The organism is Pseudomonas sp. MF6394 (assembly GCF_002018845.1).
Classification (GTDB): domain Bacteria; phylum Pseudomonadota; class Gammaproteobacteria; order Pseudomonadales; family Pseudomonadaceae; genus Aquipseudomonas; species Aquipseudomonas lactis.
Genome location: NZ_MVOJ01000037.1, coordinates 1 through 54,788, shown reverse-complemented (window position 1 = coordinate 54,788; position 54,788 = coordinate 1). Strand labels below are relative to the sequence as shown.

General features: G+C 57.9%; 55 protein-coding genes, 1 tRNA gene and 6 pseudogenes (1 of these 62 running past the window's edge). 27 read left to right on the top strand and 35 right to left on the bottom strand.

Annotation, left to right across the window (positions count from 1 at the left end; genetic code table 11):
• Positions 1-324: the 5' portion of a GNAT family N-acetyltransferase gene (locus tag MF6394_RS28075; RefSeq protein WP_078467996.1), read on the bottom strand. 123 nt of this gene lie to the left of the window's left edge; only the first 324 of its 447 coding nucleotides appear in the window; it begins with the start codon at positions 322-324; its stop codon lies beyond the left edge, outside the window.
• 443 nt (positions 325-767) lie between these two features.
• Here MF6394_RS28075 and MF6394_RS28070 point away from each other — a divergent pair, with 443 nt between their 5' ends.
• The 5 genes from MF6394_RS28070 (at position 768) to MF6394_RS28050 (ending at position 4,741) form a co-directional block, all read left to right on the top strand.
• The gene (locus MF6394_RS28070) at positions 768-1,001 is read left to right on the top strand and encodes a DUF6124 family protein (RefSeq protein ID WP_078467995.1); all 234 of its coding nucleotides are present in this window, start codon (positions 768-770) and stop codon (positions 999-1,001) included.
• Between the two features lie 379 nt (positions 1,002-1,380).
• Positions 1,381-1,647 carry a hypothetical protein gene (locus MF6394_RS28065; protein ID WP_057700778.1) on the top strand — a complete coding sequence of 89 codons (267 nt, stop codon included), beginning with the start codon at positions 1,381-1,383 and terminating at the stop codon, positions 1,645-1,647.
• Positions 1,648-2,216: 569 nt separating this feature from the next.
• Positions 2,217-2,450, top strand: a complete 234-nt coding sequence (locus tag MF6394_RS28060) for a DUF6124 family protein (protein WP_078467994.1) — start codon at positions 2,217-2,219, stop codon at positions 2,448-2,450.
• A 485-nt stretch (positions 2,451-2,935) separates the two neighbouring features.
• Positions 2,936-4,042 (top strand): hypothetical protein, encoded by a 1,107-nt coding sequence (locus tag MF6394_RS28055; RefSeq protein ID WP_078467993.1) that lies wholly within the window; start codon positions 2,936-2,938, stop codon positions 4,040-4,042.
• Between the two features lie 81 nt (positions 4,043-4,123).
• A complete protein-coding gene (locus MF6394_RS28050) occupies positions 4,124-4,741 on the top strand; it encodes a DUF5677 domain-containing protein (RefSeq protein WP_078467992.1) in 618 nt (205 codons plus the stop codon).
• Between the two features lie 220 nt (positions 4,742-4,961).
• Here MF6394_RS28050 and MF6394_RS28045 read toward each other — a convergent pair whose 3' ends face one another.
• The 3 genes from MF6394_RS28045 to MF6394_RS28035 all read right to left on the bottom strand — a co-directional run bounded on the left by MF6394_RS28045 (position 4,962) and on the right by MF6394_RS28035 (position 7,816).
• Positions 4,962-5,915, bottom strand: a complete 954-nt coding sequence (locus MF6394_RS28045) for a retron St85 family RNA-directed DNA polymerase (RefSeq protein WP_078467991.1) — start codon at positions 5,913-5,915, stop codon at positions 4,962-4,964.
• On the bottom strand, positions 5,912-6,859 hold the full coding sequence (locus MF6394_RS28040) for a retron St85 family effector protein (RefSeq protein ID WP_153046042.1): 948 nt from the start codon (positions 6,857-6,859) through the stop codon (positions 5,912-5,914). The genes MF6394_RS28045 and MF6394_RS28040 overlap by 4 nt, the downstream gene beginning before the upstream one ends.
• 441 nt (positions 6,860-7,300) lie before the next feature.
• Positions 7,301-7,816, bottom strand: a complete 516-nt coding sequence (locus tag MF6394_RS28035) for a GNAT family N-acetyltransferase (protein ID WP_078467989.1) — start codon at positions 7,814-7,816, stop codon at positions 7,301-7,303.
• 119 nt (positions 7,817-7,935) lie between these two features.
• Here MF6394_RS28035 and MF6394_RS28030 point away from each other — a divergent pair, with 119 nt between their 5' ends.
• On the top strand, positions 7,936-8,430 hold the full coding sequence (locus MF6394_RS28030) for a GNAT family N-acetyltransferase (protein ID WP_078467988.1): 495 nt from the start codon (positions 7,936-7,938) through the stop codon (positions 8,428-8,430).
• Positions 8,431-8,436: 6 nt separating this feature from the next.
• Here MF6394_RS28030 and MF6394_RS28025 read toward each other — a convergent pair whose 3' ends face one another.
• The gene (locus tag MF6394_RS28025; RefSeq protein WP_003192651.1) at positions 8,437-8,670 is read right to left on the bottom strand and encodes a hypothetical protein; all 234 of its coding nucleotides are present in this window, start codon (positions 8,668-8,670) and stop codon (positions 8,437-8,439) included.
• A 160-nt stretch (positions 8,671-8,830) separates the two neighbouring features.
• On the opposite strand from MF6394_RS28025, the gene MF6394_RS28020 reads away from it, so the two are divergent.
• The 3 genes from MF6394_RS28020 to MF6394_RS28000 all read left to right on the top strand — a co-directional run bounded on the left by MF6394_RS28020 (position 8,831) and on the right by MF6394_RS28000 (position 10,737).
• On the top strand, positions 8,831-9,373 hold the full coding sequence (locus MF6394_RS28020) for a GNAT family N-acetyltransferase (protein WP_078467987.1): 543 nt from the start codon (positions 8,831-8,833) through the stop codon (positions 9,371-9,373).
• A 32-nt stretch (positions 9,374-9,405) separates the two neighbouring features.
• Positions 9,406-9,648, top strand: a complete 243-nt coding sequence (locus tag MF6394_RS28015) for a hypothetical protein (protein WP_078467986.1) — start codon at positions 9,406-9,408, stop codon at positions 9,646-9,648.
• Positions 9,649-10,371: 723 nt separating this feature from the next.
• A complete protein-coding gene (locus MF6394_RS28000) occupies positions 10,372-10,737 on the top strand; it encodes a hypothetical protein (protein ID WP_078467984.1) in 366 nt (121 codons plus the stop codon).
• Positions 10,738-10,747: 10 nt separating this feature from the next.
• Here the strand turns inward: MF6394_RS28000 and MF6394_RS27995 are convergent, their stop codons facing one another.
• Entirely contained in the window at positions 10,748-11,467 is a 720-nt protein-coding gene (locus MF6394_RS27995) for a class I SAM-dependent methyltransferase (RefSeq protein ID WP_078467983.1), read from the bottom strand.
• 185 nt (positions 11,468-11,652) lie between these two features.
• On the opposite strand from MF6394_RS27995, the gene MF6394_RS27990 reads away from it, so the two are divergent.
• Positions 11,653-12,021, top strand: coding sequence for a cupin domain-containing protein (locus MF6394_RS27990; RefSeq protein ID WP_047711436.1), 369 nt, complete (start codon positions 11,653-11,655; stop codon positions 12,019-12,021).
• Between the two features lie 135 nt (positions 12,022-12,156).
• On the opposite strand, the gene MF6394_RS27980 is transcribed toward MF6394_RS27990, so the two are convergent.
• From MF6394_RS27980 to MF6394_RS27960, 5 genes are all read right to left on the bottom strand, one after another.
• A complete protein-coding gene (locus MF6394_RS27980) occupies positions 12,157-13,242 on the bottom strand; it encodes a GlxA family transcriptional regulator (RefSeq protein WP_078467981.1) in 1,086 nt (361 codons plus the stop codon).
• 23 nt (positions 13,243-13,265) lie between these two features.
• Entirely contained in the window at positions 13,266-14,672 is a 1,407-nt protein-coding gene (locus tag MF6394_RS27975; RefSeq protein ID WP_078467980.1) for an amino acid permease, read from the bottom strand.
• Between the two features lie 138 nt (positions 14,673-14,810).
• The gene (locus MF6394_RS27970; protein ID WP_078467979.1) at positions 14,811-15,551 is read right to left on the bottom strand and encodes a BPL-N domain-containing protein; all 741 of its coding nucleotides are present in this window, start codon (positions 15,549-15,551) and stop codon (positions 14,811-14,813) included.
• A gap of 110 nt (positions 15,552-15,661) precedes the next feature.
• Positions 15,662-17,392 (bottom strand): OPT family oligopeptide transporter, encoded by a 1,731-nt coding sequence (locus tag MF6394_RS27965; protein WP_078467978.1) that lies wholly within the window; start codon positions 17,390-17,392, stop codon positions 15,662-15,664.
• Between the two features lie 206 nt (positions 17,393-17,598).
• Positions 17,599-18,225, bottom strand: coding sequence for a glutathione S-transferase family protein (locus tag MF6394_RS27960; RefSeq protein ID WP_044274775.1), 627 nt, complete (start codon positions 18,223-18,225; stop codon positions 17,599-17,601).
• A 130-nt stretch (positions 18,226-18,355) separates the two neighbouring features.
• Between MF6394_RS27960 and MF6394_RS27955 the strand changes: the two genes are divergently transcribed.
• Positions 18,356-18,895 carry an ATPase AAA gene (locus MF6394_RS27955; RefSeq protein ID WP_044274776.1) on the top strand — a complete coding sequence of 180 codons (540 nt, stop codon included), beginning with the start codon at positions 18,356-18,358 and terminating at the stop codon, positions 18,893-18,895.
• On the opposite strand, the pseudogene MF6394_RS34790 reads toward MF6394_RS27955, so the two are convergent.
• The 3 genes and pseudogenes from MF6394_RS34790 to MF6394_RS27945 all read right to left on the bottom strand — a co-directional run.
• Positions 18,865-18,981 (bottom strand): annotated as a pseudogene (locus tag MF6394_RS34790) (DUF3144 domain-containing protein); the annotation flags it as partial. The gene MF6394_RS27955 and the pseudogene MF6394_RS34790 overlap by 31 nt on opposite strands.
• A gap of 23 nt (positions 18,982-19,004) precedes the next feature.
• A complete protein-coding gene (locus MF6394_RS27950) occupies positions 19,005-19,700 on the bottom strand; it encodes a tRNA (adenine(22)-N(1))-methyltransferase (RefSeq protein WP_078467977.1) in 696 nt (231 codons plus the stop codon).
• A 10-nt stretch (positions 19,701-19,710) separates the two neighbouring features.
• Complete coding sequence (locus MF6394_RS27945; protein ID WP_078467976.1) at positions 19,711-20,424, bottom strand: FadR/GntR family transcriptional regulator; 714 nt, start codon at positions 20,422-20,424, stop codon at positions 19,711-19,713.
• 336 nt (positions 20,425-20,760) lie between these two features.
• Between MF6394_RS27945 and MF6394_RS27940 the strand changes: the two genes are divergently transcribed.
• A complete protein-coding gene (locus tag MF6394_RS27940) occupies positions 20,761-22,122 on the top strand; it encodes an MFS transporter (RefSeq protein WP_047712232.1) in 1,362 nt (453 codons plus the stop codon).
• Positions 22,123-22,141: 19 nt separating this feature from the next.
• Positions 22,142-23,467 carry a glucarate dehydratase gene (gene gudD / locus MF6394_RS27935; RefSeq protein WP_003192683.1) on the top strand — a complete coding sequence of 442 codons (1,326 nt, stop codon included), beginning with the start codon at positions 22,142-22,144 and terminating at the stop codon, positions 23,465-23,467.
• Positions 23,468-23,663: 196 nt separating this feature from the next.
• Here gudD and MF6394_RS27930 read toward each other — a convergent pair.
• From MF6394_RS27930 to MF6394_RS27920, 3 genes and pseudogenes are all read right to left on the bottom strand, one after another.
• Positions 23,664-24,665: pseudogene (locus MF6394_RS27930) on the bottom strand (chitinase); the annotation flags it as partial.
• Positions 24,666-24,705: 40 nt separating this feature from the next.
• Positions 24,706-25,341, bottom strand: a complete 636-nt coding sequence (locus tag MF6394_RS27925) for a lytic polysaccharide monooxygenase auxiliary activity family 9 protein (RefSeq protein WP_078467974.1) — start codon at positions 25,339-25,341, stop codon at positions 24,706-24,708.
• Between the two features lie 209 nt (positions 25,342-25,550).
• Positions 25,551-25,934, bottom strand: a complete 384-nt coding sequence (locus MF6394_RS27920) for an addiction module antidote protein (RefSeq protein ID WP_047711444.1) — start codon at positions 25,932-25,934, stop codon at positions 25,551-25,553.
• A 692-nt stretch (positions 25,935-26,626) separates the two neighbouring features.
• Between MF6394_RS27920 and MF6394_RS27915 the strand changes: the two genes are divergently transcribed.
• The gene (locus tag MF6394_RS27915; protein ID WP_044274408.1) at positions 26,627-26,932 is read left to right on the top strand and encodes a DUF6124 family protein; all 306 of its coding nucleotides are present in this window, start codon (positions 26,627-26,629) and stop codon (positions 26,930-26,932) included.
• A 61-nt stretch (positions 26,933-26,993) separates the two neighbouring features.
• Here MF6394_RS27915 and MF6394_RS27910 read toward each other — a convergent pair whose 3' ends face one another.
• Positions 26,994-27,449, bottom strand: a complete 456-nt coding sequence (locus tag MF6394_RS27910) for a MerR family transcriptional regulator (protein WP_047712233.1) — start codon at positions 27,447-27,449, stop codon at positions 26,994-26,996.
• A 102-nt stretch (positions 27,450-27,551) separates the two neighbouring features.
• Between MF6394_RS27910 and MF6394_RS34785 the strand changes: the two are divergent.
• Together MF6394_RS34785 and MF6394_RS27900 are read left to right on the top strand one after the other, a co-directional pair.
• A pseudogene (locus tag MF6394_RS34785) lies at positions 27,552-27,731 on the top strand (alpha/beta fold hydrolase); the annotation flags it as partial.
• 135 nt (positions 27,732-27,866) lie between these two features.
• Positions 27,867-28,037: a DUF2986 domain-containing protein gene (locus tag MF6394_RS27900; RefSeq protein ID WP_069558568.1), complete on the top strand. Its 171-nt coding sequence runs from the start codon at positions 27,867-27,869 to the stop codon at positions 28,035-28,037.
• On the opposite strand, the gene MF6394_RS27895 is transcribed toward MF6394_RS27900, so the two are convergent.
• The 5 genes from MF6394_RS27895 to MF6394_RS27875 form a co-directional block, all read right to left on the bottom strand.
• Entirely contained in the window at positions 28,009-29,004 is a 996-nt protein-coding gene (locus MF6394_RS27895) for a GlxA family transcriptional regulator (protein WP_069558569.1), read from the bottom strand. The genes MF6394_RS27900 and MF6394_RS27895 overlap by 29 nt on opposite strands.
• 4 nt (positions 29,005-29,008) lie before the next feature.
• Positions 29,009-29,551 carry a cysteine hydrolase family protein gene (locus MF6394_RS27890; protein WP_044274412.1) on the bottom strand — a complete coding sequence of 181 codons (543 nt, stop codon included), beginning with the start codon at positions 29,549-29,551 and terminating at the stop codon, positions 29,009-29,011.
• 90 nt (positions 29,552-29,641) lie between these two features.
• The gene (locus tag MF6394_RS27885; RefSeq protein ID WP_078467973.1) at positions 29,642-30,175 is read right to left on the bottom strand and encodes a GNAT family N-acetyltransferase; all 534 of its coding nucleotides are present in this window, start codon (positions 30,173-30,175) and stop codon (positions 29,642-29,644) included.
• Complete coding sequence (locus MF6394_RS27880; protein WP_044274415.1) at positions 30,165-31,376, bottom strand: YeeE/YedE family protein; 1,212 nt, start codon at positions 31,374-31,376, stop codon at positions 30,165-30,167. Before MF6394_RS27880 ends, MF6394_RS27885 begins: the two co-directional genes overlap by 11 nt.
• 1,677 nt (positions 31,377-33,053) lie before the next feature.
• Entirely contained in the window at positions 33,054-33,671 is a 618-nt protein-coding gene (locus MF6394_RS27875; RefSeq protein WP_069557708.1) for a TetR/AcrR family transcriptional regulator, read from the bottom strand.
• A gap of 134 nt (positions 33,672-33,805) precedes the next feature.
• Between MF6394_RS27875 and MF6394_RS27870 the strand changes: the two genes are divergently transcribed.
• Positions 33,806-34,246, top strand: a complete 441-nt coding sequence (locus tag MF6394_RS27870; RefSeq protein ID WP_069557709.1) for a hotdog fold domain-containing protein — start codon at positions 33,806-33,808, stop codon at positions 34,244-34,246.
• A gap of 23 nt (positions 34,247-34,269) precedes the next feature.
• Here the strand turns inward: MF6394_RS27870 and MF6394_RS27865 are convergent, their stop codons facing one another.
• Positions 34,270-34,416, bottom strand: coding sequence for a hypothetical protein (locus MF6394_RS27865; protein ID WP_177345159.1), 147 nt, complete (start codon positions 34,414-34,416; stop codon positions 34,270-34,272).
• Between the two features lie 346 nt (positions 34,417-34,762).
• Between MF6394_RS27865 and MF6394_RS27860 the strand changes: the two genes are divergently transcribed.
• The gene (locus MF6394_RS27860; RefSeq protein ID WP_078467972.1) at positions 34,763-36,625 is read left to right on the top strand and encodes a DUF3857 domain-containing transglutaminase family protein; all 1,863 of its coding nucleotides are present in this window, start codon (positions 34,763-34,765) and stop codon (positions 36,623-36,625) included.
• Positions 36,626-36,750: 125 nt separating this feature from the next.
• Here the strand turns inward: MF6394_RS27860 and MF6394_RS27855 are convergent, their stop codons facing one another.
• Positions 36,751-38,061 carry a sensor histidine kinase gene (locus MF6394_RS27855; protein WP_078467971.1) on the bottom strand — a complete coding sequence of 437 codons (1,311 nt, stop codon included), beginning with the start codon at positions 38,059-38,061 and terminating at the stop codon, positions 36,751-36,753.
• Positions 38,054-38,728, bottom strand: a complete 675-nt coding sequence (locus tag MF6394_RS27850; protein ID WP_047711450.1) for a response regulator transcription factor — start codon at positions 38,726-38,728, stop codon at positions 38,054-38,056. The genes MF6394_RS27855 and MF6394_RS27850 overlap by 8 nt, the downstream gene beginning before the upstream one ends.
• 137 nt (positions 38,729-38,865) lie before the next feature.
• Here MF6394_RS27850 and MF6394_RS34375 point away from each other — a divergent pair, with 137 nt between their 5' ends.
• The 6 genes and pseudogenes from MF6394_RS34375 to MF6394_RS27830 all read left to right on the top strand — a co-directional run bounded on the left by MF6394_RS34375 (position 38,866) and on the right by MF6394_RS27830 (position 41,080).
• The gene (locus MF6394_RS34375; protein ID WP_164545337.1) at positions 38,866-39,039 is read left to right on the top strand and encodes a hypothetical protein; all 174 of its coding nucleotides are present in this window, start codon (positions 38,866-38,868) and stop codon (positions 39,037-39,039) included.
• Complete coding sequence (locus MF6394_RS27845) at positions 39,020-39,367, top strand: hypothetical protein (protein WP_078467970.1); 348 nt, start codon at positions 39,020-39,022, stop codon at positions 39,365-39,367. Before MF6394_RS34375 ends, MF6394_RS27845 begins: the two co-directional genes overlap by 20 nt.
• Before the next feature lie 133 nt (positions 39,368-39,500).
• Positions 39,501-39,635 (top strand): annotated as a pseudogene (locus tag MF6394_RS33465) (benzoate transporter); the annotation flags it as partial.
• 184 nt (positions 39,636-39,819) lie between these two features.
• Positions 39,820-39,948: pseudogene (locus tag MF6394_RS27840) on the top strand (BrnT family toxin); the annotation flags it as partial.
• A gap of 3 nt (positions 39,949-39,951) precedes the next feature.
• Positions 39,952-40,317 carry a BrnA antitoxin family protein gene (locus tag MF6394_RS27835; RefSeq protein WP_032896063.1) on the top strand — a complete coding sequence of 122 codons (366 nt, stop codon included), beginning with the start codon at positions 39,952-39,954 and terminating at the stop codon, positions 40,315-40,317.
• A 211-nt stretch (positions 40,318-40,528) separates the two neighbouring features.
• Positions 40,529-41,080 (top strand): hypothetical protein, encoded by a 552-nt coding sequence (locus MF6394_RS27830; RefSeq protein ID WP_078467968.1) that lies wholly within the window; start codon positions 40,529-40,531, stop codon positions 41,078-41,080.
• A gap of 91 nt (positions 41,081-41,171) precedes the next feature.
• Here MF6394_RS27830 and MF6394_RS27825 read toward each other — a convergent pair whose 3' ends face one another.
• Positions 41,172-42,071 carry a LysR family transcriptional regulator gene (locus MF6394_RS27825; RefSeq protein WP_078468010.1) on the bottom strand — a complete coding sequence of 300 codons (900 nt, stop codon included), beginning with the start codon at positions 42,069-42,071 and terminating at the stop codon, positions 41,172-41,174.
• A gap of 183 nt (positions 42,072-42,254) precedes the next feature.
• Here MF6394_RS27825 and MF6394_RS27820 point away from each other — a divergent pair, with 183 nt between their 5' ends.
• Positions 42,255-43,265 (top strand): zinc-dependent alcohol dehydrogenase family protein, encoded by a 1,011-nt coding sequence (locus tag MF6394_RS27820; RefSeq protein WP_078467967.1) that lies wholly within the window; start codon positions 42,255-42,257, stop codon positions 43,263-43,265.
• Positions 43,266-43,434: 169 nt separating this feature from the next.
• Here MF6394_RS27820 and MF6394_RS27815 read toward each other — a convergent pair.
• Both MF6394_RS27815 and MF6394_RS27810 read right to left on the bottom strand, forming a co-directional pair.
• Positions 43,435-43,510: transfer RNA gene (locus MF6394_RS27815), tRNA-Asn, on the bottom strand.
• A gap of 33 nt (positions 43,511-43,543) precedes the next feature.
• A complete protein-coding gene (locus MF6394_RS27810) occupies positions 43,544-44,467 on the bottom strand; it encodes a LysR family transcriptional regulator (protein WP_078467966.1) in 924 nt (307 codons plus the stop codon).
• A 100-nt stretch (positions 44,468-44,567) separates the two neighbouring features.
• On the opposite strand from MF6394_RS27810, the gene lldD reads away from it, so the two are divergent.
• Both lldD and MF6394_RS27800 read left to right on the top strand, forming a co-directional pair.
• Positions 44,568-45,698, top strand: coding sequence for an FMN-dependent L-lactate dehydrogenase LldD (lldD, locus tag MF6394_RS27805; RefSeq protein WP_047711454.1), 1,131 nt, complete (start codon positions 44,568-44,570; stop codon positions 45,696-45,698).
• A gap of 413 nt (positions 45,699-46,111) precedes the next feature.
• Positions 46,112-47,038 carry a GGDEF domain-containing protein gene (locus MF6394_RS27800; RefSeq protein ID WP_014719251.1) on the top strand — a complete coding sequence of 309 codons (927 nt, stop codon included), beginning with the start codon at positions 46,112-46,114 and terminating at the stop codon, positions 47,036-47,038.
• 44 nt (positions 47,039-47,082) lie between these two features.
• Here the strand turns inward: MF6394_RS27800 and MF6394_RS27795 are convergent, their stop codons facing one another.
• The 6 genes and pseudogenes from MF6394_RS27795 to MF6394_RS34775 form a co-directional block, all read right to left on the bottom strand.
• The gene (locus MF6394_RS27795) at positions 47,083-47,856 is read right to left on the bottom strand and encodes a TenA family transcriptional regulator (RefSeq protein WP_153474739.1); all 774 of its coding nucleotides are present in this window, start codon (positions 47,854-47,856) and stop codon (positions 47,083-47,085) included.
• 78 nt (positions 47,857-47,934) lie between these two features.
• The gene (locus MF6394_RS27790) at positions 47,935-50,397 is read right to left on the bottom strand and encodes an EAL domain-containing protein (protein ID WP_047711455.1); all 2,463 of its coding nucleotides are present in this window, start codon (positions 50,395-50,397) and stop codon (positions 47,935-47,937) included.
• A 71-nt stretch (positions 50,398-50,468) separates the two neighbouring features.
• Positions 50,469-52,271 carry an ABC transporter ATP-binding protein gene (locus MF6394_RS27785; RefSeq protein WP_044274460.1) on the bottom strand — a complete coding sequence of 601 codons (1,803 nt, stop codon included), beginning with the start codon at positions 52,269-52,271 and terminating at the stop codon, positions 50,469-50,471.
• Positions 52,264-52,899 (bottom strand): DsbA family protein, encoded by a 636-nt coding sequence (locus MF6394_RS27780; RefSeq protein WP_044274462.1) that lies wholly within the window; start codon positions 52,897-52,899, stop codon positions 52,264-52,266. Before MF6394_RS27780 ends, MF6394_RS27785 begins: the two co-directional genes overlap by 8 nt.
• Positions 52,900-52,902: 3 nt before the next feature.
• Complete coding sequence (gene trhO / locus MF6394_RS27775; protein WP_032896045.1) at positions 52,903-53,844, bottom strand: oxygen-dependent tRNA uridine(34) hydroxylase TrhO; 942 nt, start codon at positions 53,842-53,844, stop codon at positions 52,903-52,905.
• 132 nt (positions 53,845-53,976) lie between these two features.
• Positions 53,977-54,788 (bottom strand): annotated as a pseudogene (locus tag MF6394_RS34775) (RHS repeat protein); the annotation flags it as partial.

The window sequence follows — 54,788 nt, the reverse complement described above, 5'->3', positions numbered from 1 at the left end:
GAGAGCGGCACGTTCAACAAGCGCCTTTACCAGCGCCTGCCCGACGTGTTGCCCCCTTGCCGACGCTGCGACGTACACCCGTCGCAGTCTGGCCACATTATTGTCAGCATAGGGATCAACTGAAAGACCGCCGATGCCTATCAGTTGCTGATTCAAATAAACCGCCATCAGACACTCGCAGGGTGCATCAAAGCGGTTTGCTCCAGAGTGCCATTCGTTAATCAGACGCGTGAGGAACCTGAAACCCTCGCCAACGGCTTCCTTTTCCAGCGCTAGTATCTGGCGCGGAAGGTGTGTGATCCGTTGAACCTCATATCGTTTCATCCATCCCTGCCTCCAATATGAAACGCGTTCAATGCTAACAATTTCGTTTGAGGTGATGAACACTCCTGTAGGAGCGAGCTTGCTCGCGAAAACCCCAAACGTTCACGCAGTGCCTGAAGGCAAAATCCGATTCCCCTGCCGCACCTTGCTCCATTGCCTACGTCTGCGTCAGAATCCGCCGGCTTGTGCGCTGAGGTGGCCGTCTCTAAGGTGGCTCGGTCGCTGAATTGTTCAGTGATCGGGTTTAGTAGCCCACCTTAGACCTAACAAGTGCACACGCTTCATCCATCAGACGCTCCCGTCTGTGCTTGATGGTGGCTGTGCGTAGGGCGTCCTCGGACGCGCCGGTTTTGTTAGGTTCCACCGGTCTACTAACCTGCGTACAGCTACCGCCCTTATTGTTTAGTAGCGATGGGGAAGTGGCCCAAGCAAGGAACTTAACCATGGTTAACGATTCAACGAGGCTCTATACCGTAGCGCCCAACGCCAGCAACGAAACCCTCATCACCAACAGCTACGAAACCTTCAACAGCGTCAGCACCCTGCTGCTTGATCTCTCCGAAGACCTCAACGGCAAACACCGTGACATCGCCCTCGCCATCCACCAACTGAGCGAACTGGGCGTACTCCTCACCGCCAGACTCCTGGACCGCGAAGCGTCCTGCCCTGGCGGATGATTAGCCCTCTAGCTCGCCGCGTAGTCATACGCCACAGAAAATGACTCGGCGATTTAGCTTCTGATGGCCTTGGTGGCAATCAATGTGCCGCTAAGGCAGACGCTTTCTGCCAGAAGCGGTCATTTCGATATGCATGTTGTTTTCTCTCGGGAACCCACTAGGCAGACCAGATTGAAACGCATTGAGTGACCATCACACGCCTTCGTTGCGGCATTTTTACACTACACTTATTTCAGGCGTGCAATAGAGCACGTTACTAGACGGCAAAAGGTGAACAAATAACGCTTATTTGGTACTTGCGCATAGCTACGCCGTAGATGAGATACAACCTCAATATCTCCTCTGAAGTTAAAAATGAGGTAACTTTAAGGAATAAAACATGAAAGCCTCGACATTAGCAGCCTTTCTTATCCTCACAGCCTCAACCAGCGCTCATGCTGATCGCTGCCCAGCCGACGATATGGGCTGCACGAAAGATAATTATCAACAAAAGTATGATGCGCGTATTGAGCAAGGGAAGCAGGAAGTAAAAGATGCAAAAAATATGAGGGAACGGGTTGATGCTGTGAAGTCAACCGTGGAAGACTGCGCTGACTGCGGCATGAAAGTTATATCTGATTCTGTTGGTGGCACCAGTGAACGCTAAGGTATAAAACCCCTTTAAAATCCGGCAAATAGCCATCCTACGGTTATTTGCTGGCCTTCACTTCACGCTATCTTTTCAAAGCTACCGTCATCCCATACCCGGTGCTGCATGACCAGCTGGGCGCATCGAATTTCTTAACACTCTCGCCCCATCACTAGCCGCAACGCTTCCGCTGAAAAAAGCTGCCATGGGTCAGGCGTCATGTTGAGCACTGCCCCTTCGCCGTAATTGGCAGCGCCTGAAGGCAGAATCCGATTCCCTCACCGCACCTTGCTCCATTGCCTACGCCTGCGTCAGAATCCGCCGGCTTGTGCGCTGAGGTGGCCGTCTCTAAGGTGGCTCGGTCGCTGAATTGTTCAGTGATCGGGTTTAGTAGCCTGAAGGTTAATCCAAACAACGTGCATAAGCTTCACCGATCAGACATTGCGTCTGTGTTTGATGGTGGCTGTGCGCAGGGCACCTTCGGGTGCGCCGGCTTCGTTTGGATTCCCCGGTCTACTAACCTGTGCACAGCCGCCACCCTTATGTTTAGTAGCTAAAGGATGGTGGCCCTAAACAGGAATTCAAACATGCTCAAACCAGATTCAACCACGCTCTTCACCGTTGCCCCCAACGCCAGCAACGAAACCCTCATCACCAACAGCTACGAAACCTTCACCAGCGTCAGCACCCTGCTGCTCGACCTGTCCGAAGACCTCAACGGCAAACACCGTGATATCGCCCTGGCCATCCACCAACTGAGCGAGCTGGGCGTGCTCCTCACCGCCAGACTCCTCGACCGCGAAGCGCCCTGCCGTGGCTGATGATCAGCTCTTCAACTCATTAGGTCGATGACTCGTCGCGTCGTTGTAAGCCACGTACAACGACTCGGCGATTTGGCGCTTGGCGGCGTTGGTGGATTCCAACCTCGGCACAAAATCCTCTGCGATGACAAAAGCGGCGACTGCTTTCGGCCAGAAACAGTCGGTCGCGGGAGGACATTTTCGACCCGTTGCCTCCTTTAGAACTCCGTTTAAAGCGGTCGTTTTATGAGCAGATAGAAACCGTGGCCTGCTCCCTCACTGTTACTAAGAGTTACGTGAAATTCAATGCGACGACAACAAAAAATTACACTTAGCACTGAAACTTATTTCTTTAGATAATGATATTCGCAGTGACGGCAACCTAGATCACCGTTCTAATCAATATCCGAGCAGCTAAAAATATTTCATGCTTTCGCACATATGCATCTTCCGATTTTGATTGCAAAGGGCTACCATCAAGAGCCTGCAAATAAAGGATAGGCCTCATGTCACCATTAGGATTTACGCTCAAAAAAGGGTTTCAACTAAGCGATCACAGTATGCGAAAAGATGATCTCGCATTGGTCTCTCTGAGAGTAGCAATGAAGTCTTTTTTTTCAACTTATGCTAAATTGCGTGGTCGAATTTCAAGCATCAAAAACCCCTCCGCAACCACGCAGGAGGTCATAGATTCATATTCCCTAAATTATGCAGAGGCATACGCAGAAACCGTAGTGCACTTTCAGCACTTCGCTGAGCTAGCATGCAAAAGCTTTCTACGTAATGACCACCCCCTTCTGTCAGATGTTGGGCCTGGAAAGGCTGGCGTGCTTCACAGCCTTCTTCATAATAAAAAATTGACTGCGGATGAAGAGAAGCAAGTTCGCAGTATCGAGTTTTCTGAAGCGCTAAAAAGGCTTAAGGAACTTGTAAGTTCCAATAAGCTTGAAGGTCATGCCAACCTCCAATTCATTACTACTCACTTCGATACGCTGAACGAACTTAACAATCTGCGGAATAGAGTCTGGCATCGTGGGCTTTACGTTCTAGAGTATTCGGCACTTGATGAGTTTGTCGGGAAATACGTGCTACCCTTCGTACGTGACGTGGTATCTCACCAGTTTTTCGCTGGTAAGGAGATAATATGGAAGTATGCGTCGCCACATTGTGGGCTAGACCCAATCGATGAGATTGTTAAGCATTTTTCTACCGAGACCTATAACCTTGAAAAGGTCGCCTATCTTAAAGAAATTGGTAGATCCGCATATGACGACAAACTACCCAAATCCCCCAAGAACGAAAAGCCTTTTACATTTACATTTTTTCTACACAACACTGAAAAGAAAAGGGCTGAACGAATCGCAGCGAGAGAGGCAAAGCTGGATTTTTACGAAGTTTGTCTATGCCCTACCTGTGGCGCAAACTCCTTAATCATTCATGAAGAGACTGATTCCGACTTTGATGATGAGGGCGCGCCTTTCAATTGGTATAGATTCACCCATGCCGCAAAGTGCGAGTACTGTGGCCTCTCCCTAGATGATGAGATAGGAAACGCAAAGGATCATGGACTTAGTGGTATTCCAGAATATTTTCGAAGTGAGGCAGAGTCCTAATATAACGGTAAGAGTCATTGTGAAACTAGCTGAAACGCTCAGTGGGAATACACATTTTACGTATCTTATGGAGATCTAGTTATGTTAATTACGGACGAACTGCGTCACGCTATAATGCGATCAGAAGATGCTCTCTCTCACGCCAACCTAGTCTTCAAGGATACCTCCTTGGAAATTATTTTGGCATTCTGGGATAGGCTTTTAGAGAACAGCAATTCAATATGCTTGCTGTTAGATAATGATTTTATAAACGAGGCAATGGTAATCCACCGTTTATCGATTGAGCACTTTAGTGCCATCGTTGGTTTGGTGGAAGGAAAAACGTCCCTTGAAGACTTAAAAAACAAGGACCTCACAGACCTGCCTAAACAAGCTCGGGGGATACAGAGAGGGGACGAAAAAAATTTAAGCCTGACTCCAGAAAATCGTGAAATTTTGAAGGATTTCGTAAGCCAGATGGACGCAGCACCCGCACAGGCATCTGGAACCAGCGTTTACAATCTGCTGGACTCCTGTGGTTTGGACTCCGTGTATATCAACTATCGTCTGTATTCCATTCGAGCAGCACATGCGACCCTATTGTCTGGCATCAGTTCGGGCGATTTTGCCGAAAAAGCCGAGCTGATAACCGACGCAATAAGCCTTTTGGATTTAACCAATGCATTTGCCCGTAAATATGAAAGTAAGACAACGGAGTAATACGACAAGCTAAATAGGGACGCTCTTTGCTCAATGAATCCTGTTTTGGGAGGATGAGATGAATCAGCGTCCGCTTCTGGCCGGATCTGCCTGTCTTGGCCGGCAGAAGTCGGCCAAGAGTAGACGTTCGACCATGAAGGTGACTTTGCCAATCCGATGCATACGGTTCGTTACGCCGAATGCAAATGGGTGGGTAAGTCCGTGCAATTACGCAGCAGGCTCAATTACGCTTTTCACCCCTAAACCTCATAAGTTCAGTAATAATTTTTGAAGTGTACTTGCCTCTAAGCTTAGCGACAAACAATGGCTCGACATCTTGGGCAAAACCTATGAGACCTTGCAAATGTGCAATCGACTTACGATCAAGCTGACCTAGTATAAAATGATGAATCATTGCACTAATCAACCGCTTTTTATCACGACCGATAGTCACATTACCGTCGTTGCTCAGCACTAGCCCAGTGACTCGCCGCTGGTTCTTTTTAGAGGCATGGACCGTTTTATCTGCATTGAGCAATAGCCCAGGCTCAGGTAGTTCCTTGAGAGTACCTTGAAGAAATTCTTCTACAAGAAAAGTTTTGCCCTTTTCATTGGAGGAAAATGTTAGATCATCTGCATATCGTGAGTAGGTAATGTCACGATCAAAGCACCACTGACTTACGACCGAGTCAAAGTTAAACATGACTGCATTAGACAACACTGGTGAAGATGGAGCACCAACACTAAGAGCCAAACGCCCTGTTGCTTTATCGCGAATGCAGCTCATCCTAGCCATATCGGCAATACTTCTCTCAGACAGCTGTCCCTCAAATACTCTAGACAGTAAAGTCTGTACATCGACCTCAGTTATTGACCCAAAAAAATTAACAAAATCAAATTTTGATATAAATGAGCAGCCAACATGCCGCTCAGCGTTATTCTTAATGCTTGCTCCGTGTTTATACGCCGCTGCGCACTCATGCACCGGCAACTTAGAGAACCAAAAATTCATCATAAAATTTTGGATGATTTTAGTTTCTTTGGCAGGCTGAGCGATCGGCCTCACACCACCGCTTTTCTTCGGGATAGTATAGCGCTTGTAAGCATATGGAGCCCTGACCAGCAATCGAACGACTTCGTGTTCAGAAATCATAAACTCATCTGAAAGGTGTTTACGAAAATTATATTCGCTCATTTCGCAACCCCTAACTTTGCTTGTTCAATAGCCCTATTGCGATTGCGTTCGGATGTCGCTGCTTTGTAATAGTCGACGCATTCTACTTTCAATCTTAATGTGTCAACCATACCTCCCGTTTTAAGAGCGAAGCGGAGCGTATGAAAAGATTCGTTACCACAAGCGTAAAATTTCGAATCACCGTACCCGCCGATCTTTTTAATAAACTCAAACTCTTGCAATAAAAATATTTTCCGCCGCACATCATCACGATGTATATTTTTACCTAGCCCCTTAATCGCCTCGACAATCTCGCCTTCCTTAAGCGCAACAAAAAGCCTAATCAACTCGTATATCAGAACGACAATATGAATATTATTACCAAGAGACAGGCTTTGTGTTTTCTTCAGGACATTAAGCTCTTCTACAATATCATCCATGACGCCTGTAACAACATGTTCTGGAATTTCAAGCGGATATTTTGGATTCCAAGGATAGACCTTAACGCCGCTTCCGTGCCTTTCGTTTATATGCCTAAGAATTCCAAGATTAATAAACGATTTATCATCTGCATATTCTTCAGGTACAAATACTATGAGCTTTTTTTGAAAGTCTGGTAACTGTGAAAAAGCACCTAGCTCTGCAATAGAGCCATCGCTCTCAACGGCGATTGCAATTAGTGAGCAGATGCTCGCAAGATCTGCTTCGAAATCCATCAGGTTTCGATAGACCCCATCTTCATGCCACGACTTAATCTCTTCTGGCCGAAAAATATGGGGTGCATTCATCATACTGAGCGCTTTGCGCTTCAAAGCATCACGAAGAGAACGGACAGGAGGATCCTTTGCATCTGCATGTTCTTTTTCAGGGACATAGCCACCGCATAGTAGAACAATAGGATTCTTGGAGAAGTAAATTTTACTCTCACCCAAGTCTACATCAGCAAGAATATGTCGCGGATCCATGCGAAAAAGGGCTCTTTACCAAGGTTCAGCCGCAGACAAGATCTGTGGACCGGAGCGACGAAGGAGCGTAGGGCCGCAGATCTTGTCTGCGGAATAAAACAACGCAATGCAATTGAGTCTGGCGAAACGCCTGACTAAGCCTTCAACGACTAGTATCTAGCTTTAAACGCGTAAAGAGACCTCCTTTTTAGGGCAGAACGCCAGCATTGTCAATTGCAATTTTCAGGTCTCATAGACCCACATATTCTGTTCCCGAGTGAGATTTGTGATGGCCTCCAAGGATCTGGGCCGATCCCTTGGACGGAGTCGACCGACCAACGCGAGGCGCCGCTTTGGGTTTATATCTGGCCTTCTTGACCGTCTGCTATTGGCCGATACCAGCCTGTCACCAGATACCTGCCTCGACCAAGAGCAGGCACCCAGCCAACATAATAAACCGGCTTAAACCACCGGTACCTGGTACACAACCGAATCATATTTCTCCCCCATCCGCCTCTCGATGACCACTCCCCCCAAAGCTTCGGCAATACCTCGACTCGCACGATTCTGCGTCGCAACAGGGTAGATAAAGTGCTTTGCCACCACCCACTGGCTAGCCCACTGAACGACCTCCTTTACCGCTTCACCACCAAAGCCCATCCCGTGCTTATCTTCACGGATCCAGATACCCAACTCCGGTGTTTCACTGCCGGTATGGTGCAGCCCGACCAAGCCGGTAAAACGAGCACCTACCCGCTCCCTGACCGTGAACACGATGTCGCTGCCATCCGCTATCGCAGGCAGCCACCGCCCCCAGACTTGCGCGTACTCTTCCAGCGAGGCAGGCGGTTCCCAGGACATGTAGCGAGTCAGAGTCGGTGAGATACAAGAGAAAGACTCAACAGCGTCCTGCTCGCAGAAGGGCTCGATGCTCAGGCGTTGCGAGAGAATACGGATTGGGTGGGTGTCCACTGGCATTGCAATTTCCTTCCTGGGGTCCGTTACTCCATGTATGCCGTGAACATACCACGCAGGTCGCGTCATCAGTATCAGGCTCTCTATACTGAGCCCCCAGGATGGTAGCTAGAGCACCCAATATGCCCGTCGCACCCAATCAAAATTCCCCCATCACTTTGGCCCCAGTTCAACAAAGCGACTTGGATAATCTGGTAGCCATTCGAATCGAGGCCATGCGCGAAAGTCTGGAGCGTGTTGGGCGATTTGACCCAGTGCGTGCGCGGGAGCGGTTTGTTGGAGGCTTTGAAGCTCGCGACACACGCTATATCGAGGCGTCTGGAGAGCGGGTGGGTTTCGTAGTGGTCAAACATCACCCCAATGAACTCTTGCTCGACCACTTGTATGTAAGGCCGGGCGCGCAAGGGTCAGGGGTAGGGTCTGCTGTTCTCTCTCAGGTTTTCAAAGAGGCGGATGCGGCTGCGCTTCCTATCAAAGTAGGGGCTCTCAAAGAAAGCGCTTCGAATCGCTTTTATACCCGCCATGGCTTCCAGTTCATCGAAAGCAGTGACTTCGACAATTATTATGTTCGTCAGCCTATTCCGGCGATTGGCGCTCATTCCGGAACCATGGGCTGACTGGTACTAGCCCTTCAGTTCACCAGCCCGATTGCTCGCCGCGTCGTCATACGCCACATACAGCGACTCTGCAATTTGGCTTTTGATCGCCTTGGTGGCCTCCAAACCCAGCACAAAACCCTCGGCTTTACCGCCAGCACGGTTGAGTTCTTCATGGGTGGAGGCGCCAGTAATAGCATCAAGCAGCTTGGCGGCGTGGGGGCCGACGCCTTTGGGGAGGGAGATCTGGTCGATGGACATTATCGCTACCTTGAAAAATTGAGTACGGGAGCGAGTGGAACCACTGCCGGGGCTGGCATGGTAGACCTGTTTGCCATGAAAGGGGTCGCTTTACGCGCAGCGGCGCTATTCTTTGCGGCTACGCAGTCAGATGGGGCCATTGATCAATCTGGAGGGGCTTATGGAGTATTGCGTTGAGGGCTACTGCCTTCGGCCCTTGTCATGGGACGATTTCGAGAGGGTCAGCCGTTACGAACGCGTCAATCGCAGGCATCTGCAACCCTGGGAGCCGCTCAGGGACAAGGAATACTTCACCACGGGCAACGCCAAGGCCAGGGTGGAGCAGCAGGTCAACAATATGCACGCTGGCAACGCTCTGTGTTTCCTCTTGCTTGAACCCGAGAGCGGAGAGGTTCTAGCGCGGTGTAACTACACGAACATTGTGAGGGGCGTTTTTCAGGCCTGTCATCTCGGCTTCTCGCTGGCGGAATCTGCCCAAGGTCGCGGCTTGATGAAAAAAACGCTTCAGGTCACTAACCGTCATTGCTTTGAGCAGTTGGGGCTTCATCGGATCATGGCCAATCATTTGCCCCGTAATGTGCGAAGTGAACGACTTCTGGAGTCGCTGGGGTTTGAGAAGGAAGGACATGCGCGGGCCTATCTGAAAATCGCTGGCGTCTGGGAGGACCATACGTTGAGATCGTTGATCAACCCTGAACAATAAGCGCCCCACCTACCCCGCTCAGGAATAAGCTGATGTCTACCGAGCCCCTCTGCCTGGTTTTCGTACCCGCCCTGGCAGCCTTGCTAACCGCCGCCGAATCGAAAAAAGGCGCCCCTCTCAGCGAAGTCGAAGTGTGCAATATCCGCCACCAGGCCACTTGCATTGCGGTAACCTTCTCCACCGCGCTGGCGATGGAACAAGAACGGGGTTACCCGGATATCGTTGCCGAGGATTGCTGGAATGAGTGGCAAAGGTTGCGTCCGTCGCTTCAATAGCGCCCGCCCTGATCAGTATAGGTATCTACACAACTTTGTTGCGTTCAACGGTAACTACGATGCGAAGCGAGCCGCTGTTGATCTTGATCTGCTTTTGATCTTGATCTCAGGCGCCCCGTCAAACCACGCTGGCCGAGCGCAGGCTTGAATTCGTGGGTAACCCGGCAGGACGCCGGGTTAGCCGCCCCGCGCCATGGATGGCGCGTGGCGGCGGCCCACGGATTCAAGACTGTGTTCGGGCACACCGAGCCTAGGCGAGGTGCCGAGTGGTGGGGCAAGAGCGTTTTGCTTACTTTTGCGCTTTTCAAAAGTGAGCCGCCGTCAGGGCGGAACCCTAGGTGGCCGTTACCGCAGGAATGGATATGTACTCGGTATAGCTGTGTCGCCTATAAGGCCGCCTTCGCGAGCAAGCCCGCTCCCACAGTTTGATTGCGGGGGGTCAGGTAGATTGGTGTCGGCTGGCAGGCCCCCATCGCAGGCAAGCCAGCTCCCACAGCTGGATCGCTGAGTGTCAGGTAGATTGGCGTGGGCTGGCAGGCCGTCATCGCAGGCAAGCCAGCTCCCACAGTTGAATTTCGGAGCGTCAGATGGATATGCGCCGACTGTCAGGCCGTCACGGGAGCAAGCTCCCTCGCCACAGATTTAGCGTCGTGCCGACGTTGTGTAGATAGCTATGCTCTGATCAGCGCCCCAACCCACTCCCAGGACTCACAGACTTCCTTTATGCCACCTGCCTCACGCGACCACGCCCGTATCGAACGCCGTCTCATCGCAGCCCTGACCGACGCCTGCGAGATCGCAAAAGCTGAAATCCCGGGCTTCGAATGGCTGACTCACACCGTCGACTACCGCGCCTTCCCCCAAAGCTTGCGCGTGACCTGGGTGTTCGACAGCCGCGCGAGCAAGGATCACGCCCTGTCCATCGGGGCCGACGCACGCATGCGCGAGCTGACCGCCGCCGCGCTGGATGACGCTGGCGTGCAGATGACGCGCATGGCTCGTTGCGTCAGTTTCGACTCCGAAGAGGAATGCCATCACCAGCATGGCGGCGATTGGCGCCGACGATTGGCCAAAGTACGGGCGATCTGACGTTGGTCTTTTACTCCCCCGCTTTACACGTCAACCAGGCCCCCCAGAAAAGGCTGCTGAAAAAACGCGTCGCGTCGCCAAACCCGGCGTCGTGCAACAGCTTCTGAACCGCCGCCTCGGAATGGGGCGGGTCAGCGCCTTGAAGGATTTTGCCGAGCTTGGCCTTCACTTCATCCGGGGTGGCACCATGCTGACGCCACCGTTGCCCCCATGCCGTCAGCAGCAACGGCTGGCTGGCATACGCGTAATGATTGCCCGCGACGATCAGCGGTGCCCCCGGTTTCAGGTGCGCCCGAATTGATCGCAGCATCCGGTCCTTGGCGCCGTCACCCTCCAGATGATGGAGCACACCGATCAAGGTGGCGGCGTCGTATGACGCGTCTGCTGCCAAGTCTTCAAGCGTCCCGAGATGCAGGGTGGTTCTATCAAGCAAGTGGTTGGTTTCCAACTGCTGCCTTGCCGCGTCGAGCATCGGCTGGGAGGGATCAACCGCCATGAAGCGCCAGCCCGGTTCAAGGTTGGCCATGGCGATGATCTCCTGCGCCGTACCGCCGGCGCCGACCACAAGTACCCTGGCCGAAGGGGCATCGCCAAGGCTCGCCGCGAGCATGCAGGCTGCCAGGTCCTGGCACGCGTCATAGCCCGCCAGCGCGATACGGCTTTGTCGTGCGTACTCGTTGGCTCTTGAGGTATCGAATTTGTCAGCAAGGTTGGGTGAGGATGAGTTCAAGGCGGTTCTCCGTGGCCTTGAGGCAAATTACGTTAACCGTGGCAGTAAGAAAAATGCATTAATTTTATGTGCTGTATTCCCGTGGGGAATGCAGGAGCGTACGAGTGGCGAGGTTGCAGGATCGTACAAGCCTCTGACCTGTCGACCCAGATAGTCTGGCCTTCTCATCGACAGGAAGATCCCGCATGACTCAAGCACAGCCTGTAAACCTTGCTCAAAAAGCCTCGCTCATCGACCAGCAATGGAGCCCAAGAGTGGTCGCCGAAATGAACGACTACCAGTTCAAAGTCGTGCGCATCGAGGGCGAATTCATTTGGCACTCGCACCCGGAAACCGATGAAGCGTTCCTGGTGCTTGAAGGCACGCTGCGTATCGACCTGCCGGATGGCCCGGTGTATGTGAAGCCGGGTGAGTTGTATGTGGTGCCGCGTGGCATTGAGCACAGGACGGCGGCCGAGGGAGAAGCCAAGCTGATGATGATCGAGCCAAGGGGCATCATGAATACGGGGCATGAAGGCGGTGAGCGTACCGCGTTGAATGACCAGTGGATTTGAGTATGCCGCTGGCCCCTGTAGGAGCGAGCTTGCTCGCGAAAAACGTCAACGATAACGCGTGCTTCCTGAATGAACGCGGCGCCTGTGAATTTTTCGCGAGCAAGCTCGCTCCTACAGGGGGCAAGAGGGCAAGCCCTATCGCCTTTGAATCTGCACCGTGGCAAACGTCGGCTCGTCGCGCGCCTGCTCCAGTGTATTCCTGGGCTGTTGCGGGGCCCGGGATTGCCCCTCTGGCCGTAACGCAGGCGGCGGATGCAGGCGCATGTCCGAGCGCTCATCGCTGGGCGCCACGCCGAAGAAATCCCGGTAGCACTTGGAAAAATGCGGCGTGGACACAAAGCCGCAAATCACCGCCAGTTCGACAATCGAAATGGGCGTCTGCATCAGCAACTGGCGGGCACGGGTCAGGCGCAGTTTGAGGTAATAGCGCGATGGCGTGCAGTACAGGTGCTTCTGGAACATGCGCTCCAACTGGCGGCGGGACACGTGCACATAGGCGGCCAGTTCGTCGAGGTCGATGGGTTCTTCCAGGTTGGCTTCCATCAGGGCGACCACTTCCTGCAGCTTGGGCTGTTGCGTGCCGAGCAGGTGTTTGAGCGGCACGCGTTGGTGGTCGCGCTCGTTGCGAATGCGCTCGTACACGAACATCTGGGAAATCGCCGCCGACAGCGTGTGCCCGTGATCGCGGCTGATCAGGTGCAGCATCATGTCCAGCGGCGCGGTGCCGCCGGAGCTGGTGAAGCGGTTGCCATCGAGGGTGAACACGCTGGAGCTGACTTTGACGCGGGTAAACGCCTCCTGCATTGACGCCATCAGCTCCCAATGCACGCTGCACTGGAAGCCATCAAGCAACCCCGCCTGAGCCAGCGCCCAACTGCCGGTGCACACCGCGCCGAGACGTTTGCAGTACAGCCGCGCCTGGCTGCGCAACCAGGCGATGAGCGCAGGGCTGATAGCCTGTTGAATGCCCACGCCGCCGCACACGATCACTGCATCGAAGCCGCGCTGGTCCTGCGCGCACGCGTCCGGGGTCACCGACACGCCATCGCTGGCCCACACCGGCTGGCCGTCCAGGCTCAGGGTTTGCCAACGGTAGAGTTCTTCGCCCGCCAATTGGTTGGCCATGCGCAGCGGCTCGACCGCACACGACAGCGATATCAGGGTGAATTGGTCCAGCAGCAAAAAGCCGATGGTCTGGCAAACAGGCGCCTCGGTTTCCATCACCGCTCCCCCCACAGGCGTGATCAGGACTGTTCCAGCGCCACCGGCTTGGGTGCCCGGTTGTGCTGGCGCGATGTGACCAGGCCGATAAAGGAAATCACCAACGCCAGGCCAATGGTCGAGGACACTTCGGTGCGGTGCTCGGGCGTCACCATCATCACCCCCAGGGCCAGGCAGATAAATACGATCACCAGGTAAGTCAGCCAGGGAAATAGCCACATGCGAAAGGTCAGCTCGACGTTTTGCCGAAGCAGCAACCGACGCATACGCAGTTGCGAGATAGCGATCACCAGGTACACCAACAGCGCGATGGCGCCGGAGCTGGCGAGCAGGAACTGGAACAGACCGGCCGGCATGAAGTAGCTCAGCAACGTAACGCCCGCACCGATGATGGTACTGGCGATCACCGCCGCCCGGGGCACGCCCGCCTTCGAGGTGATTTTAAGTGCCGGTGGCGCATCGCCGCGTTTGCCGAGGGAGAACAACATGCGCGAGGAAATGTAGATTGAAGAGTTCATGCAACTGGCTACCGCGATCAACACCACCACATCGACCATGAACTTGGCGTTGGGGATGTTCATAATTTCCAGTGCACGCTGATAGGAACCCACGGACGCCAGCAGCGGGTCGTTCCAGGGCACCACGGAAATCACGACGGAGATCGACAGCAGGTAAAACACGCCAATGCGCCAGATCACCGAGCGGGTGGCCTTGGCGATGTTCTGCGCGGGGTTGCTCGATTCGGCTGCGGCGATGGTCACCGCTTCGGTGCCGATGAAACTGAACATGATGGTAATGAACGCGCCCACCACCGCCGACAGGCCATTGGGAGCAAACCCGCCGTGTTCCTCCATCAAGCGGCTCAAGCCGCTGGCTTCGCGATCCGGGATCCAGCCCATGAGCACGCTGAAACCCAGGCCGATAAAGCCGATGATGGCAATCACCTTGGCCATGGCGAACCAGAATTCGAACTCGCCGTATTTGGCCACGCTGAACAGATTGGTGATCACCAGCAAAACGATCGAGATCAACGCAAACAGCCACGCATCCACCTGAGGGAACCACTGGTTGAGCACATGCCCGGCAGCCAAGGCTTCGATGGGAATAACCAGCACCCAGAACCACCAATACAACCAGCCGATGGTAAACCCCGCCCACGGGCCGATGGCCTGGTCGGCGTAGGTGGAAAACGAGCCGGTGTCCGGGCGCGCCACCGCCATCTCCCCCAGCATGCGCATGACCAGCACCACCAGCAGGCCGGAAAACAGATAAGCCAGCAACACCGCCGGCCCCGCTGCAGCGATGGCATGACCGGAGCCGACAAACAACCCCGCGCCGATGATGCCAGCGATGGACAACATGGTCACATGGCGCGGCTTGAAGCCCTGCGCCAGCTGACCGTTGGAATCGTTGCAGTTGAGGCTAGTCATTGTTTTTGTTGTTCTCGGGCGGCCAATGACCCTCACCTTAAGTGCCCGAGGCCAGGCACAAGTAGCCTGGTTACGCCACCATCGTGTCTGATATCGACATGGGGAATGGTGGCACTCTGAGGTAACGCGCGGCGTGCCCTACTCTTGCGCGCTGCGTATCAATGACCCGAACAGCTCGCCACGCGGCATCTTGCTCAGCTCGATATCGGCATTTTCAAACCATTCTCGCCCGGCTTCCGGGTGCGGCCCGCTCAGCACCACCACGCCACGTTCGTAGGTATAGCGCGCCGCCGCCACGTCGCCATTGTGGTAGGTCGCGATGACCTTGTAAGGCGCAGCGGCGCTAGCTTTGGGGAAGTAAGGGCCGTCCTGATAGAACACAGAGTCAGGTTGCCCGTCCCACGTCACCCGCACGGCGGCGTCTTCAATGCCGGACACTTCAAAACCGGGACGGCCAGCTTCGGTATCAAGCGCCTGGGGGATCAGGCCGAGGTTGTTGTCGTCGGCCAGGTAAGCGCCCATGCACAGGCCGAGGTAGCGGCCGCCTTTGGCGACGTAGCCGCGGATGGCTTCGGCACGCGCATCACCCAGGCTGTCGAGGGCGGCCGGGATGTCCTGGCCACCGCCGGGTTGCACATAGAGGTCGTAGCGCGCCAGGGTTTGCGGGGTGATGTCGATGGGTTCGTCGGCACCGACGAAGTCGATCTGGTAATTGGGGTTCAGGCGCTGCAGGGCGGTTTTCACGTTTTCCGAGCAGTCGGGGCAGCCTGCCGGGCCTCGGTAGATGGCGACATGGGTGATGGGGCCTGCGCCGTGTACGGGTAAAGGGTGCAGCGTCGCAACGGCGAGAAACGTGGCAGCGAGGGCAGGCAGTTTCATGGGGTAGGCTCAACGGTCAGTTGAATGGGTTTGATCCAGTGGTCGCAGCGCCAAGCCTATAACGAAGAGCCTTTTGAATTCGTGAAGAGTTGTAAATCCACGTGGGCCATTCATCCACTTCCCAGCATCTGCCACAACGACGCGCCCACACCGGTAATACTCTCACCGGCGATCAGCCCCGCCGCTGCCGTGATCGCAAAGCGCTGCGTCACGCTCGGCCAGCGACAGCTCACCGCCCAGGTCATGATCGCGCCAAGGGCCATCATCAGCGACACCGACGCAGGCAAGACAAACGCCAGTCCCAAGGCTGCCGCACTCGGCAGGTAGCGGGCGCGATGGGTCGGTAATGTGCTGTCGAGTATGCCCAGCAGTACGCCACACAGGCTTGCAACAGCAATGGCCCAGCGGATGCTGGGTGACAACGAATCCAGCCCGTGGGTCAGGGTTTGCGCCACGGCTTTCCAGGTGGCGACGGCAGGGGCTGGCCATTGTTCGGTGAGCAGCATGGTTTGAGGGTCGGGGATCAACGCCAGGTAAGCGAATACACCGACAATACTGCCGACGAAAATCCCCAGGATTTGCGCGATGACCTGCTTATGAGGCGTGGCGCCAATCGCCTTGCCCACCTTGAAGTCGTTCATCAAATCCGTGCATTGCCCCGCCGAACCTCCGGCGGTGTTGGCGCTCATCAGGTTGATCGGCACCTGGCCCGGCGCAACGATGCCAAAACTCAGCTGAGACAATTGCCCGATGGCGCCAATCGGTGGAATACCGGTGGCGCCCACCACCCGCGCCGCCACGGCGGCCAGGCAGATCGCCAGAGGAATGGTCAGCAGCGCCATCCCGAGGTTGATACCGAACAACAGCGCTTGCAGGCTCACCACCAACGCAATCGCCAAGGCAAACCCCACGGCAGGCCCAGGCTTGGGAACCGCCCAGGGCGTGCCGCCAGCCGCTCGGGTTGAGCGATGCAACGCCCACAGGCGAATCGCCAGGGACGCCAGGGTGGAACACACCATCAGGCTCACCCCGGGCCACAGCAGCCACTCCACCAGCGCGGCAAATTGTGGGCCGCTGCTGTCGGCGGGCAGGCTCACCAAGCCATTGGCCAACAGCCACGGCCCCAGCCCGCCCCATGCCAGCAAGGCGCCGAGCAGCAGGGTCAGGCCTACGCGAATGCCGATGATGCCGCCGAACCCCAGCAACAGCAGGGAGGGGTCGGCGGTGAAGGTCAGGCGCTCCAACTGGGCGTTCGGCGACCAGCGCGGGAAGGCCCACATGAAGGTATCCACCCACTTGACCAGCCCGGACAACAGCGCCGCGCCGAGCAGCACTTTCAAGCGCGTGGCGGCTTCGCGGCCATGGTTGTAGATGTGCAGCAGGGTTTCCAGGGTGGCCATGCCTTCGGGAAACTTCAGTGCCTTGTCATTTAGCAATGACGGCCGCAGGTACCACGCGATCCAGATCCCCAGGAAGCTCACCGAGAACACCCAGGCGATCATCGGCAGCGCCGCCAGTTGGTTACCCGTGAGCAAGGTATACGCCGGGATGGGTGCGACCAGCCCGCCGGAAATGATCGACGCTGCGGCCGAGGCCACGGTCTGGTTGATATTGCTTTCGTGCAGAGTCCACGCCAGGTGCTCGCCGGAGCGCCGGGCCAGGCCTTGCCAGATGCCATAGCCGACCAGCAAGGCGATGATCGACATGTTGAACGACCAGCCGATCTTCAAGCCTGCGTAAACATTGGAAGGGGTGAGCAGGATACCCAGCACGATCCCGGTGATGACCGCCCGCAGGCTCAATTCGCGTTCTACCGGGACGCTTGAGGAGGTGGAGTGCATGCAGATTCCTTTCGAGAAAAGCCAGTGCCACCTTTTAAGTGAGCACCGGGAGACTCGAAGGTTCACCTGCCGAAGCGGGTTCTGTAGGAGCGAGCTTGCTCGCGAAAAACCCAAAGGCGCCGCGTTCATCCAGGAAACACGCGTTATCGTTGACGTTTTTCGCGAGCAAGCTCGCTCCTACAGGAGGCGGTGTGTCGGTGGGCCCGCTATTTGGCGAACGCGTATTCCCCGCCTCGCTCCACCGCCTTGCGATAAGCCGGGCGTGCCTGGAGCTTTTGCAGCCACGCCGCCAGGTTCGGGTAGGCCTGCAATTTGCCTTGAGCCTGGGCGACTTCACCAATAAAGCTCATCTGGATATCCGCCCCGCTGAGTGCGTCACCCACCAGATACGGCGTGTGCCCCAGCACGTCGTTCAGGTAGCCGAGGTAGTTGGCCAACTCCGATTCAATCCGCGGATGCAGCGGTGCGCCCGCTTCACCCAGGCGCCCCACGTAGAGGTTGAGCATCAACGGCAACATGGCCGAGCCTTCCGCAAAATGCAGCCATTGCACATAGCTGTCGTAGGCGTCGGTGGCCGGGTCGGGTTGCAGTTGGCCGTTGCCGTGGCGGCGGATGAGGTAGTCGATAATCGCAGCGGATTCGATCAGCACGCGGGAACCGTCTTCGATCACCGGGGACTTGCCCAGGGGGTGAACAGCCTTCAGTTCAGGCGGTGCAAGGTTGGTTTTCTGATCGCGCTGGTAGCGCTTGATGTCGTAGGGCAGGCCCAGTTCTTCAAGTATCCAGAGAATGCGTTGTGAGCGGGAATTGTTGAGATGGTGGACAGTGATCATAGCGGGCAGCTCCGTTAGGGTTAAGCACAAGACTACACGACGGAGGTGGAGTGCCCTGAATGTTGTTCGCCTCAAGAGCAATCACGTAATATCGCTCAAGGCTCGACTGTTCCACAGCAAAGGACTGCACATGCAACGCATCGTGATACTGGGTAACGCAGGCAGTGGCAAATCAACCCTGGCCCGCGACCTTGGCAGGCGCCTGAATTTATCCGTGGTGCACCTGGACAGATTGTTCTGGGAGCCTGATTGGGTGGAGGCCGACAATGAGGTCTTCCGCGCGCGGGTACGGCAAGCGGTTGCATTGGACCGATGGGTCTGTGAAGGCAATTACGCCCGACGGACTTTCGATCTACGCCTGCCGCGCGCAGACCTCATCATATGGCTCGACACCCCTCGCACCACCTGCTTGCGACGAGTGCTTATACGCAGCCTGCTGGACCGGCCGCGTGCAGATAAGCCCGCAGGCTGCAAGGAGAAACTGGACAGGGAGTTTCTGAACTTCCTGAGCTTTTGCTGGAACTACGACCGGGTGAGCCGACCTGGCATTGAAGCGGCGCGCATGAATATCGGGCCGCAGATTCCAGTGATTCACTTGCGCAACGTACGAGAAGTAGACGAGCTCTTACAACGCGCGGATCAACCCTGTGGGTTCACCAGCCTGTACTGACTGAAATTATTGATGTGATCAACCAGATTGCCTTCAAGCATCATCCGGTACTGGTCGCAAAAATACGTGAGCATGGCTTCGTGCGCATCGCGCCATGAACCGGTGGCATTCAGGCGAGCAACTGGTTGATCCACGCTATCTGTTGCTCAATCTCCTGCACCTTCTGCACAGATAGCCCCTGTCGCGCCTGTTCAAGGCTGGCCAAAGCCTTGCGTTTCTGGCGCAGCAGGCGTTGCCATTTCGCCAAAAATTGCGGGGTACGGGCCTGCATTTGCACGGGGCCGAAGTACAGCTGCTCGGCACTGTAGCTCACGCCCTCTGCACATTCGGCAACGATGATTTCGTAGTAAAAACGGTTCTCCCGCAATACCTCTTCGTGCAGGATCCGGTAGCCGTTGTCCATCAACCATAGGCGCAGCGGCTGCTCGCCGCCGTTGGGTTGCAGGATCAGACGTTCCCGGCCATTGAGGTGCGCCTTGCCGCTGTCGAGGATGTCGCGGATGGTCTCGCCGCCCATGCCGCACAGGCTGATGGCGGTGATCGCGTCGGCTGGCTCGATGGCCGCCAAACCATCGGCCAGGCGCACCGTGATGTGCTGCGCCAGGCCGTTGTCGTTCACGGTACGCTGGGCGGCGTGAAAGGGTGTAGCGGCCACTCCCCCCGCCACGGCCGCCGCAATAGCGCCACGGCGCATCAACGCCACCGGCAGGTAGGCGTGGTCCGAGCCGATATCGGCCAGGCGGGCACCCGCCGGTATGTGCGCGGCCACGCGCTCCAGGCGCTGAGACAAGGTGTGTTCGTTCAACGGTGATTCCTTAAGAGTGCCCGGAAAATCGATCCCGGCTGTTGGTCAAGTGCAGCACCATGGCCGCGCGCGCGGCGGCTGGGTCCTGGCGCTTGATGGCGTTATAGATCGCCTCGTGCTCCAGGTTCGCCAACTGCCCCAGTTGGGCAAAGTCCGCGCCGCCGCGCTCGACGGCATTCACCTGGGTGCGCGGAATCATCGCCGTGCCCAGGTGCTGCATGATGTCGGTGAAAAATGTATTGCCGGTGGCTTCGGCGATCAGTTGGTGAAAGCGCTTGTCCTCCTCCACACAGCTGTCGTTATTGGCCAGGGAGGCTTGGTAGTCGTCCAGCGCCTGGCGCATGTGGGCCAGTTGTGCCTCGCTCCTGCGCAGCGCGGCCAAGGCCACCGCTTGCACTTCCAGGCCCAGGCGCAATTCGAGCATGTTGCGCACGCTGGCGACTGTGTCTACATGCAAGCGCAGGCCTGGCTGCGTGTGCTGCTCGAGCACAAAGGTTCCAATGCCGTGACGCGTCTCCACCAGCCCCGACGCCTGCAACTTGGACAAGGCTTCACGCACCACGGTGCGGCTCACCCCATGCTCAAGCACGATGGTGGATTCGGACGGCAGTTTTTCACCCGGCTTGAGTTGCCCCAACCGGATGCGCTGGGTCAGTGCCTCGACCACACCCTGGGCCAGGTTGGCGGAACGTTTACGCACAGGCGGTGTGCTTTTAATCGGCATCGAGACGGGTCCACGGGGTTGGGCTGGGGGGAGCTTATCACCCTGAGCGCACGGGGCGACGGGTGGCGGAGAAAAACACCTAGCTTGTATGACAACACACTCGTCCCAACTCACCCGAGCCTGTCTTCGCTTTGAGAGAAGCGCACACCCCGAGCCGTCACCAGCAGGGCAAAACCCAATAAAATCTGGAAAATAACCAAAATAGCCAATCTCAATACCGGCTTATAAGAACAAAAACAGCTCTCACAGGATTGCGGCCTTCAAAAAACAACCTGTATGATGTCCGTCAACAAAACACCAAGCCCGCATAAAAATAATCAGGGGGAGTTTTCATTCGTGAAGCATTCAAGCCCAGCCTCAGCCGCACCCGAAAGTGATTCAGCGCTCGCCCGCGCCGTGAGCAAAGTGAAGGGCCATGTGCTCCCACTGTTCGTGGTCATGTTCATCCTCAACTACATCGACCGGGTCAATATCGGCTTCGTGCGCACGCACATGGAGCATGACCTGGGCATCGGCGCAGCCGCCTACGGCTTCGGCGCCGGACTGTTCTTCATTGGCTATGCGCTGTTCGAAGTGCCGTCCAATATGCTGCTGCAAAAAGTCGGCGCGCGTATCTGGCTGACCCGCATCATGTTCACCTGGGGCATCGTCGCCACGCTGATGGCGTTCATCCAGAACGAAACCCACTTCTACATCTTGCGTTTCTTGCTGGGCGTGGCGGAGGCCGGTTTCTTCCCCGGCGTGATCTATTACTTCACCCGCTGGTTGCCCGGTGTGGAGCGTGGCAAGGCCATCGCGATCTTCCTCAGTGGCTCGGCGGTGGCGTCATTGATCTCCGGGCCGTTGTCGGGGGCCTTGTTGCAGATTGAAGGGCTGGGCTTGCACGGCTGGCAATGGATGTTTGCCATCGAAGGCCTGGCATCGGTGGCGCTGGGTTTCTTTGTGTGGTTCTGGCTGGACTCCAAGCCCCATGATGCCAAGTGGCTGAGCCGCGAAGAACAGGATGCGCTGGTGGAGACTATCGATCAGGAGCAACGTGATCGTGAAGCCCTGACCACGGTCAAACCAACCATCGGCAAGCTGCTCAAGGACCGCCAGATCCTGCTGTTCTGCGCTCTGTACTTCTGCATTCAACTGACGATCTATGCCGCCACCTTCTGGCTGCCCAGCATCATCAAGAAGATGGGTGACCTGAGCGACGTGCAGGTCGGTTTCTTCAACTCGATCCCCTGGCTGATCTCGATTATTGCCATGTACGCCTTTGCGTCGCTGTCGGGCAAGTTCAAGTTCCAGCAGGCCTGGGTCGCGGCGGCCCTGCTGATCGCGGCGGCCGGCATGTTCATGTCCACCACCGGCGGGCCGATCTTCGCTTTCGTGGCGATCTGTTTTGCGGCCATCGGGTTCAAGTCTGCGTCGTCGCTGTTCTGGCCGATCCCCCAGGGCTACCTGGATGTGCGCATCGCCGCCGCCGTGATCGCGCTGATCAACTCCATCGGCAACCTGGGCGGGTTTGTCGCGCCAACCACCTTTGGCTTTCTTGAACAAACCACCGGGTCAATCCAGGGCGGGCTGTATGGCCTGGCCGGCACCTCGGTGCTGGCGGCCATCCTGGTGTTCTTCGCCAAGACTTCACCTTCTGCCGTGTCGGCCGCGCCAAGCGCTGTGACCACCGGCACCCCTCTCAGCAAACCCCTTTGAGCCCAGTCAGGAACTTGCCATGAATACCCCTATAGTCACCCACTTCCAAGTCATCCCCGTCGCCGGCCACGACAGCATGTTGCTCAACCTCAGCGGCGCCCACGGCCCTTTCTTCACGCGCAATATCGTCATCCTCAAGGACAGCAGCGGCAACACCGGCGTGGGCGAAGTGCCAGGCGGCGAGCGCATTCGTGAAACACTGGAGGACGCGCGCGGGCTGGTGATCGGCCAGCCGATTGGCCAATACCAGCGCGTGCTCAACCAAATGCGCAGTACCTTTGCCTCGCGGGATGCTGCCGGACGTGGCCTGCAAACCTTCGACCTGCGCATCACCATCCACGCCGTCACCGCCATGGAAGCCGCCCTGCTCGACTTGCTCGGTCAATTCCTTGAGGTGCCGGTGGCGGCCCTGCTCGGCGAAGGGCAGCAACGCGACGCGGTGAAGATGCTCGGCTACCTGTTCTATGTGGGGGATCGCAACGCCACCGACCTGGACTACCGCAACGAGGCCGACGCCGATGACGACTGGTTCCGCCTGCGCCATGAAACAGCCCTGACCGCCGACGCGGTAGTGCGCCTGGCCGAAGCGGCCAAGGCCAAATACGGTTTCAACGATTTCAAGCTCAAGGGTGGCGTATTGAGCGGCGACGCGGAAATCGAAGCCGTCACCGCGCTGGCCGAGCGCTTTCCCGATGCTCGCATCACCCTTGACCCCAACGGCGCATGGTCGTTGAAAGAAGCCATCCGCCTGTGCCGCGACCAGCATCATGTGCTGGCCTACGCCGAAGACCCGTGCGGCGCGGAAAACGGCTACTCGGGCCGCGAAGTCATGGCCGAATTCCGCCGCGCCACGGGCCTTAAAACCGCCACCAACATGATCGCCACCGACTGGCGTGAAATGGGCCACGCCATCCAGCTGCAATCGGTGGACATTCCCCTCGCCGACCCGCACTTCTGGACCATGCAGGGCTCGGTGCGCGTCGCGCAGATGTGCAACGAGTGGGGCCTGACCTGGGGCTCGCATTCCAACAACCACTTTGATATTTCCCTGGCAATGTTCACCCAGGTGGCGGCGGCCGCACCGGGCGAGATCACCGCCATCGACACCCACTGGATCTGGCAGGACGGCCAGCGCCTGACGCGCGAACCGTTGAAGATTGAAGGGGGTTACGTAAAGGTGCCGGCCAAGCCTGGCCTGGGTGTGGATATCGATATGGACGCGGTGGCCAAGGCTCATGAACTGTACAAAGGCATGGGCCTTGGAGCGCGGGATGACAGTGTGGCGATGCAGTTTCTGATCCCGGGTTGGGGCTTTGATAACAAACGGCCTTGTTTGGTGCGGTAAATCGGCTTTAGGAATGCTCAGCGCCATTTGAGCGTGACGCAAAAAATCCGATGCCCAAACAGGCATCGGATTTTAGTCAGATCAGAAGCTTAGCGGTTGGACCTCTGACACGTCTGCCAGAGGCCCCTTTACGCTACTGCCGATTGGCGATCTCCAGAACAGCCTCATCCTGCTCCAGGCCAGAGAGATCAGTGCCATTGATCATCGGCCCATAACGGCGGCTGAATTCCCAGTTGTAGGGCACGCGGTCTTTGCTGATCCCGTTGTCCCAATTCACCGACCAGGTCATGAGGCCCTTGATCGACAATCTTTTGTCGTGCAAACGCTTGAAGGTATTGGTCACGGCTGTTGGGTCGATCACATAACCAGTGGCAGCCGCGTCGACGTTCGCGGGCAGGCCAATGACGAACTTGTCTGCCGGGATTTTGGTAAACCCGCGCGTTCCGCTCACCAGGCTTTCGGTCAGGTAAAACAGGAAGTCCTCTTTCATCGCGTCGTTGTTCTGAGCAATCCAGGCGCCGTTGCCGCTGTTGACCTCCTGCACCCAGATGCCGTCGCCCCCCTGGTTGTAATACTGCGGGGCAATGAAGTCGTAATAACCTTCCAGCGCCTGGATGTAACCGACGTATTTGCCGGCAGTGGTCAGATACGGAAACTCCGGCGCCATGCTGATGATGAAGTGTTTGCCTTGACCTGCGTAGTGGTCCTTGACCAATTTCAACGCGGCGGGCAGGACAGTCTTATTGTCGGCGAAATCAATCGCGCTCTGTTCAAGATCGATATCCAGGCCATCAAAGCCATAGGTTTCCACCAGGCGGATAATCTCGTTGGCCAGTGGCTGCTCGTTGCCTTTATGCAGTTCGATGTGTGCATCGGCGCCGCCAAGGGAAATCAGCACCGCCCTGCCCTGGCTGTTCAGCACGCCCACCTGGCGACGAAACTCGGCGTCGGACAGGTTGTACGGCTTGAAGGTTGGGATACCGTTGCCCTTCATGAAGGCCACGGCCACCACGTTGTAATCCTTTGGGACATCCGCCAGGCTCATAGTGGCGAACTGGCCACGCTGGTAGCCATCGCTCGGCCCGGCAGGCCAGTTGTGCCAGAAGCCCATGAGGATCTTTTTGCCGGCAATGCTCGGCATCAGCGAAGCGGCATCGCTGAGCGGCGATTGCAGTGAGGTAAAGTCAATCTTTGACATGTTCTATTCCTTCAGAACGTGTGTGTTTAACGGTGCGGGCTTATTTGAAGTCCACATCGAAGGCTTGGTAGAAGGCGTTGCCGGTGTTGGCGACGATCCACATCAACACAATCACATGCTGGCCCTTTTTGTGGGTCGGCAGTTTCACTTCATGATTGACCTTGGCCTTCAGTTCGCCTGCATGGCTGTAGTACGGCACCTGGGCATAGAAGTCTTCAGCGAACGGCAGGGTTTCCAGTTGTGCGCGGGTGATGCGCTGTTTCGGGTCCCAACCATCCTTGGTGATCAGCCAGCGATAGCCACGGGTGGTGTGCGGCGCGGTGTATGCCCAGGTGACCTTGAAGGTCTGACCCGGCTCGACATTGAGCAACGGCCAGGTGAAGGCGCGGCCGAGTTTCTTGGCCATTTCCTCGTGGGTGAAGTTGACGCAGTCACGGGCATCGGTCTTGCCACCGCTGAGGATAAAGCCGTCGGCGGGCGGGGTGACGCTGTCACTGTCGGTTTGATAAGGCGCCGGGAACGGACCGGCCGTCAGTGCCGGGAAGTTCTTGCCGCCTTCCATTTCATTGACCTGCCAGGTCTCCAGCAGGCCAAGATCCACGGCGACTGCGCCACGGCTGGAAGGGGATGTGACACGACCATGGCGAAGCGGTGTCTGGGTTTGTGGTTTGTTCATTTTGTGACTCCATTCACTTGATTAAGAACTCTCCTTTCTTGAAGGAGAGGACCTCAACCTAACGGAGTTGCTTTTTTTTGCCAGAGGCGCATTTTTCGCTCATTTTCGGTTCATGAGCGCGAAGACTCGCAAATACTGGATATATAAACAGTGCTACAGGGAAACCCTTACGCTACCAGAGGTCGATTTCCTACAAGACCATGCGCATTTCAATACAGCTTCTCTGTACCGATGGCAGCCGTTTTTTTAGGGGTGGTCGCGGTAATCGGTCGCACCGTCAGTTCCACGCCCAATGCCAACATCAGCTTCTGGACCGTCTCATAACGTGTCTTTGATCCGCCTTTCAGGGTTTTATACAGGCTCTCCCGATTCACCCCCGCCGCTTCGGCAACCTTGTTTACACCCAGGGCCTTGGCAACCTCGGCCAGCGCCTTCATAAGGACGTGTGGGTCATGGCACGCCATGCTTTGCGCAAGATAGGCACTGATGGTTTCCGGGCTATCAAGGAAACGTGAAGCCTCATAGGCGCTGGTGCCGGATGTATCCAGCTCGAGGATCGGCATGTCCTCTGGTTTGAATGTTGGCTGACTCATGTCATTGACCTCTCAGGGCATCGAGAATCTCTTTTGCCCGCTTGATTCCTCGGGCGTCCCGCCGATCGTATTGGTCACAGATTCAAATGTAGCCTGCTGGCTACTTCTTGTAGATGCCAGTGAATTTTTAATGTCGGTGCACACCGCCAGAAAAAATCCTAGTCCAGCCGCCGCGCAGGCAGCCGAGCAATACTATTAGCGCTTATGTCCTCAAGACCGAAACGTTGCGTCGCGACTGTGGGAGCGAGCTTGCTCGCGAAGAACGTAAAGATAAGGTGTGCATCCAGAGTGAACGCGGCGCCTATGATTTTTTCGCGAGCAAGCTCGCTCCTACAGGGAGTGGGTGAGTGGGCCGGCGTTGACGTGGACCCGTCCTACAGCAAGCTGCACCACCTTGCTCCGTTGCCTACAGTTGCGTCAGAATCCGCCGGCTTGTGCGCTTGGATGGGCGTCTCTAAGGTGGCCCGGTCGCTGACAATTCAGTGATCGGGTTTAGTAGCCCGAGGGTCAATTACACTTAGTGCATGAGCTTCATCTATCAGACATTCCTGTCTGTGCCTGATGGTGGCTGTGCGTAGGGCGCCTTCGGGCGCGCCGGCTTTGTGTAATTCCCCGGTCTACTAACCTGCGTACAGCTGCCACCCTTTCGTTTAGTAGCGAAACGGTGTCGGCCCCACTCAGGAATTACGCATATGTATAAAGTCACACCTAACCCTCCAAACGATCCAAACCTCAAGCTTGATCACGCATCCCTTAACACCCCCGCCGAACCACCTCCCTCAGCGCTGTTCAGCGTTGCCGACGATGCCAGCAGCGAAATGCTCATCGCCAACAGCTACGAAACCTTTTCCTCGGTCACCGCATTGCTGCTTGATCTGTCGGATGAACTGACGGGTAAACAGCGCGATGTCGCGTTGGCGATTCATCAGTTGAGTGAATTGGGTGTTTTGTTGGTGGACAAATTGATGGCGAGGGAAAGTGCTTCAACGGTTAGCTAGCCTTGCAGCCATCAGTCGTCATGATCGACTTCACGACGACTCGGCTGCGCCTTTGCGCCGGTCAGGCCCTCGAAGCCTGGCGGGCGCTCTTTCTCTTGGAAGATGCCGCCGCCGCCCCCTCGCGCAGGCGATTAATCAGCAGTTGCGCATTCTCCTCACAGGCCATGCCCTCGGGCCTACCTTCGATGCCCTTGATGACGTTCAACAACTGAGCCTTGTTCTGGGCCAGCCGTTGTTGCAGGACCTCGATTTCCTCGACCTTGTGCTTGAGCCCGCTGAGCAGTTCGTCATGCTGCCAACCACCGGCACTTCTGGGCATTAACTGCCGGATTTCTTCCAGAGAGAAACCGGCCGCCTGGGCGCCCTTGATGATCTCCAACACGGCCTCGGTGCCGGGCGCATAGTCTCGATAGCCGTTGGATTTACGCGCAACCGATTGGATCAGGCCGCTCGCCTCGTAGAAGCGGATGCGTGAAGCCGCCAACCCGCTGATTTTTGCCAACTCGCCTATTCTCATGTACCCCCCACAAAAACCATCGACCTTAAAGTTGACTTTAAACCTAAAGTCATTGGGCGGCCAAGGCGGCGATTCGAATGCTGTTCTTCCTGGGAAGGGTAGCGGGTCGTTGCCCACGACCGGCGTGGCCTCGGGCGCTCCAGCCAGGTCTGGGACGGGCACGATATGGACCACTGTGCCGACGACGTCGCGGCCGTGGTCGAGCACCTGGGCGTACAAACTGCGGTGCATGTCGGTCATTCCACCGGCGGCGGTGAAGTGGTTCATTACATCGCTCGCCACGGCGAATTTGCCAGGACGGCAAAGGCGCGCGGCCACGGCCCGTGATCCAGCAGCAGGTGATCACGCTGATCAGTGAGTTCCTGGCGCGCTGAACCGGTAGTATCATTCGCGCCTTTCCCCTTCAGGCAACGGAACATGAACCGCCAGAAAAAACTTCAGCAGCTCTTCAAAGCCAAAGCGAAAAAGGCCAGCGCCAAGCTGGCGCCTAAAAGCAAAGACAAATACATCAGCAAGGCGGACCGTTTGAAGCTGGCCACCGAGGCCGGTCAAGAGCCGGTCACGGCTGTCGAGACGCCTGCTGAGTAAGGCGCATGGCTGAAGGGGTGGCCGCGTCATATTTGCTCCAGATACGCCGCAGATGCCGCGCCGAGCCAAAGCCTGCGCGCTCGGCGATGGTTTCAATGTCCAGGGCCGACTCGGCCAGCAGTTCACGGGCCACGGCCAGGCGCAGGCGGTGCAGGTAATCCAACGGGCTGATGCCGACATGCTCCTGGAACAGGCGCGCCAGGTGTCGGCTGCTGGTGCAGGCCAGGCTTGCCATGCGGGTGAGTGTCCAGGCTTCGCAGGGGGCGGCGGCTATGGCGTCTTGCACGCGATGGACCGCCGGGTGCAGGTGATTGCGCCCGCTCACCCAAGGCGATAGCTGCGGGTCGCTGCCGCTGCGGCGCAGGTACACCACCATGTCTCGCGCCACCGCGCACGCCAAGCGTGGCCCGGCCAGTTCGGCAACCAGGTGCAGCATCAGGTCGATACCCGCCGTGATACCGGCGCTGCAACTGACCGGGCCATCGGTCACGTACAGGCGGTTTTCCAAAACCCGGGCGGTGGGTGCGAGGGCCTGCAAAGTGGCGCACAGCGAATGGTGCGTGGTGCATTGGCGCCCATCGAGCAGCCCGGCCCTGGCGGCGCTCAACGCGCCGGCGCACACGCACACCAGACGCTCGGCCGAGGGTGCGAAGACGTTTTGCAACCACTGGGTGAGCTGATGGCTGGCCGATTCGAAGGCCTTTTGGTGGGCTTTCGACACGTTCATCGTGGAGCCCACCAACACCACCAGCGTACCGGGTTCCAGAGTCTGCGGCAGGGGCGCCAGCCCGGTCAGTGGCAAGCCGATGGAGCTGTGCAGCGACTCTACCGGGCTGACGTACTGCAGATCGAAATCCACCGCCGCCGGGTCCTCGGCTTGCGCGGCCAGGCGCAACACTTCAGCAGGCCCCGCCAGGTCGAGCATCAGCACATTAGGCAACAACACAAACAGCACCGGTACGCTCACGGGTTCATCCTTCCAGGGCCTGGTCGACCGTGACGATGCGCGCAAAACGCTCTTCCAGCACCAGCTCCGTGCGTTCGCGGATTTGCGCCGCGGTGTACTCCCGGCCGCTGCGCAGGTGGGTCATGGGGAATGTCAGTGTGGCTTCACTGACAAAGTCCACCTTAAAGCCGCTGTCCGACGCTTGCCGCGTGGTGGTCTCGCAGCATTGCTCAGTGCGGATGCCGCTGATGATCAGCGTGGTGACGCCCATCTCCGTGAGGCGAGCAGCCAGAGGCGTACCGGCGAAGGCGCTGTGGTAGCGCTTATGGATCACTAACTGTGGATTGATCGACAGCTCGCTCAAGGCCCTGACGTTGCCCGATTGCATGGAGAAATGCCCTTGGTCTTCAACATGGAAGATTTGTACCACCGGGATGCCTTGCTGAACACAGCCATCAATGAGGGCCTGCTGTTTTTCCAGGTAATCGGGCAGGTCATTTTCGGACCAGTAGGTTGAATGCCGGAAGGAATGTTGGGCGTCGATCACGATCAGGGCTTTTTGAGTCACGGGTTGTCCTTCTGGCTTGTGTCTATGGGGAGACGATAGAGCCATGGTAAGGACAACGCTCGGAGGACGACAGGCAAGAGGCGGACTACTTCAGGACGGATTCGGACATACCACTTTGTACGCCATGGCACAGCGGCTGCCAGGGACGAAACCTTGGGCGTATTCATCCGCCAGGGTATTTTCCAGGCGCTGATGGGTATGGGGTTCAAAGCCCAGGCGCCGATAGAACGGCGCATTCCAGGGCACATGCTTGAAGGTGGTCAAGGTCACCGCACACAGTTGCTGGGCGCGTGCGTGGTGGATCGCCGTTTCCACCAGCCTGCGTCCCCAGCCCTGGCCTTGCAATGGCTGGGCAACCGAGACTTCGTGGATATGCAGGTCGTCGCCAAAACGTTCTGCGCTGAGGAAGCCTTGGAGCTGGCCATGGGTGTCGACCACCACCCAGCAGGTCGATAGTGCGATCCACTGCCGATGACGCTCGACACTGATCGACGCAGCATCCGCCAGCCAACCCAGGCCTTCAATGGCCCGGAATGCCTGGGCAGCGCAATGCTCGATGGCGGGTAATAACCCGGCATCTTGCGCTCGCGCCAGGCGAATGTGAGTGCACGGCTCAGCAGCCACTCAAGGCCACCTTGGGCCGCTCACCCGCAAAGAAAAACGGCCGCAAGCGCACGCCCACGCCGTTGCCGATAAAGGCCGCCACCAGCCACACCCAGCCATGCAGGCTGCCCGAGGCGATGCCGCTGAAGTAGGCGCCGATATTGCAGCCATAGGCCAGGCGCGAACCGTAGCCGAGCATCAGGCCACCGATCACCGCCGCGATCAACGAGCGCAGCGGGATGTTCAGGCTGGGGGCGAAACGCCCGGCCAGGCCTGCGGCCAGCAGCGCGCCGAGGACAATACCGATGTCCATGACGCTGGTGATGTCTTCCCACACCGGTGCAGCCAGGGCCTTGGCATTGCCCGGCATCTGCCAGAATGCCCAACTGGCGACGTCCACGCCCAGCCCGCTCGCCACCTTGGCGCCCCACAATGCGAACGCGGAAGTAATGCCCCACGGCCGCCCGGCCAGGGCCAGGGTGGCGTAGTTGAGCAGCGCCAGGCCGATCGCGCCCCATACCAACGGCCATGGCCCGCGCAGGAAGCGGCGCAGCCCTGGGTGCTCGCTTTGTACGCCTTGTTCAAGCTGGCCATGACGGCGTTTTTCCAGGCGCACGGTAACCAGCGCAATCAGCAAGAACACCGTCAGGCTCAGGACCAAAGCCGGCAGCACACCGAAGGTTTTGACGATGGAAACCGCCGGGAACGATGGCAGTGCAAACCACCAGTCGACGTGATGGGTGGCGATCAACGAGCCACAGATAAAGAACAGCAGTGTCACCAACATCCGCGCATTACCGCCGCCGACGGTGAACAAGGTACCCGACGCACACCCGCCGCCCAGCTGCATGCCGATCCCGAAAATAAACGCCCCGAACACCACCGACACACCCGCCGGCGCCACCAGCCCGGTCACCGGCTGGCCAAACAAAGTGCCCGCGCCCAGCGCCGGGAAAAACAGCACCACCGCCACCGCCAGCATCACCATCTGCGCACGCAAGCCGGCGCCACGCCGATCATTGATAAACACACGCCAGGCCGAAGTAAAACCGAAGGCCGCGTGATACAGGGTCAGGCCAAGCGCGGCACCGACCACCAGCAACAACACCTGGCGCGCGCCCACCGTGTTTTGCAGGAACAGAGCGCCCGCCACCAGGATGACAAAAGCGATCAGTGGCGCGACGGGCTTGCGCACGGGCGACAGGGAAAGAGAGGTGCTCATGGGGATCTCGATTGGTTGGACGGAGGCAAGTATAGCCTCAGACGGAATTTGATCAGGTGGGGGCATTGCCCAAAGGCTCATTGTTTGACCCACCGCTTTCGCAGCCTCGCTGAAGCTCGACAGCTCCCACAGGGGATCGGCGGTGGCGGGTTGATCTCGGTTTGCAGGGCCACCGCGCCAAACACAGCTCCCGACAACAACACCGCTCAAAATGTGGGAGCTGTCGAGCCCCAGCGAGGCTGCGATGGCGGCGGCACAGGCAACACTTTCATCGCCTGGCCCACCGCTTTCGCAGCCTCGCTAAAGCTCGACAGCTCCCACAGGGGATCGGCGGTGCATGTGGAATATCGGTTTGCAGGGCCAGCGCGCTAAACACAACTCTCGACAACAACACCGCTCAAAATGTGGGAGCTGTCGAGCCCCAGCGAGGCTGCGATGGCGGCGGCACAATCAACCTCTTCAGCGCCTGATACACCGCTATCGCAGCCTCGCTAAAGCTCGACAGCTCCCACAGGGGATCGGCGATGTATGTGGAATATCGCTTTGCAGCGCCACCGCGCCAAACACAACTCCCGACAACAACACCGCTCAAAATGTGGGAGCTGTCGAGCCCCAGCGAGGCTGCGATGGCGGCGGCACAATCAACCTCTTCAGCGCCTGAACCACCGCTTTCGCAGCCTCGCTAAAGCTCGACAGCTCCCACAGGGGATCGGCGGTGTATGTGGAATATCGCTTTGCAGGGCCATCGCGCCAAACACAACTCCCGACAACAACACCGCTCAAAATGTGGGAGCTGTCGAGCCCCAGCGAGGCTGCGAAGGCGGCGGCACAATCAACCTCTTCAGCGCCTGATACACCGCTATCGCAGCCTCGCTAAAGCTCGACAGCTCCCACAGGAGATCGGTGGTGTATGTGGAATATCGCTTTGCAGCGCCAGCGCGCCAAACACAACTCCCGACAACAACACCGCTCAAAATGTGGGAGCTGTCGAGCCCCAGCGAGGCTGCGATGGCGGCGGCACAATCAACCTCTTCAGCGCCTGAACCACCGCTTTTGCAGCCTCGCTAAAGCTCGACAGCTCCCACAGGGGATCGGCGGTGTATGTGGAATGTCGCTTTGCAGGGCCATCGCGCCAAACACAACTCCCGACAACAACACCGCTCAAAATGTGGGAGCTGTCGAGCCCCAGCGAGGCTGCGAAGGCGGCGGCACAATCAACCTCTTCAGCGCCTGATACACCGCTTTCGCAGCCTCGCTAAAGCTCGACAGCTCCCACAGGAGATCGGCGGTGTATGTGGAATATCGCTTTGCAGCGCCACCGCGCCCAACACAGCACCCGACAACAACACAGCTCAAAATGTGGGAGCTGTCGAGCCCCAGCGAGGCTGCGATGGCGGCGGCACAATCAACATCTTCATCGCCTGACCCACCGCTTTCGCAGCCTCGCTAAAGCTCGACAGCTCCCACAGGGGATCGGCGGTGTATATGGAATATCGCTTTGCAGCGCCACCGCGCCCAACACAGCACCCGACAACAACACCGCTCAAAATGTGGGAGCTGTCGAGCCCCAGCGAGGCTGCGAAGGCGGCGGCATAATCAACCTCTTCAGCGCCTGAACCACCGCTTTCGCAGCCTCGCTAAAGCTCGACAGCTCCCACAGGAGGTGAGCAGGCCTGACTAACCCAGGCTGATCGACTTCCACGCCGCTTCAGCCAGCAATTCGCGGTATTCAAATGGACTCTTTTTGACCTTCGCCGACAACCACGCACGCGAGTAACTTTCCGCAGCGCCGATAATCAACGAGGGAATCAGTTCTGCCGGCAAGTGGCTGAAATGCTCCTTGCGCCCTTCCCCGCTCATCCACTCCTTCAGCTGCTGGTTGCGCTGTTTATTGCGTGCAAGCAGCTCTTCCTTGAACGGGCCGCTGGAGACGGCAAAGCGGCTTTGAAACACGAACCGCGCCCAGTCCGGCTGTGCGGTCACCCATTCAACGTAGCTGTACACCAGCCCGACGACGCCTGCGTGGGCCGTATCCGCCGCTTGCAGATAGCGGTCACGCAGGCTGGCCTGGTCCTCCAGCGCAGCAAAGAACAGCGCAGCGACCAACCCCTCTTTATTGCCGAAGTGGTGATAGATAGCGCCCACGCTGGTATCGCAACGCGCGCGAATAGTTTCGATAGAGGTCGCCTCAATGCCCACCTCGTTAAAACACGCCAGTGCTTCGCGCAGGATGATGCGCTTGAGGTCGCTGCGCCTGCCGGGGAAGGTGCGCTCGATGAGATCGATGGAGTGCATGGAGGAACGCCAAATCAAAACAGTTTATAGGCTGAACGACCGGCAGAGAAAGCTCAGGTTGACAGCCGTGGAATCAACAGAATATTGTTCCGTCACAGAATATTATTCTGCAAATGACCCTTGAGGATATTCCGATGAGCCAAGCCCTGAGCATGTTCAATAGCGTAGGCCCCACTGCATTCAGCAACCTGGCCTGCCAGATGGCCCCCTACTTCAGCACCATCACGCCCGAGATCGCGGAGCTCAAACCCAACCATGCGGTGGTCACCGTGCCGTTTCGCAAGGAAATCACTAACCACCTGGCCTCCGTGCACGCCATCGCACTGTGCAACGCCGCCGAACTGGCCGGTGGCATGATGACCGACGCGTCGATCCCCGCAGGCGCACGCTGGATTCCCAAAGGCATGACTGTGGAATACCTGGCCAAGGCGAAAACCGATATCCGCGCTGTTGCCGATGGCAGCGCTATCGATTGGCAAACCGCCGGAGACAAGATCGTGCCGGTGGAGATCTTTGATGCCGGTGGCGTCAAGGTCTTCACCGCCCACATCACCATGAATGTGAAACTCGCTTAGGCATTCGGCCGGCCCAGGCAGTATCAGCTACGCGGCATCTGCAATGCGTGACTGGACGCCTGGATGCGGTCGACGATGCACTGCGAAGCGGTGCGGATTGCCGTGGTGGTATCGCCGGCGATATGCGGCATCAATTGCGCATCGGCAATACCGCCAACGGCGAGCTGCATCGGTCCTTTCCAGGGCGAAGGTATCAAGGGCGAACGCCTTATCGGCATATCAAGTAAGAGGACGGGAAAAGATCATCAGCCGTCAAAAAAACACCTCTTCACCCAAGAGACATGGATCAAGGCTTTTAACTTTCTGATTAACCAGCGCTAAATAAAATCCTTCGAAAACGTCTTACTCAATGGGAAGTCTCGGCACACATAGCGTACGAGAGAAACCTAAAAAATCTTCATAACCCCTGAACGTCAGCCAATTGAGTAGGCGAAGCGCTCGCGAGTCCTATCCATCGACTTATTCAGGAACATACGCCCCGGTGAAACGGCGCGCCCCTAGTTCAGAAGGATCTCTATGCAAAGCCTCCCGTTCTCTGTGTTACGCCTGTTCGGTGTGCTGGCAGTCATGGTCTGCGTGCTGTTGACGACGCCAGCCCGTGCCGATTACACCGACCTCTCCCTGACCCACGAAAAAAACATCCAGTCCTACGTCGTGAACCCCGACGGTAGCTTTGTGCTGGATGTCGAACGGGTTATGCGGATCAATGAAGAGCGCGCGATCACCTCCAACGCCCAGCGCTCTGTGACCTACAATCGCACCCTGGAAACTCTGGATATTGTCGAGGCCTACACTCTCAAATCCGATGGCCGCAAAGTCGTGGTAACACCAGACCGGATCAAGGAGCAGCAGGAACTGGAGTCTGCCCAGGCGCCGATGTTTCAGGACTCGCGGGTCAAAGTGGTGATCTTCCCGGAGCTGCAAGTGGGCGATCGCATGGTGCTGCGGTACCAGCGCCATCGCAATACGCCGTTGTTTGCGGGGCAGTTCGAAGACCTTTTCTCGCCGGACTTTTACCAGAATGAGCTGGTGCGCCTGAGCTACGACATGCCCGCCGAAATGAAGCTGTACGCCGACTCACGGGGTTTCAAAGCGTCCGCGCCAGCCAACGCCAACGGGCGAACGGTGTACCGCTGGGACCTGGAGCAAACCAAGAAAAATCGCGTGGAAGATGGCTCCGTTGCCTACACCGACTACGGGCAACTGCTGGCCGTATCGACGTTCACCGACTACAAACAGTTTGCCCGGGCCTACGCCGCACGCGCACAGGTAGAAGTGACCCCGGCCATGACCCAACTGGCCAAGGAACTCACCACCAACCTCGACAACCCACGCAGCAAGGCCCTGGTGCTGAGTGACTGGGTACGCAAGAACATCCGCTATGTGGCCGTGTACGTCGGCGCCGGCGGCGTAGTACCGCACTCAGCGCAAGCGGTGCTGGATAACCGCTACGGCGACTGCAAAGACCATGTAGCCCTGCTTGAAGCGCTGCTCAAAGCCGTCGCCATTGAAAGCTCTCCCGCCCTGATCAACGCCGACAACGCCTACGTACTGCCCAAGGTGCCAACCCTGGGCGTGCTCAATCATGTGATCACTTATGTACCCAGCCTCGATCTGTACCTGGACTCCACCGCGACGCCCATCGCCGCTGGCTACCTGCCTCTGCCCGAACTCGGCAAACCGGTATTGCTGACACAGACCGGTGAACGTAAGCAGACACCGTCCCGCCAGCCTGGCAAAGTGGACACAACCATGGTGTTCAAGGTCAACACCAAAGGCGCTGCAGACTTTACCAACGACTCCACCATCGACGGTTGGGGCGCGGAGCTTAACCGCTTCATGCTCAAGGCCATGCAGCCAGCCGACCGTAATCAGTTGGTGCAACAGGTCCTGAGCATGTTTGGGCAATCCGGTAGCGGCGTGATCGAAACTGACGCTTTGGACAGTACTGCCAATACCTTCAAGTTCACCCTCAAAGGCCACACCAGCAATCTGGTCAACCTGCCTGGCCCGACCGGGGTGCCTACCCTCTCCAGCCTGGCCGGCGGTATTGGCCAGAGCGTGTTTTCCTTGATGGCCGAAAAGGAACGTACTCAGAACTTCTCCTGCCTTTCGAGTGAAATCTCAGAAGTTGCGCGCCTGGAGTTCCCCGCCAAGGTGAAGATCCTCGCGGTGCCCAAGGCAGTGTCGGTGAAACACGCAGGCTTCGACTATCGCTCGACCTATGTGAAGAAGGCCAATACGGTGCTGATCACGCGCCAATATGTGTTTAGCAAGCCAGAGATTCTCTGCACCCCGGAGGATTTTGCGGCCATGCAGCCGGCGATTGAAGGCATGGTCAACGATTTGAAAAGCCAGGTGATTGTGCAGACGCTGTAACGCCCTGGCCCTTCTTGCGTGTCAGTGGTTATGCACTGGCGCGCGGGAAGCGGGGACTGCATGCTGAGGCGCAGCTATAAAACCGTTCCTAACCCGGTTGGCGCTTCTGTGAGGCGCTATCAGCCTTAACGTTCTGACTCGACAGCCCGCCCGCTCGTAAAATCAAGAATGACCGTAAACCTCTGTTGCTCACGGATCACCTCAATCTGCCAGCCCAGCTTTGCGCACAATTGCCGCATCAACTGCAACCCAAGACCATATCCATAGTCGTCGGATTCCTGCCGCGGCCTGGCCTCGTTGATGTAATTGGCAATCACCAGCCTGGGGTATTTGAAACTGATGTCCACCGTGCCCTCTTCCGCGTATTGCAGCGCATTGCGCAGGAAGTTGCCGATCACGATACGGCACGCTGTAGGGGGCAGTCGGCAAGGTTCGTTGTGGATGTCGATGCTCAGCTCAATATCCCGGTGACCGATCAGGTAGCGGTGTTTTTCAATCAGGTCGCCCACCAGCTCGCTCAGGTCAACGTCTTCTTCCGGCAGCGGCTCGGGACGCTCGCGGCTCATCCACAGCAATGTTTCGGCGATCAGTTGCATGTTCATCACCGAACGTTCTATGCGCTGCAATGAGGGTGGCAGCGCACCGCCCGATTGCAGGGCCAACAATTCGATTGTGGCCTTGAGCACCGCCAGGGGCGTGCGCAGTTCATGGCTGGTGTAACGCAACAAGCGGCCTTCTCGTTCGCTGGCGGCCTGCACCTGCTCAACACTTTTGGCCAGGGCATCGGCCAGCATGTTGAACTCCTTGAAACTGAAACCCGGTCGAGCGCCGGTCAGTGCCTCAGGGTCCTTGAGTGTGCCGGACCATTGCACCAGGCGCCCCAGCGGCCGAACCAGCCACCAGACCAGCAAGGCGATGATGATCAGCGCCGGCACGAATACCGCCAGGCTGATGAACTTGACACTCTCTATGACCTGATCGAAATAGGCATCAGACAACGGCGTCTCCACCTCTCCACCTGCTTCCTTATCGTGGTCGATGTCGTACATGTAGAGGGTTTTGCCGTCACCCAGGGGCTGTTCGAGGATGATCTGGAACGGCTCCTCGTCGTCATCGGAATAGAGATCGCCGAAGATATTCACCGCGCCAAAGGACAGGCTCGGCGATGTAGTGAGCAACTCGCGCACGTCCTGCGGCAACGCCTCCTTGCCGATGACGCTGGTATAGAAGTAATTGTGCGGTGTCGGCGTGGTCGGGTCCTGTTTGTAGTGCCGGAGAAAATACTGAGCCTCCTCCTCCATCATCGCGCTGGCGGTGTAGAACAGGCCCCGCACGGTGAATTCAGGCAGCAGCTTGCTGTAGATCACCAGCACCACCGCAATCAGGCACAGGAAGCTGCCGCTGATTACCCACTTCAGGCTCAGTCCGTTACGCATGAGGTTTTACCTGAATGCCGACACCCGCCAGGGTATGGATCAATGGCCGGCCAAACGGTTTGTCTACCGCCTTGCGCAGCCGGTGCATATGCACTTTGAGGGTATTGCTGTCGGGTGGCTCATCGCCCCAGATTTTGCTTTCCAACCGCTCTCTGGGAACAGGCTCGGGACTGGCGCGCATCAAGTGCTCCAGCAAGGCCCAGCAGATAGGTGACAGATGCAGCTCCTGCCCTGCCCGGCTGACTTTGCGGGTGGTCAGCTCCATGACCAGGTCGTCCACTTGCAGGCGGCTGGTCTGGCCGCTGCGCCGCAGGCTCAAGGCGCGAATCCGCGCCACCAACTCGGCAAGCTCGAACGGCTTGACCAGATAGTCGTCGGCGCCCGCGGCAAAACTGGCGAGCTTGTCCGGCAACGCATCCAGCGAGGTCAGCATCAGGATGGGGGTCTGGACGCCTTGCTGGCGCAACCCTGCGCACACCTGCTGGCCGTCCAGTCGCGGCAGCATGATGTCCAGCACAATGACGTCGTAATGCTGGTTGAGCGCCAGGTTGAGCCCGGCCTGGCCATGGCTGGCGTGATCGCAGACGATGCCGCTGATCTCCAGGTACTCGATGACGGTGGTGGCCAGGTCCAGGTTGTCCTCGACCAGCAGCAGATGAATATGCACGGAAAAAACCCCTCGGGCAGGCAGTGCGCAGCGGTGTGAAGGATAGCGGAAGTCGGGCGGCTTCCCGTGATGTTTACCTGACGTTAACCCCGTGCTGCTTAGGCTAAGGCTCTTCTTATCCAGAGCTCGTCACCGTCATGAACCTGTATTCGATGATCAAAGGGGTGCTGTTAGCCGTGATTTTCCTCGCGCTGATGGTGGGCATCCTTCCACAGCAAACGCAGTTGGTACGCATGGGAGGCAATGGCTGGTTTCTGGTGGGCCAGAACATTGAGCAGACAGGGTCGTGTGATGTCGCCCGTGCGTCGTGATGAGATTGGCGCCAGTTATACCGGCCAGTTGGTCGCCTGCGTGGTGCTGGTTATTGGTGTGGCGGTTTCGATGGGCATCTATATCGCGCGCTTGAATGCGCACCTCGATGAGCAACGCGACCTGTCTTCGGTGTATCTGCCCGACTGCCCTGACGGGCGCGGTGGTTTTATGGTGTATCCCGATGACAGGCGCAGCGGTGACCAGTGCTACACCGCCGGTGAGGATGAATCGATGGAGGTCGATGAGGCGCAGCGGCTATCAGGCTCGAACCTGGCGCAATGGTTCGACTACCTCCTGCCTGCGCTTCAAACCCCGAGCAGGCTTTAGATACGTCATGCCGTTCAGTGACCTCTGTATAAGCGAGCTTGCTCGCGAAAACCGTCGACGATAACGCGTGCTTACTGAATGAACGCGGCGCCTGTGAGTTTTTCGCGAGCAAGCTCGCTCCTACGAGCCTATTGCGGCCGCCAACATCACGTTGCTCGGGATTGGCGGGGCGTTTTGGGGGCTGCTGATTGGGTTGGTGGCGTACGTCGTGCTTAATGGGCGGTTGCCGCGTCGGGTGCTTGATGCTCGTGAGAACGCTGCTAATTGAGGCTCCACGACCTGGGCTTAAACCCAGCCCGCCTGCCACTCAAACGCTTCGATATGGCATTCGATCATGTCTAGGCATGCCTTCCGACAAAGCATACAGAACCTGACTACGTAAACAGACGCCCGTTGCGCACGGAAATCCCCAGGCAATCTCTGCAAGATCAAGCTCCAACTGATCGGAGGGGATCATGGGCACCGACGCAAACGCACGCGTGTCGGTAGTGGCCTACACCTACCGCGGTCCCAATTTCGTACGCATCATCAGCGCCCGGCTTGCATCCAAAAATGAACGGCGCCAGTACCTGGAGGTGTGAGCCATGAAAGACGAGTACGACTTCAGTAACGCCAAACGAGGCGCTATCGCCAGCAACAAAGGTAAAACCCGTATCACGATCATGCTGGACGATGCTGTGATCGAAGCCGCCCGTGAACGTGCCCAGAGTGCAGGCACCGGCTATCAGACCGTGATCAACAATCTACTGCGACAGGCATTGGTTTCCCAGGACACCTATAACCTAGCGCCAGCCTCGAAGAAACAAGCCAAAACCTTGCAAGTCCTCAACAATGGCATCAGCGTCTCAGAGGTCGAAGCGTTGGAACAGCAGTTGATAGCGCTCGCTGGCGAATTGAATCGAATGCTTGTTAATCCACTGCCTGCCAAATCAAAAAGCAAACCTGTCTGAATCGAAGGGCTAGAGTTGGCTTCTTGCGAATCGCGCCATGCAGGCCAAATCCAAGGCAAAAAAAGCCTGCATCGCTGCAGCCCGTCTCCCGAGCAAGAGTCTCTCCCAGGTATCCTAGCTGAGCAAGACGCTACCAAGGCGGCTAGGAAAAAATTCCGTTTTGTGGAAGTTGTTTCTATCAGGTCGATGTAATTCATAGGAAATGAAAGCCATGTACTTCAAGTTCATCACTCTGCTCGCACTCGCATTGCTCACTGGCTGCACGACAATCCCCTACGAAAAACCGCAAGACCAGTTGAACATCCAGAAAGATCTGTCTTTAAAACCTGAGGAAATTGTCACAATGACCCAGGTGAATTGGTGCGCCTACGCCTATGGCGAAGTGACGCCTTGCCACCCTCAGGAAGCGCTGGGGGTTCAGACTCGCACGAAATTGATATTGGCCAGTTACGACAAGCCCCACTACAAAACAATGGTTGAAGTACAAGCCAGCGACGTCATGTGCGCGCACTTACAAACGCCGGTAGATACCGCTCCAAATCTGTTTTTGTTCACCCAAGACTACGCCGTGCAGATTTGGCCAGTAGAGCCGAGTTTTAAACCGGATATCGCGAAGAAAAAACTCATCGTCGATACCATGCTCCAACCAGGAAAACGAACCTTGGTGGGCACTGAAAAGGATTATGTGAGCGACACGGGTCGAGGGAGAGCGGGGATGACGATGACCTCCATCGTAAACCTGGTTAATCCTTGTTCGATTTGAAGGGTAACCGTCCGGCTCCCCCACCTTAAGCGTCTACCGAACACATCTTGCACTAGTCCGTCTTGGTGCGGAGTCAGCCTATGAGCCAAGGTTAGTGCGCGGTGAACCATCTGGGGTGTAGCACAGGAAAATGTTCCTTCAGCCAATCCACAAATGCCTCGACCTGAGGCGCAAGATGCGTTCTGCTTGGATAAAGCACGGAAACCAGGCGAGGCTTTGGACGAAATGCCTTGAGCACCTCAACCAGTTCTCCGCTTGCGAGGAATGTCTCAACGGCAATTCCAGGCGCTTGAACAATGCCGAAGCCTGCAACACCGCATTGAACGTAGGCATTCGACTCATTCACGGTGATTCCACCCCGAGGCGTATGTGGACGATCTTCGCCGTCTACCGCGAAGTGCCAAGGCAGCGGTCTGTTATTTTGACCGGAAAGGAAGCTGACACATTGGTGGTCTACTAGATCTTGTAGGGTTATGGGTGCACCGCAGGCTTGGAGATAACCTGCAGACGCACAGGTCACCATGGTGGCGGTGCCAATTTCTCTAGCCACCATGCTTGAATCCGCGAGGTCACCAATGCGCAATACACAGTCGATGCCCTCGGCTACGAGATCTACCGTACGGTCGGTCACGCCTAGCGCAAGCTCGATGTCGGGAAATGCCTCGGTAAATCTCCTGAGGCTTTCCATGAAACTGTGCTGGGAAAACGCAGTGGGGATGTCAATTCGAAGCCGCCCACGCAACGTCGACCCACTACGGTCGAACATGGAAGTGGTTTCTGCGATGGTTGCCAAAATCTCTTTGACGCGTTCGTAAAACCGCTCGCCCTCAGCAGTCAGTTTTACTTTACGCGTAGTGCGCTGGAACAGACGAACACCCAGCGAGGCTTCCAAATCCTGAATGGTGCGTGTGACGTGCGGGCGCCCGGCCTGCATTGCCTCAGCGACTTTGGTGAAGCTCCCCAACTCCGCTAGCTTGGCGAATACTTGCATCGACTGTAGAAGCTCCATAAGTCTCTTCTCGTGAAGCGTGTTAACGGGATGATTGTTGCTGATCAGGATAACAATCCTGTTGGTTTCTGCACATTTATCTAGAGCCGCGAAACCTCAACAATGTCCTCAGCGTAAAGGAGGAGCGTTCCTCCCCTGCACATTCAAAATTGTTGGAGACAGAAAATGAAAGCGTGGCTTCTGAAAGATTTCGGCCTGGATAATCTGGTGCAGGGCGAAACGGAAACCCCCGCGCCCCAAGCGGGTGAGCTGCTGGTAAAAGTAGGCGCCGTATCACTCAATTTCCGGGACAAGGCCATCGTTGACGGCATCTATGAACCGCACAGGGTGCCCAAGCCGCTGATCCCCATCAGCGATGCGGCGGGGACTGTCGTGGCAGTAGGTGAAGGTGTCAGCCGCTTTGCTATCGGAGATCGGGTCAACTCACACCTCTACTCACGTTGGTTGGACGGCATGCCTGGGCCAGATGAACCCAACTACTGCTTCGGCTCGCCATTGCCTGGTGGTCTGGCGCAATTCATGATCATCCATGAAGACAGCGCGGTACGTGCCCCCGACAACATGTCAGATGAGGAAGCAGCGACCCTTCCAATTGCGGCTCTGACGGCGTGGTATGCGCTCGTCGATTATGGCAAGATCGAGGCCGGCCAAACCGTCTTGGTTCAGGGATCTGGAGGTGTTTCTGTGTTTGCAGCACAAATTGCCACGGCTTTGGGAGCCAAGGTGATCGTCACCTCCAGCCGTGATGACAATCTGGAAGCTGTAAAAAAACTGGGCGCGGTTGCGGGTGTGAATTATCGCACTACCCCTGAGTGGGCAGAGGAAGTTTTGAAACTCACTGACGGCAAGGGAGTGGATCTCCTGCTGGATGTGGCAGGCGGTGACGGCATCAATCAATCGATTGCTGCAACAAAGGCAGGTGGACGTATCGCACAGATCGGCTTTCTGACAGGCCAGACCTCTGCCTTGAACCTGATGCCTATGATTTTCCGGCAAACAACGATTCGCGGCATAGCCGTTGCTCCACGCTCGTCATTTGACCGAATGAACGAATTCTTGAATGAGCACAAGATTCGCCCGGTCATCGACCACGTGTATCCATTTGATCAAGCACGCGAAGCGTACGAACATTTGGCCAGAGGCGCCTTTGGCAAGGTAGTAATCAAAATCGCGTAGGACCGGGCCGCTTCAATCTCACTCGCCCGCTGCGACGGCAGGCGCGTGAGCACGGCCTTCAAATAAGCATGCGGATCATACCCGCTGATGGCGTCATGCTAAGCGTTTGGTTTGCTGGGTCAAATCCCAAGCAAAAAAAAGCCTGTATCTCTACAGGCTTTTCTCTATCTGGCTCCACGACCTGGACTCGAACCAGGGACCCAATGATTAACAGTCATTTGCTCTACCAACTGAGCTATCGCGGAATGCGCCGTATGTTACTGATTAAAAAGAAGAAGTCAAGCATCCTCTGACACTTTCCGTAAATCGCCCCCCTGCTCGCTTGAATACGACGGTTCCCTGGCCAGATCCAACCAGGCCCGCGCTGCCGGTGGCAGGTGGGCGCTGGCGCGCCAGGCCAGGGCGATGTGCCAATCGGTGTGGGGCTCGTCCAGGGGGATCAAGGCGATGCCGGGATGTTGGTGTTTGTGCGCCAGCATCCGGGGCAGGAAGGCGACGCCCAGCCCGGCGGCCACCAGGTCGACGATGAAGTCTATTTGCCCGCTGCGGGCAGTGACTTTGGGGGTTACGCCTTTACGCTCGCACGCACTGAGGATCTTCGCGTTGAGGGCAAAACCCGCTTCGAACAGGATGAACGGCGAGTCCGCCAGGTCGGTGAAGTCGATGCGCTTGCGGCGGGCCAGTGGGTGGCTGACGGGCAGCACTGCGATCAGAGGTTCGTTGCGTACTGGCTGATAGTCGAAGCCTTCGTCCACCGGCAGCAGCAGTGCCGCCAGATCGACCTCCCCCGCTTCCAGGCATTCGCGCAGTCTTTTACTGCCGTACTCGGTCAGTTCGATGTCGATGCCTGGGTAGCGGCTGCGGTAGGTGGCAAACATGGCCGCGAACAGCACGCCGCACCCCACCGGCGGCAGGCCGATGCGCAGCACGCCGCGCTTGAGGCCGCGCAGGTCGTTGATTTCAGCCATCAGGTCGGTGCGTTCGGCGAGCATTACCAAGGCGCGGCGGTAGGCAATTTCGCCGGCGGCGGTGAGTTCGTTCTTGTGGCCCAGACGATTGAGCAGTGGCATGCCCAATTCGTCCTCCAGGGTCTTGACCGCTTTGCTGACGGTGGACTGGGTCAGGGCAACCACTTCGGCCGCCTGGGAGAACCCGCCCTGGCGCACCACTTCGACAAACGCACGCAAGGTTCGCAGGTTCATCAGTATTCCTTTGGCGACTGGATAGCAGTGATAAAAGTTGTTTTCATCATGGCATAACTTTGCTTAGGGTGTAGCACTTTGCCCTGTGGAGACACCGTCGATGATCATCTCGTCCGCTTCCGACTACCGCGCCGCGGCCAAGCGCAAGTTGCCGCGCTTTCTGTTCGATTACATCGACGGCGGCGCCTACGCCGAGCACACGCTGCGCGCCAACAGTTCGGACCTGGCCGAGATCAGCCTGCGCCAACGCATCCTGCGCAATGTCGACGACCTGAGTCTTACCACCCAGCTGTTCGGCACCGAACTGGCGATGCCGGTGATCCTCAGCCCGGTCGGCCTGACCGGCATGTACGCGCGACGCGGTGAAGTGCAAGCGGCCAGGGCGGCGGCCAACAAAAACATCCCCTTCTGCCTGTCGACAGTGTCGGTGTGTTCGATTGAGGAAGTAGCCTCGCAAAGCCCCCAGTCGATCTGGTTCCAGCTGTATGTGCTCAAGGATCGCGGTTTCATGCGCAACGCCCTGGAGCGGGCGCAGGCCGCCGGGGTGACTACCTTGGTGTTCACCGTTGACATGCCGACACCGGGCGCACGCTACCGTGACGCGCACTCGGGCATGTCCGGCCCCTACGCGGCGCAGCGGCGCATGTTGCAGGCGGTGACCAAGCCGCAATGGGCCTTCGATGTGGGCTTGATGGGCCGCCCCCACGACCTGGGCAATATCTCCAAATACCTGGGCAAACCCACCCACCTGGAGGACTACATTGGCTGGCTGGCCAACAACTTCGACCCGTCGATCAGCTGGAAAGACCTGGAGTGGATCCGCGAGTTCTGGAAAGGCCCGATGATCATCAAGGGCATCCTCGACCCGCAGGATGCCAAGGACGCGGTGAGTTTCGGTGCCGACGGCATCGTGGTCTCCAACCATGGCGGCCGCCAGCTCGACGGGGTGCTCTCCACGGCCAAGGCGTTGCCGCCGATTGCCGAAGCGGTGGGCGATGACCTGACCGTGCTGGTGGATTCGGGCATTCGCTCCGGGCTCGACGTGGTGCGCATGCTCGCCCTGGGTGCCAAGGCGTGCCTGCTGGGGCGTGCCACCGCCTACGCGCTGGCCGCCGAGGGCCAGCATGGGGTGGAGAACCTGCTGGACATCTTTGCCAAGGAAATGCGCGTGGCCATGACCCTGACCGGGGTCACTTCCATCGCGCAGATCGACCGTACCACCTTGGTCTAGTAGTGATGAGGGGTGGTGTACTTTGTGTGCGGATAACCGAAGCGTTGTTTATTTGCGACAAACAACTCGCCCCACCGTAACAGTAAGGTTAACCGGGCCGGCAGTAACGTCGGGCCAAATCAGCCAAATAACTGGCGCCATGCTTTAACTGACTTTTCTTACTTAAAAATTAGTTAATTGATTTATAAGGATTTTTACCAACCAAATACACTTGGCATGAATCTCGCTCTAGTACTGTTCAAGCAGGTTCGGCGATGACAAGACGTGCGGCAGTGCCCCGGGGTTATAACCCAAGGAAAAGCGGTTTAAACTGTTTCCAATGTTTTACGGAACTGACGGATCAGTAAGACGCTTGGCACTCGCCACTCTCATCCCGCCTGTAAGACAGCCCAGTGCTTAGAGGCCACGCGCTTATGAAAACCCCCACCCAGACCAACGCAATTGACTTTGACAGTGCCAAATTGCAACGCCTGGGATTTGGCCAGCCATCCTTACGCCCACGCCGCCCCGCCACCCTCGCCGAACTTCGCCAGCAACTGAACCAGCAGTTGCAGACGAGCCTGGAGCCGGAGCGCATCCTGGGTCTGTTCTTTCGCGAGGTACAGCGCCTGGTGCCGCTGGACGCGTTGCAATACCGTCACGCCGCCAGCGACCTGCGCCTGGAGTTTGGCCACCGGGGTCATCACTCCGTCAGCTACACCCTGAGCCATGAAGGCGAGCACCTGGGGGAACTGGTCTTTCGTCGTAACCAGCGGTTGCTTGAAGAAGAACTGAGCCAGCTCGAACTGCTGCTGGTAACCTTGCTTTATCCGATGCGCAACGCCCTGCTCTACCGCGCCGCCACCCGCAGCGCCCTGCGTGACCCGTTGACCGAAACCGGCAACCGTGTGGCCATGGACCAGACGCTGCAGCGAGAAATCGACATGGCACGCCGGCATTTGCACCCGCTGTCGCTGTTGATGCTGGACATCGACCACTTCAAGAAAATCAACGACACCCATGGGCATGCCGCGGGCGACAGCGTGCTGCGCGCCGTGGCGGGGGCGATCAAACGCCAGTTGCGCAACGTGGACATGGTGTTCCGGTTTGGCGGGGAAGAGTTTTTGATCCTGCTCTCCAACACCGGTCGCGATGCCGCGAGGATGGTGGGAGAGCGCCTGCGCCAGGCGGCACAAGCCCAGGACTACTGGGTGGAGGGCACCCGAATCGAACTGACCGTGAGCCTCGGTTGCTCGACGCTGCTGGCGGCCGAGTCAGCTGAAAGCCTGCTGCGTCGGGCCGACAATGCGTTGTATGTGGCCAAGCGCGAAGGTCGTAACCGCCTGGCGATGGCGGGGTAAGGTCAGTTGTGGAGAGGGAGCTTGCTCCCTCTCCACAATTACCGCTACGCCTCGCTGGCGATGCGCACAGGGCGCTCGCGAACGGCTGGCGCCTTGTCTTTCTCCGCATTCTCTAGACGCATACAGCTTTCCAGGAACAAGTGCATGTAGTCGTAGCTCTTGCACACCGCCTGGCGCAACTCTTCCTGCAGGGCCTTGCTCGGGTTGGTCCCGGCCAGGGTGCAGATGATTTCCAGGGCTTCCCAAGGGTGGGCGTCGTCGTATTGGGCGTGCATCTTCAGCCACTTCATCGCCCGCTTGCGATCTTCCTCCGGGAAGGCCGCAGCATAAACACCGGTAGAGCAGACCACCGCGGACCACTCCCCCGTCGCCCCCTCGATCGCGTAGTTGGTGGCGGCAATCGCGACGATCAACGCATCCGCCGAGCTGGTGTGCCAGCACCAATGACTCAGGGCGTGCAACTCGGGCGGTACCTCCTGCGCTTGCAGCTCTTCAAGGCTGACGCCGTGAGCCCGTGCCCAATTGACCCAGTAGTCGGCATGGTTGAGCTCCACGCGAATGTTGCGCATCAGCCAACGGCGCGCCATGTCCTCCCCAGGATGGCGGGCAAACTTGGTCTTGGTCAGGTTCTGCGCCATGTACAAGGCAAACTGTTCCACCACCGGCCAACCACCAATCAGGTAGTGGCGCATGGTCTTGGCGCTGAGGGCGTTATCACGCATGCGCTGATACAGTTCGTGCTCGACAACCCGGCGCTTGCTCTCGCTACAGTCCTGGATCAGCTGTTGCGCCCAGGCAGGGTAACTCGAGGCTTCCATAAGCGGGCCGGTTCTGTTGAAGGTGTCGATCACTGTGGGGCTCCTTTTCAAGTGTGATTGTACAGACCAGCAAATGTTTCAGCGGAAAGTGCCGGGCGCCTTGAATAACAGTGGCTGCGGCCGCTCAGGGCGGCACTGCAGGCTATCAAAGGTAAACAATTGCGGGCGTTCAATCAGGTAGCCCTGAGCGTAATCCACACCTATCTCAAGTAAAGCCTGTTCGATCTGCGGTGTTTCAACAAACTCGGCAATTGTGCGCTTACCCATGACGTGGCCGATGTGGTTGATCACTTCGACCATGGCGCGGTTAATCGGGTCGTCCAGCATATCCTTTACGAAACTTCCATCGATCTTCAGGAAGTCTACAGGTAAATGTTTCAAATATGCGAATGAGGACATTCCGGCGCAAAAGTCATCGAGGGAAAAATGGCAGCCTAACGCTTTGAGTTCATTAATAAATCGAATCGCGCTGCCCAAATTGGCGATAGCGCTGGTTTCAGTTATTTCAAAACAAATCATTTCCGGTGGAATGTTGTAAGTATCGAATTTCTGACGTAAAAATCCTAAGAAGTCATCGTCGCCAATCGTTATTCCTGACAGATTAATCGCACACATGGCCATGGGCCGGCCCGGACGCTCATGCATGCAACGGGCAATAATCTTGAATACGTTTTCCACTACCCAACGGTCCAGGGACGTCATCAAACCGTAACGTTCGGCGGCCGGAATAAAACTGTTGGGCAAAATGATTCGCCCCGCTTCGTCATGCAGACGCAAGAGAATTTCAATGTGTCCATTGCCGGCGTCGGTAGTGCCCAACGGCGCAATTTCCTGGGCGTAGAGGCAAAAGCGGTCTTCCTCAAGGGCAATATGCAGCCGCTGTACCCAGGCCATCTCGCCAAACCGCAGAGACAATTCCGAGTCATCGACGTGGTAGACCTGCACGCGGTTGCGCCCTTTTTCCTTGGCCATGTAGCACGCCATGTCGGCGGCGCGCAGGGAGGTTTCCAGGGTGGTCGGGGTTTGGGAGATATGCACCAGGCCGATGCTGACAGTGGTCATGAAGGGCCGCCCCTTCCACACGAAGTGCAAGCTCTGCACGGTATGGCGCAGGCTCTCGGCGATTTTTTCCGCCACCGGCGCCGGGCAGTTTTCCAGCAGGATGCCAAACTCGTCTCCGCCCAACCGAGCCAGGGTATCGCCCTCGCGCAGGTCCGACTGCAGCAGCGCGCAGATGTGGCGCAGCAATTCATCGCCCGCCGCGTGGCCACAGGTGTCATTGACCAGCTTGAATTGGTCGAGGTCAAGGAACATCAAGGCATGTCGCCCATTTTGCTGGCGCGCGACCTGCTGCAGCACCTGTTCAAGCCGGAACTCGAACTCGCGACGGTTGGCCAGGCCGGTCAAGGCGTCGTGGGTGGCCTGCCAGGAAAGGTTGGCGATGTACTGGCGTTCCTGGGTCATGTCGTGCAGCACCAGCACCGCACCGCTGATCTTGCCGGCGCTGCGGATCGGCGCGCCCACCAGGGTCACCGAGACGGTGCTGCCGTCCAGGCGCTGGATCAGCTTGGAATGCTCGCTGCCGCCGCTGAACTGGCCCTTGACGATGTGTTCAATCAGGGTGAAGCCGTCGGGCTCGGCGTTTTCATCCAACAGCTTGAACAGCGCCGCCAGCGGTAGGCCCTGGGCCTGCTCCGAGCGCCAGTGGGTCAAAGCTTCGGCTGCAGGGTTCATGTAGGCAATGGCCCCGTCGACATCGGTGGTAATCACCCCGTCGCCAATCGACTCCAACGTGATCTGCGCCCGCTCCTTCTCCGCTTGCAGCGCATCGGCAAAGGCATGACGCTGGGCCAGCAACTTGTGGGTGCGCAGCAACGCCAACACGATCAGGCCCAGGGCGGTCGCCAGGTTGGTGATCAACAATAGCCGCAGGATCATCCGCGAACCTTCGCCCAGGGCATCGCTGAACGCCTTGGCGGCGGGCGTCACTCCTTCATTGATGGCCGTGATGCGCGCCTTCCAACTATGGACATCGTCATCGCTGACGTAGCCGGAGGTAATGGCGCCGTGCATCTCCTGGGCAAGCTCATCCAACTGCACCAGGTAGCCGTCGCCCACCGTCCACAGCTCAATGGCTTTTTCCAGGTAGCTGAAATGACGGAAGTTGAGGTACAGCCAGATCAGGCTGGAAACGTCGTCCGGATGGTTGCCGCCCTTGAGAATACCCAGGCGCGCGGCCTCCATGTCGGGATTGGGACGGTCCAGGGCAATGCGCAATTCATGCCCACCCTGGGGCACGGCAATGGCCTGCTGGTATTTGAGGTAGGTGGCGTCGTTGCGGTTATCGGCGTAGAGGGTCAGGTAGTAAATGGCATCTTTCTGGCCCTTGGACCACAGGCTTTCGCCCGCCACATAGCCCCGCACTGCCGAAAGCACGTAGAGACTGACGCAGCCTAACAATGCCTGGAACAACACGACGGCGATAAAGGGCCAGACAATACCCAACAGGCGTGGCGTTCCGAGAGTCCGCTTTTGCTTCATGAAGTCCCTTGCACATGCACAGCTTGATACGCACGCGAAAATCCGCTCCCGATAGCACAGCCTAAGCTAAATCAACGTACTTGTTGCAAGTGTCCGTACAGTTTGGCGTACAACCCGCCATCGGCAATCAACTGCTGATGGTCGCCGTCCTCGGCAATGTGCCCGCCATCGAACACCAGCACTCGGTCAGCCTGCTTCACCGCAGACAGCCGGTGGGCGATGATCAGTGTAGTACGCCCACTGAGAAACCGCGCCAGAGCCTGGTGCAGGTTGTACTCGGTGGCCGCGTCCAATGCAGACGTGGCCTCGTCCAGAATCACCACTTTAGGCTCGGCGAGCACCATGCGGGCAATGGCCAGGCGTTGGCGCTGCCCCCCGGAAAAACGCACGCCCGAGCGCCCGACCACGCTGTCCAGGCCCAAAGGCAGTGCTTTGACAGTAGCATCCAGTTGGGCGATTTCCAGCGCCTGCCAGCAGGCTTGATCGGTGCGGGTACGGCCCATGGTCAGGTTGGCGCGCACGGTGTCGTTGAACAGCGCCGGGTGTTGCAGCACCACCGCGACGTTCTCGCGGATGGTCTCCAGGCCGATCTCCTGCTGAGTGGCAGCGCCAAAACGAATACTGCCGGCCTGGGGCGTATAGAGCCCCAGCAACAGTTGCACCAGGGTGCTTTTGCCGCCGCCGCTGGCGCCGACAATTGCCACCTTTTCACCCGGTGCGATGGCCAGGTTCAACTGGTTGAGCACCAGGTCTTCGCCGTAGCCAAAGTCGAGGCCACGCACTTCGATGCCGACCGTCTCGCGCCCGCTGAACGGGTCTGCGCCGCCTGGGTATTGCGGTTCATCGGCACGCGCCAGCAGCTCGTTGATCCGCGACAGCGCGCCGCCCGCCGCATAATAGGCGTATTGCAGGTTCAGCAGTTGTTCCACCGGGCCGATCATGAACCACAGGTAACTGAACACCGCGAGCATCTGGCCGATGGACAGGTCGGAAAACAGCACGGTGAGCATGGCCGCGGCGCGGAAGATGTCGATGCCGAACTGGAACAGCAAGCCACTGGCGCGGCTCGACGCGTCGGTTTTCCACTGGGAATGGATGGCGTAGTCACGCACTTCCTGGGCACGTTGGCCCAGGCGCCCGAGGAAAAAGCCCTGGCGGTTGCCGGCGCGCACTTCCTGGATGGCATCCAGGGTTTCGGTCAGCGCCTGGGTAAAGCGTGAAGTACTGTCGTTTTCCAGCTTCTTGAGATGCTTGACGCGCTTGCCCAACTGCACCGTGGCGTAGATCACCAACGGGTTGAACAACAGGATCAGCAACGCCAGTTGCCAATGCATCCACACCAGGATCGCCGAAGTGCCAACCAGGGTCAGCATCGCCACCAGGAAACGGCTGAGGGTTTCGCCAACGAATTTGTCCAGGGTGTCCAGGTCGGTCACCAGGTGGGTGGTGACCGTACCGCTGCCCAGGCTTTCGTACTCACCCAGGGAGATACGCTTGAGACGTTCGATCAGGCGCACGCGGATGCGGTACACGATGTCCTTGGCCAAGCGCGCAAACAGCCGCGCCTGCACCACGTTGAACACCAGCGCGCCGCAGCGCAGGGCCAGGGTGACCATGAGCATCAGGCCGATATAGCCAGCAGCTTTTTGCCAACCCAGGGGCAGCGCGTGGTTCATCACCTTGAGAGCGGCATCGCCATGGCCCAGCAGCACTTCGTCCACCAGCAACGGCAACAACAGCGGGATAGGCACGCTGCACAGGGTGGCGAGCACGGCGACGCCGTTGGCGACCCACAGGGATTTCTTGTGACGCAGGGCCAGGCGGCGAATTTCCGCCCAGGTCAGGCGGTCGGTGCGTGGAGGCTGTTCATACACAGGCAGCTCGCTCCAGCCATCGACCCAGTAACGGCGACAGCTCGGACAGCGGCTGGTAACCATTGGTCAGCAAGGCCAACTGGCCGTTGCGCTCGGCCAGCAGGGTCGGGAACCCGGCAATGCCCAGGTCCTGCACCCAGGTAAAATCAGCCGCCGTGGCCGCGTGCTGATCGGCACGGTCGAACTCGCCGGCAAACTCGATGCGTGGAATACCGGCCTGCTCGGCCAGTTCCACCAGCACAGGGGCCAGGGTCACGTCCCGACCTTCGACATAGAACGCGCGCTGGATCAGCCCCAGCAGCTTCCAGGCACAATCCGGCGCCAGGCTGCGTGCGGTGACGATCGCGCGGCACGCCGGCTCCGTGTCGTAGACAAACCCTTCGGGCAACGCGCCCTCACGCTTGAACGGCTGGCCGGTGGCGTCGGTGACGGCCTGCCAGTGTTCAAGGATGTAGCGCCGGGTAGTCGGCTCCAGCGCCGCGCCGCTGCCGGTGCGCAAGCCGCCCACCACCAGGTGCACGTCCACGCCGGCCGCCTGGGCCTGCTCTACCAGCGCTTGTGCCACCGGGGCAAAGCCCCAGCACCAGGAACACATCGGGTCCATTACATAGAGCAGGCGCGCAGACATGGCTCAGGCCTCGGAAGGGGTTTGCTTGTAGTTGTAACCAATCGGGTGCGGCATGTTGCGGGCCTTGGCCAGTTCGATCTGCTTCTGGCGGTCGATCGCACTGCGACGGGTCTTCTCCGGCAGCTTATCCCAGCAATGGGGGCAACTGATGCCGGCCACATAATGCTCAGAGGTGCGGTCTTCTACGCTCACGGGTGTGCGGCAGGCATGACATTGATCGTAGTCGCCTTCGCTCAAGTCGTGGCGCACGGTCACGCGATTGTCGAACACAAAGCAGTCGCCCTGCCATTTGGTTTCTTCCTGGGGCACCTCTTCGAGGTACTTCAGGATACCGCCCTTGAGGTGGTAGACCTCATCGAAGCCTTCGCTGAGCATGTAGCTCGACGCCTTCTCACAGCGAATGCCGCCGGTGCAGAACATAGCGACCTTCTTGTGCTTGGCCGGGTCGAAGTTGGCTTTGATGTAGTCGGGAAATTCGCGAAAACTGGTGGTTTTCGGGTCGATTGCGCCTTCGAACGTGCCAATCGACACCTCGTAGTCGTTACGGGTGTCGATCAACAACACTTCCGGGTCGCTGATCAGCGCGTTCCAATCCTGCGGGTCGACGTAGGTACCGACCTTTTTGTTCGGGTCGACGCCTTCAACGCCCAGGGTCACGATCTCTTTCTTGAGTTTGACCTTGGTGCGATAGAACGGCTGGTCGTCGCAGTAGGATTCCTTGTGGTCGATATCGACCATGCGCGGGTCTTTTTTCAGCCAGGCCATCAGGCCGTCAATGCCTTCGCGGCTGCCGGAAACGGTGCCGTTGATGCCTTCTTCGGCGATCAGCAAGGTGCCTTTGATGCCGTTGTCGACCATCGCCTGCAACAGGGGCTCGCGCAGGGCGACGTAATCTTCAAGGGTGACGAACTTATACAGTGCCGCCACGACAATCGGTTGAGTCATGGGTGTTCTCTCCAGGTGGCTACCCTCGTAAGGGGTGAACCGGATACAAAAAGGCGTCGGCCAAGGCGACGCGGCGCGCATTCTAGCAAAACCACGCCGCCACCGCATCGGCATGCAGCCGCTGATATGCCCTCATCGGTGTGGGTTACGTACCCCCTCCACGCGGTACCGCAGGCCACCGAGATGGCTGAACATCAATCGATAGGCACCACGCCCGCGAGAAGAGGCGTAGCCATGCAAATCAGCGGACCATAGTTGGTCTCGGTGAGCATGCCAATGAACCGCGCCGAACCGCCCTTCACGCAAGTGGCTGAGGGTAAGGGCAATACTGCGACGCTCGCGGCCCGATAGTTGGGTATCTACAAGCCTCGCGGTATCGAACTCCATCTGCGGGGCAGCGGCTCTCGCTGCTGCCGGCGCTACCAACGGCACCTGCGCCTGTGCTTGCCGCCCACCGCGTGCGCGACTTGGACCAGCCACCTGTGTCGTCACCCCCACCTCGAACGCCCGTGACCCCGCCTGCTGACTGCTCGCGGCAGCGGACTCACGCTCTGGGCTTCGCAGCACTATCGCGCTATAGCCCATGCGTTTCAACTCAGGCATCGGGTTACGACTCTCCCTCAGTATGCGAGCGACGTCTCTGGACAGGTCCACAGGCCCCACGTAGCCACGCAGGGTCCCCTGACGCTGACTGACGTAAAAGGTAATGCCTTCTTCAGCGTGACGGCGCGCATAGACAAAATTCACCAACCGCTCCGTTTCTTCGTGACTCAGCCCACTCTCCTGCGCCGCCCCGATCGCCGCCTCCGAAATATTCCTGGCGAACTGTTCTTCCTGTTGTTGCGCTGCGCTGGCCATGGCCTGCGGTTGCCTGCTTTGATAGGCACTAAAGCGGCTGGCACCAAACAGTACGCCTCCCACCATAGCCCCCACGTACACACCTG

Bases quoted from the DNA above. Each gene is read 5' to 3' on its own strand.
- MF6394_RS27875 (WP_069557708.1), bottom strand. From the start codon at position 33,671: ATGCACTCCATCGATCTCATCGAGCGCACCTTCCCCGGCAGGCGCAGC.
- MF6394_RS28065 (WP_057700778.1), top strand. From the start codon at position 1,381: ATGAAAGCCTCGACATTAGCAGCCTTTCTTATCCTCACAGCCTCAACC.
- MF6394_RS27865 (WP_177345159.1), bottom strand. From the start codon at position 34,416: ATGCAGCTCGCCGTTGGCGGTATTGCCGATGCGCAATTGATGCCGCAT.
- MF6394_RS27955 (WP_044274776.1), top strand. From the start codon at position 18,356: ATGCAACGCATCGTGATACTGGGTAACGCAGGCAGTGGCAAATCAACC.
- MF6394_RS28035 (WP_078467989.1), bottom strand. From the start codon at position 7,816: ATGCCAGTGGACACCCACCCAATCCGTATTCTCTCGCAACGCCTGAGC.
- MF6394_RS27870 (WP_069557709.1), top strand. From the start codon at position 33,806: ATGAGCCAAGCCCTGAGCATGTTCAATAGCGTAGGCCCCACTGCATTC.
- MF6394_RS28015 (WP_078467986.1), top strand. From the start codon at position 9,406: ATGTCTACCGAGCCCCTCTGCCTGGTTTTCGTACCCGCCCTGGCAGCC.
- MF6394_RS27920 (WP_047711444.1), bottom strand. From the start codon at position 25,934: ATGAGTCAGCCAACATTCAAACCAGAGGACATGCCGATCCTCGAGCTG.
- MF6394_RS27970 (WP_078467979.1), bottom strand. From the start codon at position 15,551: ATGAAACTGCCTGCCCTCGCTGCCACGTTTCTCGCCGTTGCGACGCTG.
- MF6394_RS27795 (WP_153474739.1), bottom strand. From the start codon at position 47,856: ATGGAAGCCTCGAGTTACCCTGCCTGGGCGCAACAGCTGATCCAGGAC.
- MF6394_RS28030 (WP_078467988.1), top strand. From the start codon at position 7,936: ATGCCCGTCGCACCCAATCAAAATTCCCCCATCACTTTGGCCCCAGTT.
- MF6394_RS27790 (WP_047711455.1), bottom strand. From the start codon at position 50,397: ATGAAGCAAAAGCGGACTCTCGGAACGCCACGCCTGTTGGGTATTGTC.
- MF6394_RS28000 (WP_078467984.1), top strand. From the start codon at position 10,372: ATGCCACCTGCCTCACGCGACCACGCCCGTATCGAACGCCGTCTCATC.
- gudD (WP_003192683.1), top strand. From the start codon at position 22,142: ATGAATACCCCTATAGTCACCCACTTCCAAGTCATCCCCGTCGCCGGC.
- MF6394_RS28045 (WP_078467991.1), bottom strand. From the start codon at position 5,915: ATGAGCGAATATAATTTTCGTAAACACCTTTCAGATGAGTTTATGATT.
- MF6394_RS28050 (WP_078467992.1), top strand. From the start codon at position 4,124: ATGTTAATTACGGACGAACTGCGTCACGCTATAATGCGATCAGAAGAT.
- MF6394_RS27800 (WP_014719251.1), top strand. From the start codon at position 46,112: ATGAAAACCCCCACCCAGACCAACGCAATTGACTTTGACAGTGCCAAA.
- MF6394_RS27825 (WP_078468010.1), bottom strand. From the start codon at position 42,071: ATGCAAGTATTCGCCAAGCTAGCGGAGTTGGGGAGCTTCACCAAAGTC.
- MF6394_RS27965 (WP_078467978.1), bottom strand. From the start codon at position 17,392: ATGCACTCCACCTCCTCAAGCGTCCCGGTAGAACGCGAATTGAGCCTG.
- MF6394_RS27975 (WP_078467980.1), bottom strand. From the start codon at position 14,672: ATGACTAGCCTCAACTGCAACGATTCCAACGGTCAGCTGGCGCAGGGC.
- MF6394_RS27910 (WP_047712233.1), bottom strand. From the start codon at position 27,449: ATGAGAATAGGCGAGTTGGCAAAAATCAGCGGGTTGGCGGCTTCACGC.
- MF6394_RS27960 (WP_044274775.1), bottom strand. From the start codon at position 18,225: ATGATCACTGTCCACCATCTCAACAATTCCCGCTCACAACGCATTCTC.
- MF6394_RS27915 (WP_044274408.1), top strand. From the start codon at position 26,627: ATGTATAAAGTCACACCTAACCCTCCAAACGATCCAAACCTCAAGCTT.
- MF6394_RS27900 (WP_069558568.1), top strand. From the start codon at position 27,867: ATGAACCGCCAGAAAAAACTTCAGCAGCTCTTCAAAGCCAAAGCGAAA.
- MF6394_RS27855 (WP_078467971.1), bottom strand. From the start codon at position 38,061: ATGCGTAACGGACTGAGCCTGAAGTGGGTAATCAGCGGCAGCTTCCTG.
- lldD (WP_047711454.1), top strand. From the start codon at position 44,568: ATGATCATCTCGTCCGCTTCCGACTACCGCGCCGCGGCCAAGCGCAAG.
- MF6394_RS28040 (WP_153046042.1), bottom strand. From the start codon at position 6,859: ATGGATCCGCGACATATTCTTGCTGATGTAGACTTGGGTGAGAGTAAA.
- MF6394_RS28025 (WP_003192651.1), bottom strand. From the start codon at position 8,670: ATGTCCATCGACCAGATCTCCCTCCCCAAAGGCGTCGGCCCCCACGCC.
- MF6394_RS27780 (WP_044274462.1), bottom strand. From the start codon at position 52,899: ATGTCTGCGCGCCTGCTCTATGTAATGGACCCGATGTGTTCCTGGTGC.
- MF6394_RS28060 (WP_078467994.1), top strand. From the start codon at position 2,217: ATGCTCAAACCAGATTCAACCACGCTCTTCACCGTTGCCCCCAACGCC.
- MF6394_RS28055 (WP_078467993.1), top strand. From the start codon at position 2,936: ATGTCACCATTAGGATTTACGCTCAAAAAAGGGTTTCAACTAAGCGAT.
- MF6394_RS27830 (WP_078467968.1), top strand. From the start codon at position 40,529: ATGTACTTCAAGTTCATCACTCTGCTCGCACTCGCATTGCTCACTGGC.
- MF6394_RS27810 (WP_078467966.1), bottom strand. From the start codon at position 44,467: ATGAACCTGCGAACCTTGCGTGCGTTTGTCGAAGTGGTGCGCCAGGGC.
- MF6394_RS27845 (WP_078467970.1), top strand. From the start codon at position 39,020: ATGTCGCCCGTGCGTCGTGATGAGATTGGCGCCAGTTATACCGGCCAG.
- MF6394_RS27945 (WP_078467976.1), bottom strand. From the start codon at position 20,424: ATGCCGATTAAAAGCACACCGCCTGTGCGTAAACGTTCCGCCAACCTG.
- MF6394_RS27925 (WP_078467974.1), bottom strand. From the start codon at position 25,341: ATGAACAAACCACAAACCCAGACACCGCTTCGCCATGGTCGTGTCACA.
- MF6394_RS27835 (WP_032896063.1), top strand. From the start codon at position 39,952: ATGAAAGACGAGTACGACTTCAGTAACGCCAAACGAGGCGCTATCGCC.
- MF6394_RS28070 (WP_078467995.1), top strand. From the start codon at position 768: ATGGTTAACGATTCAACGAGGCTCTATACCGTAGCGCCCAACGCCAGC.
- MF6394_RS27980 (WP_078467981.1), bottom strand. From the start codon at position 13,242: ATGGAAACCGAGGCGCCTGTTTGCCAGACCATCGGCTTTTTGCTGCTG.
- MF6394_RS27880 (WP_044274415.1), bottom strand. From the start codon at position 31,376: ATGAGCACCTCTCTTTCCCTGTCGCCCGTGCGCAAGCCCGTCGCGCCA.
- MF6394_RS28020 (WP_078467987.1), top strand. From the start codon at position 8,831: ATGGAGTATTGCGTTGAGGGCTACTGCCTTCGGCCCTTGTCATGGGAC.
- MF6394_RS34375 (WP_164545337.1), top strand. From the start codon at position 38,866: ATGAACCTGTATTCGATGATCAAAGGGGTGCTGTTAGCCGTGATTTTC.
- MF6394_RS27860 (WP_078467972.1), top strand. From the start codon at position 34,763: ATGCAAAGCCTCCCGTTCTCTGTGTTACGCCTGTTCGGTGTGCTGGCA.
- trhO (WP_032896045.1), bottom strand. From the start codon at position 53,844: ATGACTCAACCGATTGTCGTGGCGGCACTGTATAAGTTCGTCACCCTT.
- MF6394_RS27820 (WP_078467967.1), top strand. From the start codon at position 42,255: ATGAAAGCGTGGCTTCTGAAAGATTTCGGCCTGGATAATCTGGTGCAG.
- MF6394_RS27990 (WP_047711436.1), top strand. From the start codon at position 11,653: ATGACTCAAGCACAGCCTGTAAACCTTGCTCAAAAAGCCTCGCTCATC.